The following is a 56,599-nucleotide window of genomic DNA, read 5'->3' as shown; positions in this document are numbered from 1 at the left end:
GCGTAGAACGCGGCCAGCCGCTCGGCGGGCGGCGCGCCGGGGCCCAGCGGGGGAGGGCCGGTGAGCAGTCGTTCCTGCAGCTCCCGCTCGTGCTCGTCCAGCAGGGCGACGGCGATCGCCGAGCGGTCCGGGTAGCGGCGGTACAGCGTGGCCCGGCCGACCCCGGCCGCCTTGGCGATGTCCTCCATGGTGACGTCCGCGGCCGGACGTGCGGCGAAGAGCTCTTCGGCGGCCATCAGGATCTTCGCGCGGTTGCGGGCGGCATCCGAGCGTTCCCGTCCTGGACCGTTCGCGAGCAGATCTTCCGTCGGCATGTCGGCAGCCTAGGGAATATCCGGACGCGACGTCCACTTGTACCCGGCGAAGCAAGTGGACGCCGTGTCCACTTCCTGGTCCGGGAGGCCCGATGAGCCACCTTCTCCACCTCGACTCCAGCGCCCGCAGCGCGTCGTTCTCCCGCGAGCTGAGCGCTCGCTTCGCCGAGGTCTGGCGCGCCGCGCACCCCGGCGCGGGGTACACCTACCGTGACCTCGCCGCCGAGCCGGTGCCGCCGATCGGCCAGGCGTGGACCGAGATCTGCGACGCCCTCCTCCAGGCCGGGATCACCGATCCGGACGGCTACTCCGCGGTGGTGAAGACGCCGGAGCAGCGGGAGGCATGGGCGGTCATCGAGCCGCTGCTGGCCGAGCTGCTCGCCGCCGACGTCGTGCTGATCGGGGCGCCGATGTACAACTTCTCCATCCCCGCGACGCTCAAGCTGTGGATCGACCAGGTGACGTTCCCGAAGATGTCCCTGCCGGGCAAGGCTTTCGTAGTCGCGGGCGCGCGTGGCGGCACCTACCTGCCGGGAACGCCGCGCGAGCCGGTCGACCACCACGAGCGCTATCTGCGTGACTTCTTCGCCGGGCATTACGACGTCCACGACGTCATGTTCCTGCATTCCGAGCTGACGAACGCCCTCGTCGACCCGCGGTTGAGCCCGCGTGATCCCGACCGGATCGCGTCGCGGGAACAGGCGCTGCTGAGCGCCGAAAAGCTGGCGTCGACCGGAACGGCGGCCTGATGGGCTGGGGAATCCTGGTCCTGGCGGGAGTCGTCGAGGTCGCCTGGTCACAGAGCATCAAGCCCACGGAGAACTTCACCCGGTTCTGGCCGACCGTGCTGTGCTTCGTGCTCGGCGTCGCCGCGGTCTACCTGCTTTCCCGGGCGATGGAGTCGCTGCCGGTGGGGACCGCTTACGCCGTGTTCACCGGCATCGGCGCGGTGGGCGCCATCGTGTTCGGCATCGTGGTCCACAAGGACCCGGTCAGCTTCGGGCGGTTCGCCGCGCTGGCGCTGATCGTGGGTGGTCTCGTGCTGGCGAGGGTGACGGCGTGACCCCGGGAAGGGGACTTCCGCCGCGGAAGTCCCCTTCCCGGCGGGTCAGGCGGCGAGCTTCTCCCACAGGAATTCGAGCACCAGCGCCCATTTGAACGCCAGCTGCTCGTTGTCGGCCGCCGCGCCGTGGCCGCCCTCGATGTTCTCGTGGTACCGCACGTCGTGCCCCTGCTCCAGCATCCGCGCGACCATTTTGCGCGCGTGCGCGGGATGCACCCGGTCGTCCCGGGTGGAGGTGACGAACAGGACCGGCGGATACGCGGCTCCACTGTGGACGTTCTGGTAGGGCGAGTACTTCCCGATGTAGTCCCATTCGGCAGGGTCTTCGGGGTCGCCGTACTCGGCCATCCACGACGCGCCCGCGAGAAGCTTGTGGTATCGCTTCATGTCCAGCAGCGGCACCTGGCTCACGATCGCCCCGAACAGGTGCGGGTAGCGCGTGAGCATGACCCCCATCAGCAGTCCGCCGTTGCTGCCGCCCTGGATGCCGAGGCGGCCGGGCTCGCTGATGCCGCGCTCGACGAGGTCGGCGGCGACGGCCGCGAAGTCCTCGTACACCTTGTAGCGCTTGGCTTTGATGACCGAAGTGTGCCAGGTGGGCCCGTATTCGCCGCCACCGCGGATGTTCGCGACGACGTAGGTCCCGCCGCGCGAGAGCCAGCCGCGGCCGATCACGCCGCTGTAGCCGGGGGTCAGTGAAACCTCGAAGCCGCCGTACCCGGTCAGCAGCGTCGGCCCGCCTTCGGCGCCCGAAGGACGTACGACGAAGTACGGGATCTTCGTGCCGTCCTCCGACGTCGCGAAGTACTGCGAGACCGTCATGCCGTCGCTGTCGAAGAACGCGGGAGCGCGCTTGAGGACTTCGACGTCCCCGCCCACATGCCCGTAGCTCAGTGTCGACGGCTGGGTGTAGCCGCTGGAGTCGAGCAGGTACTCGTCGCTGACGTCGGGGTCGGTGCCGGTGATCTGCGCGGTGCCCAGTTCCGGGGCGCCGGCGAGCGGCTGGGAACGCCAGCCCTCCGACGGCGTGAGCACGCGCAGTTCCGTCCGGACGTCGGACAGCGTCGAGAGCAGCAGGTGGTTGTGCGTCCACACCCAGTACTCCAGCGACGTGTGCGCGTCGGGGGTGAAGAGTGTCGTGAAGGTGCGCTCGCCCGCCATGAAGGCGTCGAACCCGGAGGCGAGCAGGGTCCCGGACGGGTAGGTGGTGCCGTCGACGGTCCAGTCCGAGCGGAGCCGGATCAGCAGCCACTCGCGGTGTGAGGACGTCTGTGCGTCTTCGGGGACCTCGATCCGTTCCAGGCCGCCGGGTGTCCGGAGATACCGTTCGGTGCGGTAGAAGTCGATCGACCGGTAGGCGAAGTCGCGCTCGTATCCCTCGGTCGGGTCATGGTGGGCGGACACCGAGACGTCGTCCGGTTTGCCCTCGAAGACCACCGTCGCCTCTTCGAGCGGGGTACCGCGCCGCCATTCCTTCGCCAGCCTCGGATAGCCGGAGCTGGTCAGCGTCCCCGGACCGAAATCGGTGCCGATGTAGACGCGGTCGAAGTCGATCCAGCCGATCCGGGTCTTGGCTTCGGGCACGAAGAACCCGTCTTCGACGAAACGGCGTTCGTCGAGGTCGAACTCGCGGACCACGGTCGCGTCGGCGCCGCCTCGCGAGAGTTCGACCAGAGCGCGGTGGTAGCCCGGCCGGAGGACGGCCGCGCCCTGCCACACCCAGTTCTCGCCGTCGGCCTCGGCCAGCGCGTCGACGTCGAGCAGGAGCTCCCACTCCGGCGCGTCGAGCCGGTACTGCTCGAGGGTGGTGCGCCGCCACAGGCCGCGGGGGTTGGCCGAGTCCTGCCAGAAGTTGTAGAGATGGCCGCCGCGGCGCCGGACGTACGGGATCCGGTCGTCGGCGTCGAGGACCTCGCGGACCTCGTCACGGATTCCGGTGAACCGCTCGCCGCCTGCCAATTCCGCCAGAGCCTCGGCGTTGCGGGCTCGCACCCAGTCCAGCGCTTCTTCGCCGGTCACGTCTTCCAGCCACAGGTACGGGTCCTCGTCACTCATGCTGACAGTCTCGCCGGGCGGTCCGTCCTGGCGCCACCAGGTGTCCGTTTCCGGTGCGTCTCTACGCCTGACCTGCCTTCCTCCGTATGCTGGAGGCTCGCACGCTTGGGGGAGACCATGACCGGCACCGACGAGGTACCCAGACCGTTCGCGCCCCCGCCACCCCGTCCCGAAAGTCATCGGGGCAAGGGGACCGCGCTGGTCGGCGTGCTCATCGTCGTCGCGCTGACCGCCGCCGGGATGGCGATCGCGGGCGGACCCCGGAAGATCGACGGTCACGCCTTCCCGGTGGACGGTGCCTTCGCCTCCGAAGGGTCCAAGAAGGAGGCCGGGGCCGCGAAACCCGCGCCCAAAGAGGTGCGGGAGCTGGAGACGAACCCGCTGCTGGCGGAGGGCGTCGTCCTCGGCGCGGTCACCTGCCGCCTGCCGTCGATCAGCCGTGACCCCGCCAAGCTGGAGACGTACTACAAGACCTTCGCCTCCTGTCTCGCCGAAGCCTGGAAACCGGCCTTGGACCAGGCGAACGAGCCCACGCTGACGGCGACCGTGCGGGTGACGCTGCCCGAGACCAGCGCCTGCGGGAAGGCGCCGAGCGAGAACGAGGCCGTCGCCTACTACTGCGGCGGTGACACCACGATCTACGCGCCGACCGAGTGGATGCTCGGGGACGCGGGTCTCGAACGGTCCCGGCACCTCGCGACGATGGCCCACGAGTACGGGCACCACGTCCAGCGGTCCAGCGGCATCCTGACGGCGGCCGCGGAGAAGATGTCGTCGCCGGAAGAGGACAGCCCGGCGGACAAGGAACTCGTCCGCCGCATCGAACTGCAGGCCAACTGCTTCGGCGCGCTCGCCCTCGCGGCCGCCTCCGGTCGTGGTTCCATCAGCACCTCGCTGGCCAACGCGGCGCTCGCCGACTACGGCCGCACCGACGACAGCGAGACCCACGGCAGCCGCCGCAACCAGCTGAAATGGGCGAAGGCGGGGTTCTCCGGGAAGACGACGTCGGCGTGCAACACCTGGGCGGCACCGGCCGCGGACGTGAAATGACCGACGACGTGATGGCCGCGATCCACAGCGGCCTCCAGCTGCACATCTCCGGGGACAGGGCGGGCGCGCGCGAGAAGTTCGCCGCGTTGTGGGAGCGGATCGGCGCGGACGGCGACCCGTTGCACCGGTGCGCGCTCGCGCACTACATGGCCGACGTCTGCGATGACCCCGCCGACGAACTCGCCTGGGATCTCCGCGCGCTCGCGGCCGCGGATTCACTGACCGACGAACGCGCCCAGGAGTATCACGCGACCCTCGCCGTGCGCGGCTTCTATCCCTCGCTGCACCTGAACCTCGCCGAGGATTACCGCAAACTCGGTGATCACGAGGCCGCGAAGGCCCAGTGGGCACTCGGCCGGGCGACCCTTGGCGCCCTCGGCGACGACCCCTACGGCACCGGGATCGTCGAGGCGTACGCCGCGCTCGCGACCAGGCTGGGTCTCGAATCGGACTCTGCGGACTTTCGCGGGTGACGATCAGGCCATAACCTGGAGTGACTCAGGTCACCCATCCGGGAGGAGCGCGTATGCGGATTTCCGATCTGTTGCGGAACAAGGGGGCGGCCGTCGCGACCGTCTCGCCGGAGACGAACGTCACCGAACTGCTCGAGAGACTCGCGGAACACAACGTCGGGGCGCTGGTGGTCGTCGACGCCGAGGGCGGGATCGTCGGGATCGTCTCCGAACGGGACGTGGTGCGACGGCTCAACGAGCGCGGGCCCCAGCTGCTCGACGGATCGGTGTCCGCGATCATGACGAAGATGGTCGCCAGCTGCACACCCGAGGACTCGGTGGACCAGCTGTCGGTGCTGATGACCGAACGCCGCATCCGGCACGTCCCGGTCGTGGTGGACGGCAGGCTCGCGGGGATCGTGAGCATCGGCGACGTCGTGAAGACGCGGATGGAGCAACTGGAGAAGAGCCAGGAACAGCTCGAGGCCTACATCTCGCAGGGCTGAGCGGCGAAAGGGGCCGTTCCCGGGGCATCCACCCGGGAACGGCCCCTTTCGCGCACCGGCTCAGCCGAGGGCGCCGTCGAGGGTGAGGGCGGCGTCGATGAGCCCGAGGTGGGTGAACGCCTGCGGGAAGTTGCCGAGCTGCTCGCCGGTCGGGCCGATCTCCTCGGCGTACAGGCCGACGTGGTTCGCGTAGGTCAGCATCTTCTCGAACACCAGCCGCGCCTTCTCCGGATATCCGGCACGGGCGAGAGCGGTGACGTAGCCGAACGTGCACAGGGAGAACGTCCCCTCGTTCCCGCGCAGGCCGTCGGGGGAGATGTCCGGGTCGTAGCGATGGACGAGGCTGTCGGTGACCAGTTCCCGCTCGATGCCCGCCAGCGTCGTCAGCCAGCCCGGGTCGCGCGGGGCGACGAAACCGACGTCGGCCATGCGCAGGAGCGACGCGTCCAGCGAGTCGGAACCGTACCGCTGCACGAAGGCCTGCTTGAGCGGATCCCAGCCGTGCGCCCAGATCTGGTCGTACACACGATCGCGTTCGCCGCGCCAGGAATCGAGCGCGCACGGACGGCCGTGCGCCGTCGCGAGGCGGATGCCGCGGTCGAAGGCGACCCAGCTCATGACCCTGCCGTAGGTGAAGTCGGCCTTGCCCTCCCGCGTCTCCCAGATCCCCTCTTCCGGCTGGTCCCAGTTCGCCGCGAGCCAGTCGAGCAGATCCGCCAGTGCCTTCCAGCCCTCGTGCCCGATCCCGGCGCCCCGCCGATCGGCCTGGTACACGGTGTCGAGCAGTTCGCCGTAGACGTCGAGCTGGAGCTGGCCTGCCGCGGAGTTGCCGATCCGCACCGGCACCGAGCCGCGGTACCCGGCCCAGTGCGCGAGCGATTCCTCCATGAGATCCGGTGACCCGTCGACGCGGTACATGATCTTCAGCCCGCCGTCGCCGCGCGCCTGGCGTTCCCGGAGCCAGCGGGCGAAAGCGATCGCTTCGCCGGTGAATCCCAGTGCCAGCAACGAAGAGACCGCCAGGGACGCGTCGCGCACCCAGGTGTAGCGGTAGTCCCAGTTCCGTTCGCCGCCGATCCGTTCCGGCAGGCTCGTGGTCGGCGCGGCGACCATCGCGCCGGTCGGGGCGTAGGTCAGCAGTTTGAGGGTGATCGCTGATCGTTCGACCATTTCGCGCCAGCGCCCCCGATATGTCGAGTGGTTCAGCCAGTCACGCCAGAAGGCGACGGTGTCCTCGAAGGCCCGCTCGATCTCCGTGACCCGGGTCGCGCGCGGTTCCCCGCCGTGCGATTCGAGCACGAAACCGCGGACCTGCCCGGTTTCCAGGGTGACCGAGCCGTAGACACCGCCCTCGATGACGTGGGCATGGGCCAGTTGCGGATCACCCGGTTCCCGGACCGCGTGCAGGGTCAGTGCGGACGGCCCGCTGTCGAAGAGCACGCCGTCCGCGGTGACGGTGGTGGTGTGCGGCCGTCGCGCGTAGTCGAAGCGCGGGACGACGTCCACCGCGAACTCGACGTGCCCGCGCACGCAGCGGATCATCCGGATCAGCCGATGGCCCCGGACGGAATGCGCCCCGATCGCCGGGCGCATGAAGTCGATGACCTCACCGGTACCCAGCCTGGTCGTGAAGCGGGTGATCAGGACGGCGGTGCCGGGGAAGTAGAACTGGCGCGAGGTGTACGGCTCGCCGACGGGCCGGACCCGGCAGTGGCCGCCGTCGGGATCCAGGAGCGCGCCGAACACGCTCGGGGAATCGAAGCGGGGACAGCAGAACCAGTCGATCGCGCCGCCGGTGCTCACCAGCGCGGCGGTCCGCAGGTCGCCGATCAACCCGTGGTCGGCGATGGGTGGATGGTGATGGTTCACGCGAAACTCCTTGCCGGAAGGGGCTTTTCCGACCAGCCTGAGCCGGTTCCGCCGGGCGGGGCGTCACCCGGGACGGATGAGTTCCCGGCCGGACGGCCGTGCTGACGCTCATCCGTCACAGGTGATGTGCGCACCCCTGTCGCCGCTGTGCGATGGCCACCGTCAGATCACCCGGTTTCAGAAGGGACGGTGAGTCGTGGACACGTTGACCATCTGGTTGTTCCGCTCGGCAGAGGGCGCGGACGGCGCGGCGGAGACGGTGAAGCGCTTGGCGAAGAACCAGCTCATCTCGGTACACGACGCCGCGACGGTGTCGTGGCCGGAAGGAGCGTCCAAACCGAAACTCCGCCAGTTACGCGACCTGGCCGGACGGGGCGCGCTGAGCGGCGCGTTCTGGGGACTGCTGTTCGGCCTGATCTTCCTCGTGCCCCTGCTCGGCGCGGCCCTCGGCGCCGCCGCGGGTGCCGTCGGCGGCCTGACGTCGGACTACGGCATCGACGACGACCTGATCAAGCAGGTCAGGGGAGAGGTCACCGAAGGCACGTCGGCCTTGTTCCTGCTCACTTCGGGCGCGGTCATCGACAAGGTGCGGGACGCCTTCGCCGGTGACGAAGCGCCGGAACTGCTCTTCACGAACCTGGACACCGAACAGGAGAACGCCTTGCGCGAGAGTTTCGCGACAGAGCAGGAACCACAGACCGCCGGTGCACCGGGAACGGGGCGGAAATGAGCGCGCAGTGGGGTGCCGAAGCCGATCTCACCGATGCCCGCAGGGGAGAGCGCCGGTCCGGCATACGCCCGGTCTGGGCGGGTTGGCTCGTCTTCGCGAGTGTGGTCATGCTCATGCTCGGTGTCTTCGACGTCATCGCCGGGATCGTGGCCCTGTTCCAGGGCGGCTACTACATCTCCGGCCCGGAGTACACCCTCTTCCTGGACGTGACCGGCTGGGCGTGGGCCCACGTGGTGGGTGGCGCGCTGGTGGCGGTCTCCGGTGGTTTCCTCCTCTCGGGCGCGATCTGGGCGCGGGTGGTCGCGGTGCTCTTCGCGGCCGGGAACGCGGTGACCCATCTGGTGTTCCTTTCGGCGCATCCGGTGTGGTCGATGATCGTGATCGCCCTGTGCGTGACCGTCATCTGGGCGGTCCTCGTCCACGGTGACGAGATCCCGGATCGCGGGTCGTGGTGACGGACCAGCCCACCTCCCGAACACCGCGAGCGCTCGCCGTCCTGCTCGGGACGGCGGCGCTCGTGGTCGGTATCGCGGGGGTCAAGGCGATCGCGTGGCTGGCGGCGCCGACGTTGCTGGCGCTGGTCATCGTGATCACGCTCGGTCCCGCGCACGGCAGGCTGCGGCGCCTCGGGTTCCCGCGCTGGGCGGCGACGGCGGCGCTCGTGGTGTTCGTCTACGGGATCCTCGTCGCCTTCTGCGTCGCGATGATCGTGTCGGTCGCGCAGCTCGCGTCGCTCCTGCCGCGGTACGCCGATCGGATCACCGCGTTGTACGCCGAAATCGCCGCCGTGCCGTCGAAGTTCGGCGCCGATCCCGCCCGGCTGCGGGACCTCGCCGGGACACTCGACCCCGGCAAGCTCGTCTCGTACGCGGGCGCCCTGCTCGGGGACCTGACCGGGCTCACCACGAGCCTGGTCTTCCTGCTGGGACTGTTGCTGTTCCTCAGCGCCGAAACGGCGGACATCGACGGCCGCATCGCCGGGATCGCGGGTGACCGGGCGCGGACGGCCGAGGCACTGCGCGACTTCGGCCGCCGCGTCCGGGTGTACCTGGTGGTGACCACCGTCTTCGGTCTCGTGGTCGCCGCGCTGGACGCGCTCGCGCTGGTCCTGCTGGGCGTCCCGCTCGCGTTGTTGTGGGGCCTGCTTTCCTTCGTGACCAACTACATCCCGACGATCGGCTTCCTGCTCGGTCTCGCCCCGCCGGCCACCCTCGCGCTCCTCGACGGTGGCTGGCGGGCCATGGCGGCGGTGGCGGTGGTCTACCTCGCGATCAACTTCGTGCTGCAGTCGCTGATCCAGCCGAGGTACGTCGGCAACGCCGTCGGCCTGTCGGGCACGGCGACGTTCGTCGCACTGGTGTTCTGGGCCTGGGTGCTCGGCCCGCTCGGGACGCTGCTTTCCGTACCGGCGACCCTGCTCGCGCTGGCCATCCTCGTCGACGATCCGGGCCACAGCTGGGTCACGGCGCTGCTGGGCTCGTCCCGGCGGGAACCGGTGAGCGGTCAGAACAGGATGAGCACGACGAAGAAGAGACACGCCACGATGTTCAGCAACCAGCCGTGGTCGTTCGTCCAATCGCGGATGGCGGGCATGACCCGGGCCGCCCGCCGCCGGAAGAGGAGGTAGGCCAGTAGCGGCAGGGCGGCGATCAGGGTGGTGGCCGCGAGGAACGGCAGCGCCGCGCCGAATCCCGCCCCGCCGCGGCCGAGCTCGAGGCCGACGACGCACATCACCACGATGTCCGACGGAAAGAACGCGATGAGCAGGAATCCGGTGCGGAATCCTCGCCGCGGTCCCGCCGACATGAGCGATCCCAGCCATTTCGGCGGTTCCGCGGTCTCGCGGTGCGTCCAGTTCCAGATCGCGATGCCCAGCAGGAGCGCCACCAGCGCGTACTGGACGAGGGCGTAGAGGGAGCCGTCCGAACCGGAGACGAGGGGGTCGGGCGGGAGAAGTCCCGCCAGCCAGGTGGTCAGCGCGGTCCCCGCCGTCGCGGCCGTGGCGACCCCCGCCACGAACGCGAGCGAGGTCGGGACCGCGCGTGCCGTCGTGATCAGGATCAGCGCGGACACGAACTGCGGTCCGGCCATCATGGTGATCGCGAGCGGGAGCACCGAGAGCGAACCGTCCGTCATTGCCGAAACTCCCCGTCCGAGACCGTCGTGACAGCGAATCGCGTTGCCCGCCACCGGTTGTCCCCGACGGCGACGGGCAACGCTCGCGCGGCGGTCTCACCGCCGAAGCCAGGCGCTTCCTGATCCGCGATCTCCAGGATGCGCCGCCGGGACCCTGGGTTCTTCCTTCGTGGCGGGTGAAAACGACCCCTCGGTCTCGTCACCCTCGGCGAGAAATCCTTTGTTTCGAACACTCTTCGCTACGAGTGACGCCCCGACTCACCCGCCAGGGAGGAGGTGACCGCCGCGCGGGGTGAGCAAGATCGGTCCCCTCACTCGTCTGGGGAATCGAAGGGAGACAATCGGTGAGCACTGAGCCGCGTCGTCGGTCCAGAGCCAAACTCGTCCTGGCGGTACTGACCTTCGTGCTGGTCCTTTCGGCGCAACCAGGGGAAAGCGGGGCATTGGGGAAGGAGGACGCCGTCCTTTCCGGTCTGGGCTTCGCCATCAGCGGGACTTCCCGCGTTTTCGCTTTCGTCTGGCATGCCCTGTCCAGTGCGGCGATGTCATGCGCCGGCCGGTGACCCGCCTCGAAGGAACCGCGACCCACGGCCGAGGGCCCGGTGTGGTGCCGTCGCCGAAACTCGCCCCGCCGCCACCCGCCTCCGATGTGCTCGAACGGGACCGTCTCCTGGACGCGCTCGACCAGGCCACCTCAGGGGAGATCCCCAGTGTCACGCTGCTCAACGCACCGGCGGGATCCGGCAAGACAGTCCTGCTCGGCAGCTGGTTCCGGCGGCGCGCGCGGAATCACCCGGCCGCCGAGCACCTCGCCTGGATCTCCTTGGACGCCAACGACAACAAGGTGTTCTCCCTGTGGTCGTCGATCCTCCGCGCGCTGCAGCGGAGCGCCGGGGACGGCTCGGTCCCGGTGCCCGCGATCCCCCGGGACGCTTCGGCGCACGAATATGTCGGCGCGTTCACCGACGCGTGCGCCCGCCTCCCGCGGCCGGTGATCCTGGTGCTGGACAACGCCCATGAACTGTCCGCACCGGACGCGGTCAAGAACGTGAACCTGCTGTTGCGTTATCTGCCGCCGCGAGTGCGGATCGTCATCGCGACCCGGTTCCCGCCGCCGCTGATCCTGCCCCGGATCCGGCTCGAAGGGAGGCTGCGCGAGATCACGGCGCGCCAGCTGAACTTCACCGAGGAAGAGATCGGGAAGCTGCTCGCCGGACAGCACCTCGCGCTGTCCAAGGCGGATCTGGACGAGATCTCCGCGCGAACGGAAGGCTGGGCCGCGGGGCTGCGGTTCCTCACCCTCGCGCTGGCCACCGCACCGGACACCGGCGCGGCGATCCGGGCCTTCACCGGCGACGACCGGCTGCTCGCCGAGTACTTGGGCGCGGAGATCGTCGGCCCGCAACCGGCGCAGATCCGCGAGTTCCTCTTGAGCACGTCGATCTGCCCGGACATCAGCGACGAACTGGCCACCCGGCTGACCGGGCAGGAGAACTCCGGGCACATCCTGTACACGCTCACCCGCACCAACGCGCTGGTCACGCGGCACGGCTTTCGCTACCGCTGCCATCCGCTGCTGCGCGACTACCTGCGCGCGGAACTCAACCGGCGTCATCCCAGCGCCCACCGCAGGCTCCACCGTTCGGCCGCCGAATGGTTCACCGACTCCGGTGACGTGCTTTCGGCGCTGGAGCACGGCATCGCGGCGCAGGACGACGAACTGATCACCCGGTACGTCCAGCGGTCGGGGCTCCAGACCGTCCTCAGTGGACATGGGCCGCGGTTGCACGCGCTGCTCGGCGAGTTGCCGGACCACATCCTGGCCCGGCCCCAGGTGGCGCTCATCGCCGCCGTCGCCGCGCTCGACGCCCACGACCTCGTGGCGGCGGACCGGTACCTCGGCAGGATCGACAATTCGGCCCAGCCGTTGCGGTCCGGGCGGCTGCGCGCGCTGAACGCCGTGGCCGTCCTGTACCGGGCGAGGTACGGCGGGCAGCTGGACAAGGCGCTCGCGGGGCTCCGTGCCACGAGCGCGGGCGACACCGGCGACGTCGACCTCGACCTGCTCGCGCTGGTCACCCGGGGGACCGCGGCCTTGTGGCTGGGCGACCTCCCCGGCGCCGCCGAGGATCTGGAACGGGCGCTGCGGACTGCCACCCTGGAACAACGCGACGCCGTCCGGTTGCAGTGCGAGGTCCACCTCGCGGGCATCGCCCGGGTCCAGGGCGACCTCGCCGGGCTGGCCGTGCACACCGGCGCCGCCCTCGAACTGGCCCGCTCGCGCGGCTGGACCGAGACGTCGCGCACCGCCTTCCTGTACGCCGTCCTCGGGATGGCGGCCTACCAGCGGCTGGACCAGGAGAGCGCCCGCCGGTTCTCCGCATTGGCCACCAGGCTCTCGCCCGCGGTCGTGGAGCCGGGGGTGGAGATGCTGACGGTGACGCTCGGCGCCGCCGTCGAATTCGGTCTCGCCGCCGATCCGCACGCCGTCGTCGAAACGCTGCGGGGGCACCGGAAACGTCTCGCGGCCGAACCGGTCGCCCCGTGGCTCGTCGCTTGCACGGCCCCGATCGAGCAGCGGCTGGCCCTGCGCGTCGGGGAGCCCACCTGGGCGACGGACGTGACCGAACGGCATCGGCATCTGCTCGCGCCCTACGCGGAGCACGCGCTGCTGAGCACCCTCGTGCATATACAGCGCGGAAGGACCGGTGCCGCGCGCCGGCGGCTGCGGCCGGTCATCGAGCGGCAGACCAGGCCGCTGGTGGCGCAGACCCTCATCGAGTGCTGGCTCCTCGAAGCGGTACTGGCCGACCAGGCCGGTGAACAGAACCAGGCGCACAGCGCCGTGGGCCGCGCACTCGACCTCGCGGCGCCCCAGCAGGCGCTGCGGCCGTTCCACGACGCCGGACGGCGCGTCCGGGAACTCCTGGTGCGCGGTGCCGGGAGGTTCGGGCGCACCGAGGAGTTCGCGAGCACCGTCCTGCAGGCACTGCCCGCCCACCCGGCGGGGCCGGTCGACCCGCTCACCTCACGCGAACTCGAACTCCTCACCGAGCTTCCGTCCATGCGCACCACGGAGCAGATCGCCGATTCGCTCTTCGTGTCGGTGAACACGGTCAAGACCCATCTTCGCGGTATCTACCGGAAGCTCGGCGTCAACCACCGCCGGGACGCCGTCGTCGCCGCACGACGGCGTGGCCTGTTGTAGGCGCCGCCGCCCGACAGCGTCGTCGGGCCTACTCGCGCCATCCCGACAGCTCGACCCCCTTCGCGACGTCCACCCGGTACCCGAGCGTCACGACGGCGTTCGCGCCCGGAGCGAGCGTCAGCCGCCAGGTGAACTCGCCCAGCTCGGTCCGCTCCACCGGCTCCGGCACGGTGCGCACGTCCCGGACCGTGATCGCGTCGTCGCGGGAGACCGGCGCCTGGTCCAGTACGGTCACGACCGCTTCGCGCGGGCTGTGGTTGGTGATGGTCGTGGTGTAGGCCGCCTCGCGTTTCCGCACGCCGGACAGCGCCGCCTTGCTCGCCGAGCGGTGGGTGAGTTCCCGCTCGACCCGGATCCGGTCGTCCACGCCGAGGGCGAGTTCGAGTTCCTCGCCCGGCGCCCAGACCTCCAGCCGCGTGGTGCCGACGAACTCCGTCTCGTGGAAGACCGACGCCTTCCCCGGCCGCAGCGTGTGCTCGGAGGTGTTGACCACGGTCGCCCGCAGGTAGGCCTCCGGCGAGATCGAGGGGGCGGTGACGTAGCCCAGTTTCGCCGTCAGGTCCAGCTGCGCCAGCGTCGTCCGGTGGCCCTGCGCGCCCGACGGCACCGCCGCCGGGCGGCCGGGACGGTAGGTGACGGCGGTGGTGCCCTCCTCGACGGAGGCCGTCCGCGCCACCATCGCGGGCGCGGCGGGCGCCGCCATGCCCACCGCCTCCGGGATCCCGCCGCCCGCGGGTGAAGCACTGCCGTACGCCGCACGCGCCATCAACGGCTGGACCGGGCGTACCCGGTCGAGGAACCACGGCGCGAGTTCCGGCACCTCCACCGTGTTCGCCGGGCGCGCGGTGGAGAGGGCCAGCTCGCATTCCGGCCAGTCCTCGCCGGTGTGCTGGGTGATCCGCCCGTACCAGGTCACCGTGACGTCCTCGCCGCGGACGCGGACGTCGTAGCCCGGTTCCCAGCTCGCGTTCGCGACCACATAGGACAGTTCGAGCCCGATCCCGGCCCCGTCCTCCTGGCTCTCCAGCTCGACGGTGACCGTCGCGCTGTCCACTTCGGACACGCCCTGCTTCGCCTGGATCTCGCGGTCCAGCGCGCCGAGGTCGTCGCGGAGCCGGGCGAGCCGGACGCCGAGTTCGCGCCGTTTCCCGAGGGCGTCGGCCAGCTGCGCGCCGAGCGCGTCGGTGACTTCGGCGACCCGGGGCGGTTCCGCCGTGCCCGCCGCGAGCGCCTTCGCGAAACTCTTGCCGCTGCGTGCCGCCACCCCGGTCAGCAGGTCGACCTTCGCGGTTTCTGCGGCCACGGCGTCCGCGACCTCGTCGACCTCGGCCTGGGCGGTCTCCCGGCGCTCGGTCAGCGCGCGCAGGGAGGCGTCCGCGGGCGCGGGATGGCGTTCGACGGCGACGTCGACCCCGGCGATGACCGCCGGGCCGGAACCGGTGACCCGGACCGAATCGGCGTCGAGGTTCCACGGCAGGCCCGCGAAGGCGAAGCGCGTTTCCCCGTCGAGGCGCGCCGACGCCCGCCTGGTGATCCGGGCGTGGTGCGGGTAGACGGTGACGGCGACGATCGGGGCTTCCACGGTGCTCGGCATGCCCCCGACGTTAGTCTCTTGACACCTGTTCGGGTGGCCGGAAACCTCAGCTGGGTCCTGCCCGCCATGCCCGTTTTGGGGGTCACGTGAGAGTCGCCAGGCTCGCTGCCTTGTTCACCGCCGTCCTGGTCCTGCCGGCGACGGCTTTGCCGGCCCAGGCCGATACGCCGCCGGCGCCGGTCTTCAAGGACGGTCAGGCGCAGCCGGTCTTCGACCCGGCCGATGTCATCCGGGAGAACGTCTGGGTCACCGCGCCCGTCGACAGCGACGGCGACGGCAAGGACGACCTCGTGCACGCGGAGGTGGTGCGGCCGCGCGCGACGCAGCAGGGGATGAAGGTCCCGGTCGTCTACCAGGCCAGCCCGTACTACGCGGGCGGCAACGACGTCGCGAACCACAACGTCGACGTCGAGCTGTACGTGCCCGGCGCGAAGCGCGCGCCCGCGGGCCCGCGGATCGCGACCAGCTCCGTCGGCCCGAACGCGGTGCCGATCAGCTGGCGCTACCAGGACTACTTCACCGCCCGCGGGTTCGCGGTGGTGTACGGCGAATCGCTCGGCAGCGGCCAGTCCACCGGCTGCCCGAGCACCGGCGACGTCAACGAGACCATCGGCGCGAAGTCCATTGTGGACTGGCTGAACGGCAGGACGACGGCGCGGGACGCGGCGGGCAAGGCCGCGGTCGCGGACTGGAGCACCGGCAAGACCGGCATGATGGGCGTCTCCTACAACGGGACGCTGCCCAACGCGGTGGCCAGCACCGGCGTCGAAGGGCTGGAGACGATCGTCCCGATCGCGGCGATCTCCAGCTGGTACGACTACTACCGCAACGACGGCGCCGTCGTCGCGGCGGGCGGCTTCCAGGGCGAGGACGCGGACGTGCTCGCCGACTACGTCTACACGCGACAGGACCGCGCCGTCTGCCGCCCGCTCATCGACGGCATCGCCGTCGACCAGGACCGGGTGACCGGCGACTACAGCCCCTTCTGGGATGTGCGCAACTACCGCAACGACGTGAACAAGGTGCGCGCTTCGGTGCTCGTCGTGCACGGCCTCGGCGACTGGAACGTCAAGACCGACCAGGGCACGCGGTGGTACGAGATGCTCAAGGCGCGCGGCGTCGAGCACAAGATCTGGCTGCACCAGGCCGGGCACGCCGACCCGTACAGCCTCCGCCGCGACGTCTGGCTCACCACGCTGAACAAGTGGATGTCGCACTACCTCTACGACGTGGACAACGGCATCGAGCGGGAGCCGAAGGCCACCATCCAGCGCGAGGACAAGTCGTGGGCGGACGAGCCCGAGTGGCCGCTGCCCGGCACCGAGGACGTGAAGCTCTACCCGTGGCCCGGTGGCTCCTCGAAGGGCACGCTCGACACGCGGAAGCCCGTTCCCGGCAAGCCCGCCGTCGAGAAACTGGCCGACGACGCGAGCAAGACCATCGAGCAGCTCGCCGACGCGGCGTCGTCGGGCAACAGGCTGCTGTACTCGACCTCCGCGGCGAAGCAGCCCGTGCGCCTCTCCGGCACCGCTAAGGCCGGTCTGTCGGTCTCCTTCGACAAGCCCGCCGCGAACGTGACGGCGGTGCTGGTCGACCGTGCCCCGGACGGCACGGCCAAGGTGATCAGCCGCGGCTGGACCGACCCGCAGAACCGCCGCGACCCGGCGCGCACCGATCCGATCACCCCCGGTGAGAGCTACCGCGTCGAGGTCGAACTGGTCGCGAAGGACTACCTGCTCGCGGCCGGGCACAAGATCGAGTTCCTGCTGGCCTCCAGCGACCACGACTACACGCTCCGGCCGAAGCCCGGGGCGGGGGTCGCGCTGGAACTGAACCGCACCAGCGTGGTGCTGCCGGTGGCGGGCGGGAAGCCCGCGCTGCGTGCCGCCTTCGGCTGAGCCCGGCCGGTCCGGCCCTGAAGCGCGTGCAGGCCGTCGATGAAGGAATCGGGACGTTGAGTGTCCCAATTCCTTCATCGTCGCGGGGCACGCCGGTTGCGAAGCTTGATCAACAGAGGATCAGGGACATGCCCGGAACCCGGCGCACCCCCGAGTGTGGAGGCGTCGGCGATGCCACACCCGGACGATCAAGAACAGCGCAGACCAGCAACTCTGCGACTTTGCCGGGACCCTGACCCCAAGAGTGGGGAATGACGTGAGGGGTGTGTGGATATAGGGACGTTCAACGTCCCTATATCCACACACCCCTCACGAGCGGTAACACTTACGCGTCGCCAGCCACAGCGAGTGACCATATGGGGCGAAGGCGCGGACTCGTGACGAAGCCGTGCGCATTACCCGAAAACGGGCGCGTCGGTCTCGGCTCACCTGACCGGCGACGCCCTGCGACTTTGCCGGGACCCTGACCTTAAGAGTGGCGAAGGATGCCTTCACGCCCGAGGGCGGAAAACACCCACCCGGCCGCGGGCTTGTATGGAAAATGTATTTCCTCCGTCTTTGCTTCGACGTGTCCGGCTTCCCCAGCTGATGGAGGTCTCCATGTCCAGGTTGCGCCGCCTCGCGGTACTCGCCGCGGCCACCGTCATCCCCGCGCTCGGCCTGACCATGGCCGGGACGACGCAGGCGTCGGCCGCCCCGAATTTCCAGGTCCCGTTCAAATGCGGTGTGACGGTCACGGCCGCGACGTTCAGCGGGCACAGCCCGGCGAACTCGGTCGACTTCCAGAAGTCGGGGATCACCGGGATGCCGGTGCTGGCCTCGGCGGGCGGCACCGTCACGCGCGTCGCCGACGAAGGCAGCACGAGCTACGGGCGCTGGGTCGAGGTCGACCACGGCGGCGGCTGGCGTACCCGCTACGCCCATCTGTCGACGCAGTCCGTCTCGGTCGGCCAGGCCGTCAGCCTCGGCAAGCAGCTCGGCACGGCCGGCGCGACCGGCGGGGTGACCGGGCCGCACCTGCACTTCGAAGAGCGGCTCAACGGGGTGGTGCAGAAGGCGACGCTGAACGGGGTCGCGGTGCCGTACTACGGCCACACCGACTTCACCAGCAAGAACTCGTGCGGCGGTAACCCGTACGAGGCCACGGAGGTGTGCGGCAGCGGGTTCTCGGTGGTCGACTCGCAGGCGCTCGCGAACAATTCGGGCACGGCGTACCTGCTCTACAACTCTTCGACGAAGTCCAACTGCGTGACGACGCTGAAGGCGGTCTCGCTCGGCACCGCGTCGCCGGTGTCGGCCTTCCTCGAAGTCCAGGGATCGGCCCGCGTGACCGACTCCGGCAGCTTCACCTACTACGCCGGACCGGTGAAGAAGGCGGCCGACTCCATCTGCGTCAAGTGGGGTGGCTCGGTCGGGTCGAACGCCTATGAGAGCCCGTTCGAACACTGCGACTGACCCCGCGGGGCAGGGCACTGTAGACCACCCCACCGACAGGATCGGCGTCCACTCGGCCGGTCCCGGTGGCGGTTGTCCACAACGCCCCCGGTTGTCCACAGATCTGTCCTGCCCCCACCCGGCGGCCCCCTTCCCGCCGCAAGGTGGGGGCATGACCACAACCACCCCGACCGGCAGGCCCAAGGTCGATCTGAAGGATCCGGCGGACCTGCTCGCCGCGATCCCGTACATCCTCGGCTTCCATCCCGAGGACTCCGTCGTCGTCTTCGGCCAGCGAGGGCCGGACCGCAAACGGCAGGGCCTCACCCTGCGCGTGGACCTCCCGCCGCCCGGCCTGGAGAAAGACCAGGCGCTCGATCTCGCGGCCCGGCTGGCCGCGACCGCGCACACCGGTGCGACCGTGGCCGTCATCGGCGGCGGCTCGCCGAATCCGGCCGGGCGGCCGCCTCGCCGCCGGTTCGTCCGGCGCCTGGAATCCGCGCTCGCGGAGTACGGCATCCCCCTCCTGCACCCGCTGTGGGTGCCTCGGATCACCGCGGGTGCGCGGTGGGGGTGCTACCGGGACAGGACCTGCGGCGGCGTCCTGCCCGACCCCCGCGAGTCGGTGATGGCCGCGATCGTCACCAGCGACGGCCGCATCACCCGCGAGAGCCGGGAAGAACTGCAACGCCTTTTCGACCCCGGTCCGCCGGAAACGCTCGCGCGGCGCGCAGACCTCCTGACCAGGCTGGCCGATCCGCCCTGGGGAGAAGGCGACGTCGTCGAGGCGGCGCTCGCCGAGGTGAACGCCGCGCTCGACCGCTTCGCGGGTGGCGACCAGGAACTCACCGACGATCAGGCCATCCGGCTGGCGTGGGCGCTTTCCCTGGTCGAGGTCCGGGGCGCCTGCCTGCTCACCGCCGCTCCCGCGGAGTCGACGCTGGCGCGTACCGCGGAAGAGCTCTGGCTCCGCCTGGCCCGGGAGTTACCCGAACCCGAATCGGCCGAGGCGCTGTGCCTGAAGGCGCACGCCGCCTACGCCCGCGGTGACCTGACCGTCGCCGGGATGGCACTGGCCAGGGCCTGTGAGGTCGACCCGGAACACGGACTGGCCAGGCTGCTGACGGTCGCCTTGGACGCGATGCTGCCACCGTCCGAACTGGCCGGGATCGTCCTGCGGCAACGCGAGGAAGGGCCGCCGCCCACGATCGGGCTCAGGCTGTCCGGCGGGACCGCGTGAACTCCCAGGCGTCGGCCACGATGCCGTCGAGATCGGTGCGCTCGGGCTTCCACCCGAGTTCGCCGTCCGCTCGCTCGCTGGAGGCCACCAGCACCGACGGGTCGCCCGCCCGGCGCGGCGCGACCGCGGCGGGGATCTCGTGACCGGTGACGCGGCGGCACGCCTCGATCACCTCGAGCACGGAGAACCCGGTACCGCTGCCGAGGTTGTAGATGCGGTGCTCGCCGTCGATCACGTGGCGCAGGGCCAGCAGGTGCGCGTCGGCGAGGTCGACCACGTGGATGTAGTCGCGGATGGCGGTGCCGTCCGCGGTCGGATAGTCGTCACCGAAGATCTGGATCCGCTCGCGGTCCCCGGTGGCGACCTGGAGGACGAGGGGGATCAGGTGGGTCTCGGTGGCGTGCCGCTCGCCGAAGGAGCCGTAGGCACCGGCGACGTTGAAGTAGCGCAGGCTCGCCGCGGCGATGCCGTGAGCGCGCGAGAACGACGTGATCGCGTGGTCGATGGCCAGCTTCGTCGCGCCGTAGGTGTTCGTCGGCCGCGTCGGCGCGGATTCGGGAATGGGGGAGGACTCGGGCTCGCCGTAGGTGGCCGCCGTGGACGAGAACACCAGCCGCTTCGTGCCGTGGTCGCGCATCGCCTCGAGCAGGCGAAGCGAGGTCAGGACGTTGCCCTCCCAGTACTTCGCCGGATCCGTCATCGACTCGCCGACCAGCGACTTGGCGGCGAAGTGGAGGACACCGTCGAAACCGTCGCCGAGCAGGCGCCGGGCGACCTCGGCGGCGTCACCCTCGACGAAGGTGGCGTCCGGGTGCACCGCGTCGGAGTGCCCGGTGGAGAGGTCGTCGACCACGGTGACGTCGTGCCCGGCCTCGATGAGACGGGCCGCGCAGACGCTGCCCACATAACCGGCTCCGCCCGTCACCATCAGCTTCAGGGTCTTGGTCGGTTCGTCGGTCACGTTCGCGCCTTTCTGCTGCGGATGCGGTCGCTCCACAGTGTCCTCGCCCCCGGGCCCACGGCCTGCCCGGGGGTCGCCGACAAGTGCCTACAGTTCGTCCCGGCCCGCGCCCCGCGACGGCACCGCGGTGAACAGCCTGGGGTGGCGCAGCTCCGCCGCTTCGTACGCGGCCTTCACCGCTCGTCCCACAGCGTCCACATCGGACTCGCGGACCAGGGCGATCGCCGAACCGCCGAACCCGCCACCGGTCATCCGCGCCCCGAGCGCCCCGGCCTGGCGGGCCGAATCGACGGCGAGGTCGAGTTCAGCGGTGGAGATCCGGTAGTCGTCGCGCATACTGACATGCGAGGCGTCCAGCTGAGGGCCGATCTCGGTGATCCGCCCGTCCCGCAGCAGATCCACGGTGTCGAGGACCCGCTGGTTCTCGGTCACCACGTGGCGCACCAGCGGCACCAGCTCGTCCGGCAGCTTGGCGAGTGCCGCGTCCAGCCCGCTGAGACCGATGTCCCTCAGTGCCTTCACGCCGAGCAGTTCCGCGGCGCGCTCACAGCCCCTCCGGCGTTCGCCGTAGCCGCCCTCGGCGTGCGAGTGCTTCGTGCGGGTGTCCATGATCAGGATCCGGACGCCGGATTCCTCCAGCGGGAACGGCACCTGCTCCATCTCGCCGGAGCGGACGTCGAGGAACAGCACGTTCGATTCGGTGCAGCACAGGGAAGCCGTCTGGTCGAGCAGACCGGTCGGCGCCCCGACGAAGTCGTTCTCCGAACGCTGCACCCACCGGGCGACCTCGTGCAGGGTCGGCGAACCCGCACCGGCACCCGGGGTGATGCCCGCCAGCCCCAGGAGGGCGAGCGCGACGGCGCATTCGAGCGCGTGGGAGGAGGACAGGCCCGCCCCCGAGGGCACGTCCCCGGCGATCACCAGGTCCGCGCCGTTGCCGAGGCCCTGGCCCCGCAGTACCCAGGTGACCCCCGCGGGGTACGCGGCCCACCCTTCGACCGAACCGGGCTCCAGATCGGCGATGGTGAGCGGGCCCGATTCCTGGACGCGGCCGTCCGAGCCGAGCGTGGCCACGGTCAGCACGCCGTCCTCACGCGGGGTCGCCGCGGCGGCGAGCCGGTGCGGGAGGGCGAACGGCAGCACGAAACCGTCGTTGTAGTCGGTGTGCTCACCGATCAGGTTCACCCGGCCGGGCGCGGACCAGATCCCGGCCGGAGCCCGGTCGTGGAGGGCCCGGAAGGTCGCCACGGCGTCCGACGCGGCGCTCACCTGGCCTGCGCCAGCACGGCGTGGAGCGCCGAAACGGGGACCTGCGCGGTGTTGTCGCCGCCGGTGACCTCGATGGTGCCGCCGGGAGCGGCCTTGCCGACCTTGACCCGGCCGCCGGGCACGATGCCGACCGACTTGAGTTCGGTCATCAGCAGCTCGTCGAGCTGCACGTGTTCGGCGATGCGCCGGATCTCGACCTCGCCGCCACCGGTGCGGGCGAACTCGTCGAGCCGCACCAGGTCGGCCTCGGCCGGCGGGGCGGGATCGCCGTCGCCGAGCTTGTCCAGCCCCGGGATCGGGTTGCCGTAGGGCGACGTGGTGGGGTGGTCGAGCAGCTTGACCAGCTTGCGCTCGACGGCCTCGCTCATCACGTGTTCCCAGCGGCAGGCCTCGTTGTGGACGTGCTCCCACTCCAAGCCGATCACATCGACCAGAAGGCGCTCGGCCAGCCGGTGCTTGCGCATGACCGCGATGGCGAGCTCGCGACCGTGTTCGGTCAGCTGCAGGTGCCTGTCGTCCGCGACGACGACCAGTCCGTCACGTTCCATCCTGGCGACGGTCTGGCTCACGGTCGGGCCGCTCTGCTGCAGCCGTTCCGCGATCCGGGCCCGCAGCGGGACGACACCCTCTTCTTCGAGCTCGTAGATCGTACGCAAGTACATCTCTGTGGTGTCGATGAGATCGTTCACGCTGTCCCCTTCGTCCGCGTTGCTCATCGTAGTCGCTGGCACCGACAGCGACGCAGGCGTGGGGACAACAAGCCCCGGGGCGGGAAAAGTCCCCCAAGCTGGGCGTGGAGCCGGGAGGCGCGGGAAGATGGGCGGATGCGCCCCATGATCACTACCAGCGAACTCGCCGCGCAGCTGTCCGGGCCGGAACCGGCACGCTCCGTAGTCCTCGACGTCCGGTGGCGTCTCGCCGGCCCGCCCGGAGCCGATTCCTACCGTGAGGCACATCTCCCTGGCGCGGTGTACGTCGATCTCGACACGGCGCTCGCCGGGGAGCCGGGGGACGGCGGCCGTCATCCGCTGCCGGAGCCGGAGACGCTGCAGCGGCACCTGCGGGCGGCCGGGGTCCGCACCGGTCACCCGGTCGTGGTCTACGACGACTCCGACGGATCGGTCGCGGCCCGGGCGTGGTGGCTGCTGCGCTGGGCCGGGCACGCCAAGGTCGCCGTGCTGGACGGCGGGTTCGCCGCCTGGGCAGAGGAAGAGCGGCCGGTCACGGCCGAGGTCCCGGCGCCGGAGGAAGGCGACATCGTCGTGAAGCCTGGCGGCATGCCGGTACTGGAGGCCGCCGAGGCCGCCGCGCTCGCCAGGGAGGGGCTGCTCTTCGACGCCAGGGCCAGGCCGAGGTACGCCGGGGAGACCGAGCCGATCGACCCGCGCGCCGGGCACATCCCGGGTGCGGTCAACGCGCCCTTCTCCGGGCATCTCGCGGAGGACGGCCGCTGGCGCGACGCCTCGGAACTGGCCGAGCGGTTCGAAGGACTCGGCGTGACCCCGGAGACCCCGGTCGGTGTCTACTGTGGATCGGGCGTCACCGCCTCGTCCGTCGTCCTCGCGCTCGAGGTCGCCGGTCACCCGGAACCGGCCGCGCTGTACGCGGGTTCGTGGTCGCACTGGTCGCGTGATCCGGAGCGCCCGGTCGCCACCGGCGATCTGCCCGGCTGACCCGCGGGCGGGTCCGGTACGGGGCATCAGCCGCGTCCGGGCACTAGAGTTCGAACCATGCGAGCACCGGCCGTCGTATGGGACTCCTCGCTGCTGGGTTACGACCTCGGCGGCGAGCATCCGTTCAATCCGGTGCGGCTCGAACTCACCATCCGGCTCGCCACCGAACTCGGCGTGCTCGACGGCGTCGAACTGCTCGTCCCCGGGCCAGCCGGGGACGACGAGATCCGCCGCGTCCACGCCGGCGAGTACCTCGAGGCGGTCCGACAGGCACCGATGACCGGCGAGGATCTCGCGCACGGGCTCGGCACCGAGGACAACCCGGTGTTCACCGGCATGCACGAGGCTTCGGCGCTGGTCGTCGGCTCGACGCTGCTGGCCGCACGCAAGATCGCCGACGGCGAGGTGACCAGGGCGGTGAACATCGCCGGCGGACTGCACCACGCGATGCGGGACAGGGCGTCGGGTTTCTGCGTCTACAACGACTGCTCGGTGGCGATCTCGTGGCTGCTGGACCACGGTTTCGACCGCGTCGCCTACGTCGACACCGACGTCCACCACGGTGACGGCGTACAGGCCGCGTTCTACGACGATCCCCGCGTGCTGACCGTTTCCCTGCACCAGCACCCGTTCACGCTGTGGCCGGGCACGGGCTACTCGGCGGAGATCGGCAAAGGCGGCGCCGAGGGCACCTCGGTCAACCTCCCGCTGCCGCCCGGCACCCGGGACGGCGGCTGGCTGCGGGCGTTCGACGCGGTGGTGCCGTCGCTGCTGGAGCAGTTCCGGCCGCAGATCCTCGTCACCCAGTGCGGCGTCGATTCCCACGAAGAAGACCCGCTGGCGGACCTTTCACTCTCGGTGGACGGCCATCGCGAGATCTACCGGCGGCTTCGCGGACTGGCCGAGGCGCACGCCGGCGGCCGGTGGCTCGCCGTGGGCGGCGGGGGCTACCAGCTGATCCGGGTGGTGCCGCGCTCCTGGACCCATCTGCTCGCCACCGTGCTCGACCGCGATGTCGACCCGGCGACGTCGCTGCCGCCGAACTGGGTCGCGTCCATCTCCAGGGCGGCGCCGAACGCCGAAATCCCGCCCCGGATGTCCGATGACCGCGAAACCGGGTTCACCCCGTGGGGAGACGGGGCGGACGAGCCGGTCGACATCGCCATCCGCGACACCCGCCGCGCGATCTTCCCGCTGCACGGCCTCGATCCGGACGATCCGAGGGATTGACCATGACCACTGAGGACGCCAGGCGCGCCGCCTTCGACTACCCGCGCGAGTGGGAGGCCGACGTCCTGCTCTCCGACGGCGGCACCGTCCACCTGCGACCGGTGATCCCCAGCGACGCCGACGGGCTCGTCGCGTTCCACGGCCGGTTGTCCGAACGCACCCGGTACTTCCGGTACTTCGGCGCCTATCCGCGGATCCCGCAACGGGACCTCGAACGGTTCTCCGTCGTCGACCACCACGACAGGGTCGCCTTCGTCGCGCTGCTGGGCGACGACATCGTGGCCGTCGGCCGTTACGAACGCCTCGACCACGGTCCGTCGGCGGAGGTCGCGTTCGTCGTCGACGACGCCCACCAGGGGCGCGGGCTCGGCTCGATCCTGCTGGAGCATCTGGCCGCCGCCGCCTCGGAATCCGGGCTGCGCCGCTTCGTCGCCGAGGTGCTCGCCGAGAACGCGGCGATGGTCCGGGTGTTCCGCGACGCCGGATACCAGGTCAGCCGCGAGATCGAGGAAGGCGTGCTGCATCTGGAGTTCGACATCGACCCGACCGAGGAGTCGCTCGCGGTCGCCCGCTCCCGGGAGCAGGCGGCCGAGGCGCGCAGCGTGCACAACCTGCTGCATCCGAAGTCGGTCGCGGTGATCGGCGCGTCCACCGATCCGACGAAGATCGGCTACGTCGCCCTCACCAACCTGCTGAGCGCCGACTTCGCGGGCACCGTCTACCCGGTCAACCCGGAGCACAAGTCCGTCCGGGGCGTGCGCGCTTATCCGTCCGTTGTGGACATTCCCGAGGACGTCGATCTCGCGCTGGTCGCCGTGCCCGCCGAAGCCGTCGAGTCCGTTTTGGACGGTGCGCTCGCCAAGGGGGTCAAGACCCTCCTGATCGTCTCGGGCGGTTTCGCCGAGGCCGGACCGCACGGGCTGCACGCCGAACTGCGGCTGGTCGGGGAGGCCAGGGCGCACGGTATGCGCGTGGTCGGCCCGAACGCGCTGGGCGTGCTCAACACCGACGCCTCGGTCCGGCTCAACGCCACCCTCGCGCCGCGCCTGCCCGCGCGCGGCCGCACCGGGTTCTTCTGCCAGTCCGGTGCGCTCGGCACCGCGATCCTCGCGGACGCCGAAGCACGCGGCCTCGGGCTCTCGACGTTCGTCTCGGCGGGCAACCGGGCCGACGTCTCCGGCAACGACCTCCTCCAGTACTGGGAGACCGATCCGGCGACCGACCTCGTGCTGCTGTACCTGGAATCGTTCGGCAACCCGCGCAAGTTCGCGCGGCTGGCGCGGCGGCTGGCGCGGACGAAACCGGTGGTGGCGGTGAAGTCCGGCAGGCACGCCGTCCGACCGCAACTCGCCGCGACCTCGGCGGAGGTCGACGAATCCAGCGTCCAGGCCCTGTTCGAGCAGGCGGGTGTGGTCCGCGTCGACACCCTCGCGCAGCTCTTCGACACCGCACTGGTCTTCGCCCACCAGCCGCTGCCGGCCGGACCGCGGGTCGGCATCGTGGGTAACTCCAGCGCGATCGGGCTGCTGGCCGCCGACACCGCGCGGGCACAGGGCCTGCGGCTGGCCTCGGACCCGGTCGACGTCGGACCGCAGGCGAGCCCGGAGGAGTTCGCCTCGGCCGTGCGTGAAGCCCTCAACTCCCCGGAGACCGACGCGCTCGTCGTGGTCTTCGTGCCACCGCTGGCCATCCCCGGCACCGCCTACGCCCGCGCCCTGCGGGAGGCCGTCGTGGAGATGCACGAGAACAAGCCGATCGTGTCGACCTTCCTCGCCGTCGAGGGCGTGCCGGACGAACTGGCCGTGCTGTCCGACGACGGCGTGCCGACGCGGGGTTCGGTCCCGTCCTATCCCAGCCCCGAACGCGCGGTGAACGCGCTCGCCCGCGTCGTGCGTTACGCCGCCTGGCGTCAGCGGCCGCAAGGGAACCTGGTGCGGCCGGCGGGGCTGCACGCCGAGCAGGCTCAGGTGATCGTCAACGAGCTGCTGAAAGGCGAGGACGGCAAGACCACCCTGCTCTCCGACGAAGACGTGGTCCGGCTTCTGGGCTGTTACGGCATCGACGTCGTCCCCTTCCGTGTCGTGACGTCGGCGGACGAAGCGGTGAAAGCCGCCGAAGAGCTGGGTTTCCCGGTCACCCTCAAGGCCGTCGACGAACGGTTCCGCGGCAGGCCGGACCTCGCCGGGGTGCGGCTCGACCTGTCCTCTGTGGACGGAGTACGCCGGGCGTACCTCGATCTGCGGGAGACCTCCGGCGACGACGACGTCTACGTCCAGCGGATGGCGCCCAAGGGCCTGTCCTGCGTGATCGGCCTGCAGGACGACCCGTCGTTCGGCACGCTCGTGTCGTTCGGCCTCTCCGGGCTGGTCAGCACGCTGCTGGGGGACCGGGCCTACCGCGCCGTCCCGCTCACCGACGTCGACGCCGCCACCCTGCTGCGCGAACCGCGGACCTCGCCGCTGCTCACCGGATACCGCGGCGACGAACCGGCGGATCTGGCCGCGTTGCAGGACATCGTGCTGCGCGTCGCCGCCCTCGCCGAGGACAACCCCGAGGTCCGCTCGATGACGCTCGACCCGATCCTGGCCTCCCCGGACGGCGCGTTCGTCGCCAACGCCCGGATCGTGCTCGGCCCGCCACCGACCCGCCCCGACACCGGGCCGCGGCGGCTGCGGCCGATCAACGCCCCTGCCTGACCCCGGGAGCACCACGTCCGCCGGGAACGGCGGCGATCAGGAATCCCACTCCTGGGGCGACCGGGCGGCGAGTTCCGCGTCGTGGTCGGCGAACTCCGCGATATCGCCCCGGATCGTGTTGTGGAACGCGACGATCTCGCCGTCGCGGACGAGCTTCGTCTGCACCGCCCGTGCTTCCCCGGCCAGGGGGCCGGCGGGGATGGACAGCCTGGTCGCGGTGTGCACGAGGTCGAATCCGCCGCCGAGCGGACGGCTCGACACCTGGCGGATCTCCAGCCTGCTGCCCCGGTAGATGGTGTCGAAGATGTTCTGGCTTTCCCGCGCGATCGTCGCGCGGCCGCGCTGGATCCGGCCGAGGACGTCGACGAAGTCCGCGTCCTCGGCGAAACACGCGGCCCACGCCGGCCCGTCGCCCGCGTTCCAGGCGCGTTCCAGCTCCGTGATGATCTCCTCGGTGGTCATCGCTATCCTCTCCGTGTAACGGCGATCCATTACTTAGAACAACGTTCCAACTTTCGAGGAGCATACATGCCCGCGGATCTTCCCGGCATCGTCCGGTTGCGCGACCGCCGCGAGGCGCTGACGCTGCGCACGATCCTGACCGCGGCCCGCGGCCTCTTCGCCGAGCGCGGATACGCGCGGACGCCGATCCGCCTCATCGCGCAGGAAGCTGGGGTGTCGCCGCAGACCATCTACGCCCACTTCGGCTCGAAGGCCGGTGTCCTCGGCGGTCTCGTCGACCTCCTCGACGACGAGTCCGGGATCCCCGACCTCGTCGCCGAGGCGCAGCGGACCGAAGACCCGGTCGCGTTGCTCGGCCTGCTGGCCCGGGTCGCCCGCCAGGTCCGGGAACGCTGCGGCGACATCGTCGCGATGCTGAGCTCCGGGGCCGCCGTCGATCCGGACATCGCCGCGACCCAGGCCGAGGGCGCGCGGCGCAACCGGCTCGGCGTCGAGCTGGTGATCGCCCGCGTCGAGGCGAGCGGACGCGAGGTGGTGCCCAGGGCCGCCGACATCGCCGTGGCCCTGATGAGCGCCGACGTCCACACCAGCCTCGTCACCGAGGCCGGATGGAGTCACGACGACTACGAAGCCTGGCTCAAGGACACCTTGGTCACGTCGCTGCTTCGGTGACGCAGGGGCTTGCCGAAGAACGCCGAGAGCTGAGCGCGTTGCCCCAGTGCGACAGCAGTGCGCAGCTCGAGTGCCGCTTGTGGCAATTGCCGGTTCCGGAAGCTTCGTTCGCTGTGGAACCCGTGAACCCCTTGTTACGTTCGGTGATGGCGCGTGCACGCCCTAATCGAAGGAAAGCCGACGAAAGGTGAGTGCCATGAAGGAATACGAGACCCCCATGCTGATCGAGGCCGGCGAGTTCGGTGAGGTCACCGGCCTGCTGCAGTCGTCGGGCAACGACCGGCTGATCTTCAGCAAGAACTGAACGCGCTGACCGTCTGCGTCGATGCGTCGAATCGTTGACACGCTGGGTCACGGCGAGGAGTACTTCGCGGTCTTTCCCGACCACGAAGCCACCTTCGCCGTGGCCCCGCGGTTGCACGCACCTGGGTCCCGGACGCTCGCCCACGCGTCGGGGCGGCCGTGGCTGACCGGCCGGTGGCCGGATGACGGGATCATCGTGGCCTCGGCGGGGCGGACCAGGCTGGCGGTGATCGGCTGGTGCCCGGTCACCGAGAAGGAACTGACCCTCGCGGCCGCGAGGCTGCGGGATCCCGGCGGGCTCGACGCGCTGGCGGCGAAGCTGCCGGGCAGCTTCCACCTGGTGGCGTCGGTGGACGGGCACTGCCGGGTGCAGGGCACGGCGTCCGGGCTGCGGCTGGTCCACCACACCAGGATCGGCGGCGTGGTGGTCGCGGCCGACCGTGCGGACATCCTCGCCCACGCGGCGGGAGCGGACATCGACGAGCGGATGCTCGCGGTCCGGCTGCTGTTCCCGGTTCCGCATCCGTTCCTGCACAAGCCGATGTGGCGCGGGGTGCACGGAGTGGAGCCGGGCAGCGCGCTGGTGTTCGCGCCGGACGGCCTCGCCGCCCGCACGGTGCGGTGGTGGGATCCGCCGCGCCCGGAACGTTCGCTCGCGGAAGGCGCGCCGCTGGTGCGGGAAGCGCTCGCCGCCGCGGTGGACACGCGCACGGCCGCCGGTGGCGTGGTCGCCTGCGACCTTTCCGGTGGCCTGGATTCGACCTCGGTGACCTTCCTCGCCGCCCGCGGCGACGCGAAGATCGTGGCGAGCACCTGGCCGGGACTCGACCCGGCCGACGACGACCTCGCCTGGGCGAAGCGCGCGGCGGCGCATCTGCTCGAGGTCGAGCACGCGGTGTGGGACGTCGCCGCGTCTCCGCTGGTCTACGCGGGCCTGCTCGAAATCGACGATCCGCTCGACGAACCGACCATCGGGATGATGGACCGGGCCAGGCTGCTCAGCGATCTGGCGCCGCTGGCGGCCAAGGGCAGCAGGGTCCGGCTGACCGGCATCGGCGGCGATCACGTCGCTTGGTGCTCCGAAGCGCACTATCACACGATTCTGCGGCGCCGTCCGTTGTTCGCGCTGGGCGCGCTCCGGGGCTTCCGCGCGCTGTTCACCTGGCCGCTCGGTGGCATGGTCCGCGCGCTCGCCGATTCCCGTTCGTACCGCCGGTGGCTCTCGGACGCCGCGGCCGACGTCCGCGCGGCGAAGACCGCGCCGGTGACCGCGGCGCTGGGGTGGAGCACTCCGCCCCGGTTGTTCGACTGGGCGACGCGGGAGGCGCAAGAGCTGGCGAGCGCGGCGATCCGGGAGGCGGCGCTCACCGCGGAGCCCCTCGGTGAGACCAGGGGCGAGCACGCGGATCTGGAGCAGATCCTGTCCTGCACGCGGATCATCCGGCAATGGGAGCAGATGAGCGCGCGGGCCGGGCTGCCGATCCAGTCGCCGTTCTTCGACGACCGGGTGATCGAGGCCTGCCTGTCGATCAGGCCGGACGACCGGGTGACGCCGTGGGCGTACAAACCGGTGCTCACCGAAGCCATGCGCGGCGTGGTACCCGGCGAATGCCTGGCCCGCACCAGCAAGGCGCAGGCGTCGATGGACGCCGCGGCGGGGCTGCGGGCCGGCCGGGGCGACCTGCGTGAGCTGTGGGCGGACTCCCGGCTGGCCGAACTCGGCCTCGTCGACCGGAATCGCTTGAGCGCCTTGGCATCGCGACCCGAAACGCCGGAGCTTCGCGACGGCATCCTGTATCCCACCATCGGCTGCGAGGTCTGGCTGCGCACGTTCTCGAAGCCCTTGCTCTCTCTGGAGGAGAAATGAGCCTCGCCTTCCGCGCCGACGTGTCCATTGTGGACACAGACTATGGGTCCGTGCTGCTCGACGAGCGCAAGGGCCGATATTTCCAGCTCAACCCGAGTGGCCGGATCGTCGTGCGGACACTGCTCGAAGGCGGTGACAGCGAACAGGCGGCCGGCGCGCTCATCGAGGAGTACGACGTCTCGCGTGAGCGTGCCGAACAGGACGTGACCACGCTGGTGGAGGGGCTGCGCGCGGCGGGCCTGGTGACGTCGTGACCACCCCGAGCGCGCTCAGCAGATCGCGGTCACTGCCGTTCACGCGGCGGCTCGCCGCCCGGTGCGCGGTCGCCGCGGCCAGGCTGGTCGCGATGCTGCCGCCCCACCGGATCCGGCTGGTCTTCGGCGTCCTCCGCCGCGGCGCCCGGCCGGCCACCCCCGAGCAGGCGGAGGCCGCGAGGGAGGCGGTGCTCGCGGTCAGCCTGGCCTGCCTCGGCCCGAAAGGCTGCCTGCCCAGGTCGCTGGCGGTCACGCTGCTGTGCAGGTTCCGCGGTACCTGGCCGACGTGGTGCGTCGGCGTCCGGTCGCGGCCGCCGTTCGGCGCGCACGCCTGGGTCGAGGTGGACGGGCAGCCCGTCGGCGAAGGGGTCTCCGCCGGGTATTTCGCGAAGCTCGTCGCCGTCGGGCCGCCGGACCCGGCCCGATGAGTGATCGGGCGGGTTTCCGGGATCTGCTGCGGCTGACCGCGGGCCACCGCGGGGTGCTGACGCTGGCGATCGTGCTCACCGTGGCGGCGTCCGGACTGGGCATGCTGCAGCCGTTGCTGGTCCGGCACGGGATCGACTCGGCGGGCACGCGGCCGCTCTCCTGGTGGTTCATCGCGGGCATAGCCGGGCTCTTCCTCGTCCAGGCCGCCGTGGACGGGCTCGGCTTGTTCATGCTGGAGCGGTCGGGTGAACGCGTGGTGCTCAGCGTGCGCAGAAGGCTGATCGCTCGCCTGCTGCGGCTGCGGATGCCCGCTTACGAGGACCACCGGCTCGGCGACCTGATCTCCCGGCTCAGCGTCGACACCACCGTGCTGCGCGACGTGGTGTCGACCGCGTCGGTCCAGCTCGTCGCGGGCGGGCTGACCGGCCTCGGCACGGCGGTGCTGATGCTGCTGCTCGACCCGGTGCTGTTCGGTCTGGTGGCGGCGACCGTGTCGGTCGCCGCCGTCGTGGTGGCCGCGTTGCTCGGCAGGCTCCGCGCGGCGGGCGAGCGGACGCAGCGCGGGGTCGGCGAGATGACCGCGGACCTCGAACGCGCGCTGGGCGCGATCCGGATGGTGCGCGCGAACCGGGCGGAGCCGCGAGAGGAGCGGCGGATCGGCGAGCGGGCGGAGACGGCCTTCGCCGCGGGAGTGCAGGCGGCCAAGCTGACCTCGGTGATGACCCCGGCCGTCGAGCTGGCCATCCGCGGCTCGCTGCTGCTGGTGCTGCTCATCGGCGGGGCGCGGGTGGCGTCGAACGCGACGTCGCTGGGCGAGCTGGTGGCGTTCCTCTTGTACGCGACCTATCTGGTGGTGCCGCTCATCTCCCTGCTCCAGGGAATCGGCCTCGTCCAGCGCGGCATGGGCGCGCTGCAGCGGGTGCACGAGGCATCCCTCTTGCCCGTCGAAAGCGACACGGCGACCCGCTCGCCGATACTCCCCGTGCGGTCCGCGCCGGTGCTGGAATTCCGCGACGTCCGATTCTCCTACGGGAAAAGGACGGTGCTGGACGGCGTTTCGTTCCGGGTCGAACCGCGGACGACCGTGGCGCTGGTCGGAAAGTCAGGGGCGGGAAAGTCGACAGTTTTCTCGCTGGCCGAGTGTTTTTATCAGCCCTTTTCCGGGACGATCCTGCTGAATGGCGCCGACCTGAACGGAATTTCACTTTCCGACTGCCGTTCCCGGCTGGCCCTTGTCGACCAGAACGTGCCGATCCTGCATGGCACCCTGCGGGAAAACCTCGTGTACGCGGCACCGGACGCCGGCGCGGAGGACCTCACGCGGGTGCTGGAAATGGTCAACCTGGCCGGGCTCGTCGACGCCCTGCCCGAGGGGCTCGACACCCAGGTCGGGGAACGCGGGAACATGCTCTCCGGCGGTGAGCGGCAGCGGGTCGCCATCGCCCGCGCCCTGCTCACCCGGCCCGACCTGCTGCTTCTCGACGAGCCGAGCGCGCATCTCGACCAGATCAACGAGTTCGCGCTGACCAGGGCGCTGGAGCGGGCCGGAGGTGAATGCGCGCTGCTGATCATCGCCCACCGGCTGGCCACGGTCCGCCGGGCCGACCGGATACTGGTGCTCGACGAAGGCAGGGTCGCCGGCGACGGCACGCACGACGAGCTCACCGTGTCCTGCCCGCTGTACCGGCGGCTCGTCGAGAATCAGTTGTCCGATGACCGGCCTACCGGGAGTCATCCGGCCGAAGCGGCTTCCGCCGGATAATCCCCGATTGTGGTCATCTCTTCCCCCGGATGGCCCTGTCGCATCCTCCGAGTGCTCTTGAGAATGGGTCGCTGGGATGTCGGACGGGTTATTCGGATGGGCCGGTGATGATGCTCAAATGATCTACAACCGACTGGCCGATGGCCAATTGACGCGGCGAATGGAATTCGTGGAGGTGCTGTCGGGACGGTGCGATACGCTCAGGCGTATCGACCGGTTTTGTGAAACCACCAAACTCGTGTCGGGAATTCTTTCCGACGGCAGCAGAACGGGCGCCTGCGATCCGGGGCTGCTGGAATCGATGCTCTTCAGCGCGGGGCGAAGCCGCCTGGTGGTCGACTCGCGACTGGCGGGCGGTGAGCTGGTGCGGCACCACGAAAAGGCCAGGCAGACCGAGATCAGGGTGTACGGCGGAGTGCTGCGGCACATGCTCGTCTTCGACGCCCGATACGCGGTCGTGCCGCTCGACGAGGTGAGCCTGCACGCGGGCGCGCTGGTGCTGCGTCCCCCGCTCGTCGGTCCGTGCGGTCAGTTCTTCGGGGTCCTCTGGTCGGAGTCGCGGCCGCTCGGCGGCGGGCCGGGGCGGGGCACCTGCCTCAAGGGACGGCAGTCGCAGGTCGCGGACCTGCTGGTGGAGGGAGCCACGGACCATCAGGTCGCCAACCGCCTCGGCATGAGCAGCCGGACCGTGCGCACGATCGTGTCCGAGCTGCACGACCGGTTCGGCACCACGTCGCGGATGGCGTTGGGCTTCCGGCTCGGCCGCTTGACCAAACGCGTCTAGCCCGACTTCGTGTCCACAAGGCGCGTTCCCGGATCCCCGTTCTACTGCTGGTACCGCAGTTCCCAGGCAGCGGCGGTTCCTTCCGCTGCCAGCTCCCGCTTGAGCACCTTGTGCGTCGCCGTCCGCGGCAGTTCCTCGACCACCCGCACGAACCGTGGCCGCTGCTTCGGCCCGAGATCGCCTTGTGCCAGCACGAAAGCAGCGAACTCGTCCGCGTCCACCGGTGCGCGGCAGACCAGCGCGGCCATCACCTGGTCGCCCACGCGCGGATCCGGCACACCGTAGACCGCCGCCTCGCCGACGGCCGGATGCCGGATGAGCGCACGCTCGATCGGGGCGGTGCCGAGGTTCTCGCCGTCGACGCGGAGCCAGTCGCCGAGCCGCCCGGCGAAATAGCAGTAGCCGTCCGCGTCGAGGTAGGCCAGATCGCCGGTGTGGTACATCCCGTCGCGCATCCGCTCGGCCTCGGCGGCCGGATCCCCGTAGTACCCGGCGAAGAAACCCGCGCCGCCGGTGTTGACCAGCTCGCCGACCGCCTCGGCGGCGTTGAGCAACTTCCCGTTCGCGTCGAATTCCGCCGGGGGACAGGGTTTCCCGGTCTCCGGATCGAGGATCGCGACGCCGTCGAGGAGCCGTCCGAGTGAACCTGGTGGCGTGGTGGCGTCCCGGCCGAAGTTCACCCCGCCCTCGGTCGAACCGAACGCGTCGACCACGTGGCAGCCGAAGCGCGTGCCGAAGGCGGCGAGGTCCGCTTCCGCGCCTTCGTTGCCGTAGACCAGTTTCAGCGGGTTGTCGGCGTCGTCGTCCCGCTCGGGAGTGGCGAGCACATAGGACAGTGGCTTGCCGACGTAGTTGGCGTACGTCGCACCGAACCTCCGGACGTCCGGCAGGAAGCCGGAGGCGGAGAACCGTCGCCGCAGCGCGATCCCCGCGCCCGCGGCGAGGCCGACCGACCAGCCCGCCATGATGGCGTTGGAGTGGAACATCGGCATCGACACGTACACGGTGTCCTGTGTGGACAGTCCGAACCGGGACGCCAGCATCTCGCCGGGGTAGGCGATCTTGCCGTGCGTGCACCGGACGGCCTTGGGATCGCCGCTGGTGCCCGAGGTGAAGATCAGCATGAGCAGGTCTTCGGGTTTCGCGGCCACGGGGACGATCGTGTCCGGGGAGGGTTCGAGAGCGCTCAGCGGAAGTACCGGGACCCCGGCCTCGGACAGCAGCGGGAGGTACTTCTCCTCGGCGAACACCAGCTCGCAGTCGGCCAGCGCGACGTCGCGGGCCAGCGCCGCGCCCCGGCGCGTCGGGTTCAGGCCGACCAGCACGTGCCCCGACAGCGCCGCGCCGCCGAGCAGGAACGAGAACTCGGGGACGTTGTCGGCCAGCAGCCCGAAATGCCCGCCCGGACGCAGAATCCGGGTGAGCGCGGCGGCGTGCGCGGTACACGCCTCGACGTGCTCGGCCCAGGACCAGCGCCGGTCCTCGGACAGCAGCCCGGTCGAGCGGTCCTCCGCCCGGGCGAGCAGGAGTTCCGTGACCGTGGGGGTCATGCCGGGTCCGCGGCCAGGAGATCGCCGAGGCCCCGCGCCTGCGCGGTCGCCCCGCCCAGGGTGAATTCGAGCCGTTTCGCCGCGACGAAGTAGCGGTGCAGCGTGTGGTCGACATCGATGCCGACCCCGCCGTGGACGTGCACGGCGGTGTGCGCGACGCGGTGCCCGGCCTCGGCCGCCCAGAACTTCGCCGTCGCGACCTCCTCGGCCGCCGGAAGTCCTTCACTCAGCCGCCAGGCGGCCTGCCACAGGGTCAGCCGGACGGCCTCGACGTCGACGTAGGCGTCGGCCAGCCGCTGCCGGACCGCCTGGAAACTCCCGATGAGGTGGCCGAACTGCTTCCGTTCCCGCGCGTACGCCGCGGTCAGTTCCAGCGCTCGCTCGACGACGCCGAGTTGCTGGGCGCAGACGCCGATGGTGCCGCGCAACCGCAGCCACTCGCCGATGTCCCCCAGCGAGACCGCGGCCTTCGCGCCGGACAGTTCGACGAGCGCCGCGTCGGCGTGGTCGACGGTCCGCTGCGGCGAGATGGTCACCGAGTCCGCGTCGAGCAGGAACACCTGGCGTCCGCCGTCGATCGCGGCCTCGACGAGGAACCCGTGCGCGAAGGCGCCGAACGGGACCGCGGTCTGCGCGCCGGTGAGCCGCCAGCCGTCGCCGTCGGCCTCGGCGGTGAAACCGCACGGCACGCCGTAGTCCGGCAGCGCCACCGCGAGGACGTGGTCGCCGCGCAGGACCGGGACGACCCAGCGTTCCGCGAGCCGCCCATCGCCGCGTTCCGCGAGCGCGGACGCGGCCATCACGACCGACGTCAGGTAGGGGACCGGCGCGACCGCGCGGCCGATCTCGGCCAGGACGGAACACTGCTCCAGCAGTCCGAACCCGCCACCGCCGACCGACTGGGGCAGGGCGGCGTCGATCACCCCGGCCTGCGCCAAGGCCGTCCACAGTGGAGCGTCGAAGCCGCCGGAACCGTGTGACCCCAGCATGTCCGGGGTCACCTTGTCCGTCAGGATCCGGCGCGTGAGGGAGGCGAGATCCTGCTGCGCCTCGGTGAGCGTGAAGTCCATCAATGCCTCCTGAGGGAGCTGAAGGGAACCTTCCCCGCATGCGATGCGGTGAAGGGAGCTTTCACCGCGTCGCATGCGGGGAAAGCGTCCTTCGGCTAGCGGGTGACGGGCAGGCCGAGGGCGGTCGCGGCGATCATGTCCCGCTGGATCTCGTTGGTGCCGCCGCCGAAGGTGAGGATCAGCGACGACCGGTGCAGCCGTTCGATCCGGCCGCGCAGCAGCGCCCCGGGGGAGCCCTCGCGGACCACGGCCCCCGCGCCGAGGATCTCCATCATCAGCCGGTACGCCTCGGTCGCGAACTCCGTGCCGAACACCTTGGTCGCCGACGCCTCCGCCGGGCCGAGGTCGCTGCTCGCGGCCGCACAGGCGATCCGCCAGTTCCGCAGTTTCAGGTACTCCGCGTGCGCGTGGATCCGCGCCAGATGCAGCCGCACCCACGGCGCGTCGATGACGCGGGAGCCATCGGGCAGCTTGGTCGTCTGCGCCCAGACCCGCACGTCGCGCACGGACGTCTGGATCGGCGCGGCCGAGGTCAGCGCGACGCGTTCGTGGTTGAGCTGGTTGGTGATGAGCGGCCAGCCCTCGTTCTCCCCGGCGACCCGGGAGGTCACCGGTACGCGCACGTCGTCGTAGTAGGTCGCGCTCGTGCCGGGCCCGGCGACCGTGCGCACCTTCGTCCAGGAGAACCCGGGTGCCGACGTCGGCACGATCAGCATGCTGAGGCCCTTGTGCCTGCGGGCGTCGGGGTCGGTGCGGGCGGCCAGCCAGACGTAGTCGGCGTACTCGATCAGGCTCGTCCACATCTTCTGGCCGTTGATCACGTAGTCGTCGCCGTCCCGGACCGCGCGGGTACGCAGCGAGGCCAGGTCGGTCCCGGCACCCGGTTCGGAGTAGCCGATCGCGAAGTGCAGTTCGCCGGCGGCGATCTTCGGCAGGTAGAACGCCTTCTGTTCTTCGGTGCCGTAGCGCATGATGGTCGGCCCGACCGTGTTCACCGTGAGGAACGGGACGGGCACCCCGGCCGCGGCCGCCTCGTCGGTGAAGATGAGCTGGTCGAGCATCGGCCGGTCCTGTCCGCCGTACTCGCGCGGCCAGCCGATCGCGAGCCAGCCCGACGCACCCAGGTCGCGCACGATCTCCTTGTACACCAGGCCGTCGCCGTACTCGCCGCCGTCACCGGCCAGCGCTTCACGGCGTTCGGGGGTCATCAGCCCGGCGAAGTACTCACGCAGTTCCCCGGCCAGGGCGCGCTGTTCCGGCGTGTAGTCGATCCGCATCCGTCACCTCTGCCGTCGGTGCTCGTTACTGGTGCCATGGCCGCTCGCGGCGCTAAGGTAGAACCTGTTCTAGTTGTACCAGGTGTGGCGGCGAGGAGGGAATATGGAGATCGACGTCGATCGCTCGCTCTGCGAGGCGAACGCGATCTGTGTCGGCTTCGCGCCCGAGGTCTTCGATCTCGACGACGAGGAGGAGCTGGTCCTCGCGTCGGCCGAAGTTCCGGCGAATCAGGTAGAACGTGTTACTCAAGCTGTCGCGAGCTGTCCGAAAAATGCGCTGCTCATCCGTGGTTAGCGCCGTTTATTTGGACCTTGCATGCTGCGAGAACAGATTCTAGTGTGTGCGGTGAGGCTGGGTGCGGAAAGGCAGGAGGCCTGGAGTGAGCTTGGACGGCAGGACGGCCATCGTCACCGGAGCGGGCGCGGGACTCGGCCGGGCCGAGGCGCTGGCGCTGGCCGCGGCGGGAGCGCGGGTGGTGGTCAACGACGTGTCGGCCGCGGCGCAGGTGGTGGCCGACGAGATCGAGGCCGAGGGCGGCAAGGCGGTCGCGGTCACCGGCGACGTCTCGGAGTCCTCGACCGCGGACGCGCTGCTCACCGCCGCCGTCGACCACTTCGGTGGCCTCCACATCGTGGTCAACAACGCCGGCGTGCTGCGTGACCGGATGCTCTTCTCGATGTCCGACGACGACTGGGACACCGTACTCGGCGTCCACCTGCGCGGGCACTTCCTGCTTTCCCGCAACGCCGGGGCGTACTGGCGGGACAAGTCCAAAGTGGACGGCGCGCCGGTGTACGGCCGGGTGGTCAACACCGCGTCGGAGTCGTTCCTGCTCGGCGCCCCCGGCCAGCCGAACTACGGTGCGGCCAAGGCGGGCATCGCCGCGCTCACCGTCTCCACCGCGCGCGGTCTTTCGCGGTACGGCGTCCGCGCCAACGCGATCTGCCCGCGCGCCCGCACGGCGATGACCGAAGCCGTCTTCGGGGCCGATGCCCCGGAGGGGATCGACCCGCTTTCGGTCGACCACGTCGCGCCGTTCGTGTCCTTCCTCTGCTCGCCGGAGTCCGATCGCGTCAACGGCCAGGTGTTCCTCGTCTACGGCGGGATGGTCGCGCTGATGCGGCCGCCGTCGGTGGAACAGCGGTTCGACACCGTCAACGGCACCTGGACCGCCGAAGAACTCGTCACATCCGTGGGCGGCTACTTCGCCGACCGCGACCCGGAACGCATGTTCGCCGCTTCCGAGATCATGTCGCTGCCGTAGACCGTGGGAGATGATGTAGTGGGCAGGCTCGATGGCAAGGTAGCGCTGATCACCGGCGGGGCCAGGGGACAGGGCGAGGCGGCCGCGCGGCTGTTCGTCGCCGAGGGCGCGCGGGTGGTGATCGCCGACGTCAACGACCTCGACGGCAAGAAACTCGCCGCCGACCTCGGCGAGGCCTGTGTCTACCAGCATCTCGACGTCGGCGACGAGACCGATTGGGAGGCGGCGATCCAGCGCACCCAGACCGAGTTCGGCCCGCCGACGGTGCTGGTCAACAACGCGGGCATCCTGCATTTCTCGGAACTGGGCAAGACCACGCTGGCCGATTACGAACGCGTCATCCGGGTCAACCAGATCGGGGCGTTTCTCGGGATGCGTTCGGTCGTTGAACCGATGACCGGGGCCGGCGGCGGCTCCATCGTCAACGTGTCCTCTGTGGAAGGCCTCGCCGGAATGCCGTTCCTCGTCGCCTACACCGCGAGCAAGTTCGCCATCCGCGGGATGACCAAGGTCGCGGCGCTCGAACTCGGCGCGAAGAACATCCGCGTCAACTCCGTGCACCCCGGCGCGATCGACACGCCGATGGTCGCCGCCGCGGCGGGCGGGCAGAAAGTCGACATGTCGTGGGTGGGCAAGAAGGTCGCTCTGGGCCGGGTCGGGCAGCCGGAGGACATCGCGAAACTCGTGTTGTTCCTGGCCAGTGACGAAAGTTCGTACAGCACGGGCGCCGAGTTCGTCGCCGATGGCGGCGCGACGGCGACGCACGCACTCAAGTTCTGACGCGGAGGTGCCGAGAGCAGAGTGAACACCGCTAACGCAATGGGGCGTTGACAGGTGGAGTAAGACTCGGGGCAGGCTACTGGGAGGTTCTGTGAACGCGTCGGTGTCCGTCCCGGGTACGGGTGCGCTCACTCAGGTCGGCAGGCTCGCGACGCTGTCGTGGGAGGTCCTGCGCGCGATCTTCAAACGCCCGTTCCAGTTCCGCGAATGGATCCAGCAGTGCTGGTTCTTCGCCAGCGTCACCATCCTGCCGACGGCGCTGGTCGCGATCCCGTTCGGCGCGGTCATCGCCCTGCAGCTGGGGTCGCTGACCCAGCAGATCGGCGCGCAGTCGTTCACCGGCGCCGCGAGCGCGCTCGCGATCGTCCAGCAGGCGAGCCCGCTGATCACCGCGTTGCTGGTGGCGGGCGCGGGCGGCAGCGCGGTCTGCGCCGACATCGGCGCCCGCAAGATCCGCGAAGAGATCGACGCGATGGAAGTACTCGGGGTCAACCCGATCCAGCGCCTGATCGTGCCCCGCGTTCTGGCCGCGATCGTGGTTTCGGTGCTGCTGAACGGTTTGGTCAGTGTCGTCGGCGTGCTCGGCGGCTACTTCTTCAACGTCGTCATGCAGGGTGGCACCCCGGGCGCGTACCTCGCCAGCTTCAACGCGCTGGCCCAGGTCCCGGATCTGTGGGTCAGCGAGATCAAGGCACTCCTCTACGGCTTCGTCGCCGGCGTGGTCGCGGCCTTCCGCGGGCTCAACCCGGCGGGCGGGCCGAAGGGGGTCGGCGACGCGGTGAACCAGGCCGTGGTGATCACCTTCCTGCTGCTGTTCCTGATCAACGTCGTGCTGACCGCGATCTACCTGCGGATCGTGCCGCCGAAGGCGATGTGACATGGCAGGCGAACCCGCTGTCTCGGATCGGACGCTCGAGATCATCGCGCGTCCCGGCGCGATGCTGGAAGGCTTCGGCGGCCAGCTGTCGTTCTATTTCCGCGCACTGGCCTGGACCCCGCGCACGATCCGGCGCTACGGCCGGGAGGTCTTCCGCCTGCTGACCGAGGTCAGCTTCGGCACCGGCGCGCTCGCGGTGATCGGCGGGACGCTCGGCGTGATGATCGGGATGACCTTGTTCACCGGGCTCATCGTCGGCCTGCAGGGTTATTCCGCGCTGAACCAGCTCGGTACCGCGGCGCTGACCGGGTTCATCTCCGCCTACTTCAACACCCGCGAGGTCGCGCCGCTGTCCGCGGGGCTCGCGCTCTCGGCCACCGTCGGCTGCGGGTTCACCGCGCAGCTGGGCGCGATGCGGATCTCCGAGGAGATCGACGCGCTCGAAGTGATGGGCGTGCCGAGCATGCCCTATCTCGTGACGACCCGGGTGATCGCCGGCGTCACCGCGGTCATCCCGCTCTACGCCGTCGGGCTGCTCTCGTCCTATCTGGCCTCGCGGCAGATCACCATCTGGCTCTACGGCCAGTCCGCGGGCACCTACGACCACTACTTCACGCTGTTCCTGCCGCCCGAGGACGTCCTCTGGTCGTTCCTCAAGGTGATCATCTTCAGCGTGCTCGTCATCCTGTCCCATTGCTATTACGGCTACACCGCCAGCGGTGGGCCCGCCGGGGTCGGCGTCGCCGTCGGCCGCGCGGTGCGGACGGCGATCGTGCTGATCTCCGTACTCGACTTCTTCCTGAGCCTCGCGATCTGGGGCGCGACGACGACGGTGAGGATTTCCGGGTGAACAGGGGGATTCTGCTGCGGCGGCTCCGGCATCAGGTGCTGGGCCTGGTGTTCCTCGTGGTGGTCGTGCTGTTCTTCGTCACCACCATCGCCTTCTACCAGAAGGCCTTCACCACGGTGACCCTGGTGAAACTGGAGACCGACCGCATCGGCAACCAGATGCGCGAGGGCGCGGACGTCAAGGTGCGCGGGATGGTCGTCGGCGAGGTGCGGTCGATCCGGGCCCACGGCGATCACGCGACGATGGACCTGGCGCTGCAACCGGACAAGACGCCGGTCATCCCGGCCAACGTGTCCGCGCGCCTGCTGCCGAAGACGTTGTTCGGTGAGCGGTATGTCGCCTTGCAGATCCCGGAGAAGCCGGACCGGCACATCGCCGAGGGCGACGTCATCCCCCAGGACCGCAGCAGCAGCGCGATCGAACTGGAGACCGTGCTCGGGAACGTGATGCCGTTGCTGCAGGCCGTCCAGCCGGAGAAGATGGCGAGCACGCTCAACGCCGTCGCGTCCGCTTTGGACGGTCAGGGCAAGCGGCTCGGCTCGACGCTGGCGGGACTCTCGGACTATCTCGGCAAGGTGAACCCGTCGCTGCCCGATCTCAAGGCCGACATCACCGGACTGGCCGACGCCGCCGCGATCTACGACAGGGCCGCGCCGGATCTGCTGGCCGCGCTGTCGGATCTGACCACCACGAGCAAGACCCTGGTCGAGCGCCAGCGCGGTCTCGCCGACGTCTACTCGACGGTGACCGCGGCCTCGATCGACCTGACGAGCTTCCTGAAAGTCAATCAGGACAACCTGATCCGCCTCACCACCAACCTCCAGCCCACTTTGGACGTCCTCGCGAAGTACGCGCCGGAGTACCCGTGCCTGCTCAAGCAGCTGGCCGAATCGGTGCCGCGCGCGGAACTCGCGTTCGGCAAGGGCACCGCGCATCCCGAGGTCAGCCGGGTGACCATCGAGTTCACGCCGAGCCGCGGCAAGTACCTGCCCGGTGTCGACGAGCCGAAGTACGACGACAAACGCGGACCGCGGTGCTATCCGCAGGTGCCGCCGCCCGGCCGCTGGCCGCAGTATCCGCCGGACGGCGCGATCGCCGACGGTTCCTCCAAACCGGCGCCGCCGCGCGACCCGGACGGCACCCTGCCTTCGGGTGGGAGCGCGGGCGGTTCGGTGGTGAACACGCCGGACGAGCAGCGGCTGATCGACCTGCTCGTGTCGCCCGCCATGGGCACGACCCCGGACCAGGTGCCGAACTGGGGCAGCCTGCTGGTCGGGCCGCTGTACCGGGGCGCGGAGGTGGAGCTGCGATGAGGACTCAGCCGAGCGCGGGCCGGGCCGGGCTGAAAGCGTCCTTCACCGCATGTGACGCGGTGAAGGGAGCTTTCACCGCGTCACATGCGGCGAAAGCGTCCTTCGGCCCCCGTGACGGGAGGGCGGTCCGATGAGGTCGTTCGTGCCGGATCTGGTCAAGATCCTCGTCTTCGCCGTGGTGACCGTGCTGCTCACCGCGGTCCTCGGCGCCACCATCGCGAACACCAACTTCGGCGAGACCTCGGGCTACGTCGCCAAGTTCACCGACGCGTCCGGGCTCAAGGAGGGCGACGACGTCCGCATCGTCGGCGTGAAGGTCGGACAGGTCGGCCGGATCGAGGTCGAAGAGGGCGAACGGAACCTCGCCCAGGTCCACTTCGACGTCCAGACCACGCACCGGCTGCCGTCGTCGGTGACCGCGACCATCAAGTACCGCAACCTCGTCGGGCAGCGGTACCTCTCCCTCGGCACGGACATCGGGGACGAGAAGTCACTGCCGCGCGGCGGGGTCATCCCGCCCGAGCGCACCAAACCGGCGCTGAACCTGACCGTGCTCTTCAACGGGTTCAAACCGCTCTTCCGCGCGCTGAACCCCGAGGACGTCAACAAACTCTCCTACGAGATCATCCAGGTCTTCCAGGGCGAGGGCGGCACGATCACCAGCCTGCTCGCGCACACCGCGTCGGTCACCTCGGCCATCGCGGGCAAGGACAAGATCATCGGCGACGTCATCGCGAACCTCAACACCGTGCTCGGCACCGTCGAGAAGCGTTCGCCGCAGCTGGGCGAACTGATCGACCAGACCCAGCGGCTGGTCACCGGTCTCGCCGAGCAGCGGCGGCCGATCGGGGAGGCGGTCAAGGCGCTCGGCGACCTCACCGTCGCCACGACGGGCCTGCTCGCCGACGCGCGCCCCGCGCTCAAGGACGACGTCGCGCAACTCGGGGCGCTGTCACAGAACCTCGGCGATTCGGAACAGCTGATCGACCATCTCCTGCAGGTGCTGCCGGGCAACCTGCAGAAGTTCACCAGGACGCTGAGCTACGGCAGCTGGTTCAACTACTACCTGTGCGGGATCTCCGGCAGCATCGGCATCAAATCGCTCAACATCGAACTGCCGATCACGCCACTGCCCGGCACGCAGCGACCGGAGAGGTGCGGGCCGTGAAGCCGCTCAAGGAACGCAATCAGGCCGCGGTCGGCGCGGCCGCCCTGGTCCTGCTCCTCCTGGTCACGATGACGACCTACTTCTCCGACCGGATCCCGTTGTTCGGCAGCGGGACGACCTACTCGGCGTTCTTCGGCGAATCGGCGGGGCTGGCGGCCGACAACGAGGTCCAGGTCGCCGGGGTCAAGGTCGGCCAGGTCAGCTCGGTCGAGCTGGCAGGCAAGAAGGTGCTGGTGAAGTTCCGGGTGAAGGACGTCCGGATCGGCGACGCGACGTCCGCGTCGATCGAGATCAAGACGCTGCTGGGCGAGAAGTTCCTCGCGCTGACGCCGAAAGGCAAGGCGAACCAGGATCCGAACGCCACCATCGGGCTCGATCGCACGCGGACGCCGTTCGAACTGCAGGACGCGTTCCAGCAGCTGTCCGGCACGGTCGGCGAGATCGACACCGCGCAGCTGGCGACGAGTTTCACCGTCCTGTCCGACGCGCTCAAGGACAGCCCGCAGTATCTCAAGGACGCGCTGGGCGGGCTGTCTTCGTTGTCCAAGACGGTTTCCTCGCGTGACGGTGACCTGAAGGCGTTGCTGGCCAATACGAGCAAGGTGTCCAAGACGCTGTCCGACCGCAACGCCCAGCTGAAGCGGATCCTCGACGACGGCAACCTCCTGCTCGCCGAGTTGCAGAACCGGAAGGACGCGATCAGCACGTTGCTCAAGGGCACCCAGCAGGTTTCGGCGCAGTTGTCGGGGCTCGTCGCCGACAACCGGCAGCAGCTGAAGCCGACGCTGGAGAAACTCGGCAAGGTCACCGATGTCCTGCAGCGCAACCAGGACAACCTCAACCGCAGCCTCGCGCTGATGGCCCCCTTCGCCCGCGTCGGCGCCAACGCGACCGGGAACGGGCGCTGGTTCGAGGGCTACCTGTGCGGGCTGCTGCCGCCGACGATCATCGCCGGCGCGTTCCAGGTCAACCCGGAGGGCTGCACCCCGCCCATCGCGGCGCCGAACCAGGGGGTGGGCGGACGATGACCATCCACACGCGCACGGGACGCGCACTCGCCACATGGGTCGCCTTCGCCTGCGTCGTCGTACTGCTCCTGACCGCCGGACTCTGGCTGGTGTTCAGGGACACGGGCGGGACGCGGATCAGCGCGTACTTCGGGAAGACCGTGGGCCTCTACGCGGGCTCTTCGGTACGAGTCCTCGGCGTGAAGGTCGGAGAGATCACCGGCGTGACGCCCCAGGGCGAGGCGGTCCGGGTCGACATGCGGATCGACGGTGACACCCCGATCCCGGCGGACGCGGGCGCGGTCGTCGTCGCGCCGAGTCTGGTGAGCGACCGGTACGTGCAGCTGACCCCGGCGTACGAGAGCGGTCTCGAAATGGCCACGGACACGGTGATCGCCAAGGAGAAGACGGCGACCCCGGCCGAACTCGACGACCTCTACACGAGTCTCGACAAGCTCTCGACGAGCCTAGGACCCAACGGCGCCAACAAGAACGGCGCGCTGTCGGACGTGCTCGACACCGCCGCGGCGAATCTCGGCGGCAACGGGAAGAACCTCAACACCACGGTGACCCGGCTGTCCGAACTGGCCAAGACCCTGGACGGCTCCAAAGGGGACCTGTTCAGCACGGTGCAGAACCTGAACTCGTTCACCGGCGCGCTGGCCGAAAGCGACCAGCAGCTCAACGAGTTCTACCGCCGCGCCGCCGACGTCAGCGGTTTCCTGGCCGCGGACTCCGCCGACGTGGGCGCCGCGCTGAATTCGCTGGCGACGGCGATGGGTGACGTCGAGAAGTTCGTCGCGGAGAACAAGGACCTGCTCGCATCCAATGTGGACAAACTGGCCGGACTGACCAAGGTGCTCGTCGACCAGCGGGCCTCGCTCGCCGAGGTGATCGACATCGCGCCGACCGGGGCCACCAACTTCATCAACTCCTACGACGCGGCGTCCGGCACGATCGCCGTGCGGGACAACCTGAACGAGCTGACGCATCCCCCGATCCTGACCGTGTGCCGCCTCATCAGCGCGAGTACGCCCAAGCCGATCCCGGACGCGCTGGGGAACATCTGCAAGCAGCTGGCCCCGGTCCTCGACGGCACGCTGAAGCTCCCGTCGGTCCCGCAGGTACTGGCCTCGCTGCAGAGCGGTGAACTGCCGCCGCTGCCGCTCCCGCTGGTCGACGTCCTCACCAAGGGAGTCCCGAAATGAGGCAGCGGCGGAAGATCGCGGGCGTGATGGCGGGCGTGCTGGTGCTGGCAGGCTGCGGTGACGGCGGCTTTTCGGGGCTGTACAACACCCCGCTCCCGGGCGGTGCGGATCTCGGTGACCATCCGTACCGGCTCTCCGCGCAGTTCTCCGACGTCCTCGACCTCGTCCCGCAAGCGAGTGTGAAGGTCAACGACGTCCCGGTCGGCCGGGTCGAGAACATCGAACTCGCCCCGGACACCCGGTCGGCGTGGGTGAACATGGTCGTCAACGGCGACATCGCGCTGCCCGCGAACGCGCGCGCCGAACTGCGCCAGTCGAGTCTGCTCGGGGAGAAGTTCGTCGACCTGCACGCCCCCGAAAAGCCCGAAGGATCCCTCGCCGAGGGCGCGAAGATCCCGCTCGACCGCACCAACCGCAACCCCGAGGTCGAAGAGGTCCTCGGCGCGCTTTCCCTGCTGCTCAACGGCGGCGGCGTCGAACAGATCCAGAAGATCAGCCACGAACTCAACGACGCGCTCACCGGGAACGAGGCCGAGGTCCGCGCGCTGCTGTCCCAGGTGGACAAGCTGGCCACCGAACTCGACGGGCACAAGGGCGAGATCCTGAGGGCCATCGACGGCCTCGACAGGCTGTCGAAAACCCTGGTCGGGCAGACGCAGAACCTGACCAACGCGCTCGACAACCTCTCGCCGGGGCTCAAGATCGTGACGGAGCAACGGGATCAGCTCGTCGGCATGCTGCAGTCGCTGAACACACTGTCCGGGGTCGCGACCGACACGATCAAGGCCAGCCGTGACCAGCTGGTGGCGAACCTCCGCGCGTTGCAGCCGACGCTGAAGAAGCTGACCGAGGCGGGCCAGGACCTGCCGACCGCGCTGCGGATCCTGCTCACGTACCCCTTCCCGGATTACGCGGGCAACGTGATCAAGGGCGACTACGCCAACGTGGAAGCCAAGATCGACCTGAACCTGGACACTTTCCTGGAGAACATGAACAACTCGTCGCAGCCGATCATCCAGCTGCCCGGGACCAAGGGCACCGGCACGCCCGGCGCGATCCCGTTCAACAACGGGACGGCGCCCCCGGTGCTGCCCCTGCCGACCGGCGACCTCCCACAAGCCCCCCAGATGCCCCAGGCACCGCAGGGCCAGGGCGGGGACGTCCTGGGCGGCGTGCTCGGCGGGCTCCTCGGGCCGCTGCTCGGGGGTGGCCGGTGATCACGCGCAAGACCAGGATCCAGCTGGCCGCGTTCCTCGTCATCGCGGTGGTGTCGGTCGTCTACGCGGGCGGCAAGTACGCCGGGCTGGACAGGCTCTTCGGCACCCGGGGCTACCTCGTCACCGCGCAACTGGTGGACTCCGGCGGGATCTTCGTCAACGCCGAGGTCTCCTATCGCGGTGTCGCGGTCGGCAAGGTCGCGTCGATGACGCTCACCGAGCACGGCATCGATCTCGGTCTCGACATCGATTCGGGCGCGCCGAAGATCCCGGCGGACACGAAGGCCGCGGTCGCGAACCGGTCGGCGGTGGGGGAGCAGTACGTCGATCTGCTGCCCATGCACGAAAACGGGCCGTACCTCACCGAAGGTTCGGTCATCAAGCGGGACAGGACGTCGATCCCGCTCGCCCCGGACACCGTCCTGTCCAATTTGGACAAACTGGTGTCGAGTGTGAAACCGGAGTCGCTGAAGACCGTCGTCAACGAGACCTACGAGGCCTTCGCGAACGCCGGCCCGGATCTGCGGCAGCTGCTCGACAGCACCGGATCGCTGACCGCGACCGCGACGCAGTACCTGCCCGACACCCAGGGCCTGCTCGCCAGTTCGCGGACGGTACTGGACACCCAGCGGCGGCAGGCGGACAACATCACGCAGTTCTCCAGCGGGCTCAAGACGATCGCCGCGCAGCTGAAGACGTCCGATCCGGATCTGCGGCGGGTGATCGACGAGGCACCGAAGCTGAGCCGTCAGATCAGCGACGTGCTCGCGGTCTCCGGCACCGACCTCGGGGTGCTGTTCGCGAACACGCTCACCACCGCCCAGATCACCTCCGCCCGGACCGACGCGATCGAGGAACTCCTCGTCGCGTACCCGATCATCTCGGCGTTCTCGCGCTCGACGTCGCCGGACGGCACCGGCCATCTCGGCGTGGTGTTCAACTTCTTCGACCCGGTCTCCTGCACCAAGGGCTACGAGGGCACGAAACAGCGTCCCGCCAACGACCTCACCGAGGCGCCGGTGAACACGCGGGCCTACTGCGCCGAGCCACCGGGAAGCCCCACCGGGGTGCGGGGCTCGCAGAACGCGCCGTACGCCGGGAAACCGCCCGCGGTCCCGGAGCGGCCGAAGCAGAGCCCGCAGGCGGCGGAATCCGCGCAGCTGCCCGGGGTGCTGAGCCTGCTCACCGGCGCCGGACCCGGTGGGCTGGGCGCGTTGCTGGGCGGCAAGTAGTGCTCACGCGCGCCCTCACCGTCGTCGCCGCGCTGGCCGTGCTCGCGGCGGCCTGGTCCGGCTGGTCGTGGTGGAGCGCGGCGCGGGACGACGGTCTCGCGCGCGGCCGGGAGCGCGAAGCCGTGCTCACCGCCGCCTCCGGGCAGCTGGAGGTGCTCAACACGATCGACTACCGCACCGGTGCCCAGGACGTCGACCGCTGGCTCGGCGTCACCACCGGACGGCTCGGCAAGGAACTCACCGGCGACCGGCAGCTCCAGATCGACCGGGCGAACACCGGCAAAACGGTCGCGACGGCCAAGCTCGAACGGGCCGCGGTCACCGAACTCGACGCCGCGGCCGGGACGGCACGGCTGATGGCCGTGCTGAACGTGCGGATCAGCACCGGCGGCGGGTCGGCCGTGCCGAAGGTCAGCAGGCTGACCGTGGACTACCAGCGCGCCGAGGACGGCTGGAAGGTCAGCGCGGTGCAGGCGGCGGGGTCATGACCGGCCGGACGCCGCGGCTCCTGGTCGCGCTCATCGTGCTGGCCACCGGTTGCGCGGTCTGGTTCGGGCTGGAGGCCTCTTCGCTGGGTTCGGACGGCAACGCGGCGCTCGTGGACCAGGCCGCGACCGCCGAGGTCGTGGACCACGTCGGCGCCGGGGTGAAGGCGGTCTTCTCCTACGACTACAGCAATCTCGCGCGGACCGAGCGGGCCGCGGCCGACGTGCTGACCGGAGAGGCGACCGGGCAGTACCGGGACCAGTTCGCGTCGGCGCGCAAGCGGGCCGAGGACCAGAAGCTGGTGCGCACGACGACGGTCCGCTCGGCGGGCGTCCGGTCGTTGCGCGGCGAGGAGGCCGAGGTGCTGCTGTTCCTCGACCAGCAGACCATCGCCGCCGCCGGGGGCACGCCGCAGTCGACGGTCTCCCAGCTTTCGGTCACCGCGCGCCGCGTCGACGGCCGGTGGAAGATCTCACGGCTCACCGCTCTGTAGATCACGAGAGGCGCTTCATGTTCGCCCCGGTGATCATGCCGTCGGAAACGGTGTAGGAACCGGAGAAGCTTCGCATCGAACCATCGGTCTGACGGGCCGAGAGGTCGACGTACACCGTGCTGCCGCGCACATTCGTGACGGTGAGCGCGGCCCACGAAGTCGTCGCGAATCCCTTGACATAGGAGGCGTAACTGCCGCCTTTCGCCAGCCGTCGCCCACCGAGATTCCACGCGGTCGGGAAATCGCGCCGGTTGAGCGCGTCGTAGTAGGCGATCACCGTCTGCGCCACCGGAACGGCCGGCGCGGGATAGACCGTCTGAGTCGTCTGTGGTGCGACATAAACCGTCTGCGGCGGCGCCGCGACCACGGGTGGCTGGATCACGATGGTGTTCGGGGGAGCGGCCACCGTGACGGCCGGGGTCGCCGTTCCCTGAGTGGGTACCGCGCACGCGGCCAGCGCGCCCGCCGCCATCAAGGTCACTGCCGCCCAGTTCTTCGCTCCCATTGTTCGCCCCTCGTCGCTCACCTATTTCTCCGTATTACCGAGAATGCGGGAAATGGAGCTGGGCTCACTAGGGGATTTGGCCTCGTTACGAATGGTGAAAAACGCGGCGTAACCGTTATCGGATCTTGTGCGCCGGGCGTAGGGCGACCCTCGTCTCACGCCGGATCCCCGCCGGGTTTAGCGTTAGGCATGACCACTGCACCTGTCGATGTCGAGAGCGCCCGCCGCGACTACGCGGCCCTCGTCGACCGTGGCCTCTCCCTGGACATCACCCGCGGCAAGCCGTCCCCTCGCCAGCTGGACCTCGCCGACGGGCTGCTCGCGCTGCCCGGAGACGTGCGCAAGGCCGAGGACGGCACGGACGTCCGCAACTACGGTGGCCTGAAGGGCCTGCCCGAGCTCCGCCGGATCTTCGCCGGACCGCTGCAGGTCCCGGCCGAGCAGCTGCTGGCCGCGGGCAACTCCAGCCTGGAGCTCATGCACGACTCCATCGTGCAGGCCTTCCTCAGCAAGCTCCCGGGCGCCGAACGCCGCTGGGCCGACGAGCCGCGCATCAAGTTCCTGTGCCCCGTCCCGGGCTACGACCGCCACTTCGCGCTGGCCGAGCGCTTCGGCATCGAGCTGGTCCAGGTGCCGCTCACCGAGACCGGCCCGGACATGGACGTCGTCGAGCGGCTCGTCGCCGAGGACGCCACGGTCAAGGGCATCTGGTGCGTGCCGAAGTACAGCAACCCGACCGGGGTCACCTACAGCGACGACACCGTGCGCCGACTGGCGGCGATGACCACGGCCGCCCCGGACTTCCGGATCTTCTGGGACAACGCCTACGCCGTGCACCACCTCACCGAGACCGAGGCGCCGCTGGCCGACCTGCTCGCGCTGTGCGCCGAGCACGGCAACGCCGACCGCGCGTTCGTCTTCGGCTCCACCTCGAAGGTGACCTACGCCGGTGGCGGCGTCGGCTTCTTCGGCGCCTCCGAGGCCAACCTGGCCTGGTGGATCGGCCTCATCGGCAAGCGGACCATCGGCCCGGACAAGGTCAACCAGCTCCGGCACGCGCTGTTCCTGCGTGACGAGGACGGCGTCCGCGCGCACATGCGCAAGCACGCCGAGCTCATCGGGCCGAAGTTCGCGGCCGTCGACGAGATCCTCACCAAGGAACTCGGCGAGAGCGGCCTCGCGTCCTGGACGAAGCCGACCGGCGGGTACTTCATCTCACTGACCGTGCCCGCCGGGACCGCCAAGGAGGTCGTGCGGCTGGCCAAGGAGGCGGGCATCGCCCTGACCCCGGCCGGCGCGACCCACCCGTACGGCGACGACCCCGACGACGCCGTCATCCGCATCGCGCCGACGTACCCTGAGCTGGCCGAAGTCGAAGAGGCGATCCGCGGCCTCGCCGTCTGCGTTCGCCTTGCCGCGGCGACGAAGAAATAAATTCGAGATCTTTTCCAATCCGGGTCACGGGTGGTTCCGAACGTCCGAGTGGGTGGGTGTGCACCGCAAAGACGAGAGGAACCACTCGTGTTCGGAAAGCCCTTCGTTCGTACCCTGATTTCGCGCAGTGCCGAGAACCGCACGGATCGCCGCCGGTTCTTGAAGGCCGCCGGCGCGGCGGGGCTCGGTGTCGTCGGCGCGACCTACCTCGGGGTCCAGGCCACCTCGACCGCTTCGGCCACGGGCGACGCGGCCGCCGAAGCCGCCGCGGCGGGTGCCCCCAGTGACGCGGCCGTGCTCAACTTCGCGCTCAACCTGGAGTACCTCGAAGCCGAGTTCTACTCCTTCGCCGTCTACGGGCACGGACTGCCGGACGACCTCACCGGCGGGGCCGGCACCCAGGGCGGGGTGCGCGGCGGCAAGAAGGTGATGTTCCACGACAAGGCCCTGCACCAGTTCGCGAAGGAGATCGCGGGTGACGAGGTCGCCCACGTCAAATTCCTGCGCGGGGCCCTGGGCGAGGCCGCGGTCTCCCGGCCGGAGATCGACCTCAAGGACAGCTTCACCGCCGCGGCCAGGGCGGCCGGGCTGATCAGCGAATACCAGCAGTTCGACCCGTTCGCCAACGAGAAGAACTTCCTGCTCGCGGCCTTCCTGTTCGAGGACGTCGGCGTGAGCGCCTACAAGGGCGCCGCCCCGCTGATCACCAACAAGACCTTCCTGGACGCGGCCGCCGGGATCCTGGCCGCCGAGGCGTATCACGCCGCCACCATCAGGACGTCGCTGTTCGACCGCGACCTCGGCGACGCGGCGGCCAAGATCTCCAACGCGCGGGACGCCCTCGACGGTCCGGGCGACGACGACCAGGGCATCCTGCTCGGCAACCAGGCCAACATCGTGCCTGCCGACAACAACGGCATCTGCTTCGGCCGCGGCGCCGACCGGGTGCTCAACATCGTGTACCTGAACCCGGGCCCGGTGCAGGAGGGCGGGTTCTTCCCCAAGGGGGTCAACGGCGACATCGTCGCCAGCGGCGGCGCGTGAACCCCGCTGTCGTGCCGCCGTTCCGGGTACCTTTTCAGGACGGCGGCACGACAGGGGGTTCGCGGTGAAGGCAGTGATCATCGGCGGTGGTATCGCGGGCACGGTGACGGCGATGGCGTTGCGGCGCGCGGGGATCGAGGCGAGCGTCCACGAGGCGTACGCGTCCGGCGGTGAGGACGCGGGCGCGTTCCTCACGATCATGCACAACGGCATGGACGCGCTGCGGGCGATCGGCGCCGACGGACCGGTGATCGGCAACTCCTTCGGCGCGGTGGGGCTGGAACTCGTGACGCCGGACGGGCGCACCGTCGACAGGCGTTCCTACGACCTCGACGGCCTCCCCGGGCCACGCACGATGACACGGGCGTCGCTCTATCGCACGCTGCAGGAGGAGGCGATCTCACGCGGGATCGCCATCGAGCGCGGGAAGCGGCTGGTTTCCGCCTCCCCGGGTGTCGCCCGGTTCGAGGACGGGTCCACCGCCGAGGGCGACATCCTGATCGGCGCCGACGGCCTGCGGTCGGTGGTGCGGACCATCATCGACCCGGATTGCCCGCCGCCGCGCTCGACGGGCCTCGACGTCGTCTACGGCTACACGACCGACACGAGCGTTCCGCAGGCGCCGTCCATCTACCGGATGGTCCAGAGCCTGCACGCCTTCTTCGGCTACACGAGCGTTCCCGACGGCTCGACGTACTGGTTCGCGCGGCTCCCCACGGCCGAAGGAGTCCGAGTAGGACTGTCGGCGGCCGAATGGCGCTCGGTGGCTCTCGCCGCCTTCGACGGGGAACCGTTGCCTGCCGCGGAAATCATCCGATCGACGGGGGACGACGTCTTCGGTGGCCACTCCTACGACGTCCCCTCGACACCGGTGTGGTCCACCGCGTCGATGGTGCTCGTCGGAGACGCGGCGCACGCCGCCTCCCCGGCGGCGGGGCAGGGGGCGTCGATGGCGCTGGAGGACAGTGTCGTGCTGGCCCAGTGCCTGCGCGATCTTCCCGACGCGCCAACGGCTTTCGCGGCCTACGAGCGGTTGCGGCGGGCGCGGGTGGAGAAGCTGGTGGCGAGCAGCGCCGCGCTCTCGTCGGGGACCGTGTCCGACGAGGGGCGGAACTGGCTGTACCGGCACCACATCGAGTGGGACGAGACGATCACCGCATGACACCTGTCACAAGTGGCGGATTTCCCGGGTGACGCTTGATGATCTTCAGTACTTTCCGCGTCACTTTCCGCGTCGTCAACGAAGAAATCTGCCTGGGGGTTGATTGATGTACAAGATCCGTGGTCCTGCTCGCCACGTTCGCGGTGGCGGGGATGGCCGTGGTGAGCGCACCTGCCGCGCAGGCTGCGTCTTACACGCAGGTGGGCTACGCGAGCTCGTTCGGCCGGCAGGTGTACCTGTGGCGCAACAACGACAACGGCTGCATCCACGCGCAGGGCAAGAGCATGCGCAACGGTGACGAGGTGATCCTGCAGGTGGTCAGCGGCGGCATGCTCATCGACGACGACGTGCAGCGCGCCAACGCCACCGGCGTTTCGGTCAACACGCAGTCGCTCTGCAACAAGGGGGGCGCCGGATTCCGGGGTCTCGTGAAGGACGCGAACGCGAACGGACCGGAGACCGGCACCTACCAGAACTGGTGACGGGAGGCGTCACGTTTGGTTCGCGTTCAGCCGACTAAACGCGACGCTTCTGCAAGCGCGTGAAGTGGTGGTGCCTCCATGAGGGACTCGTTCCCCGCGCTCGAGGTCAGGGTCCCGGCAAGGTCGCAGAGCTGTTGGTCGTGAGTGGCAAGTGTCGTTCTAACGACACTCAACACTCACGACCAACAAGAGCCCGACCTTGCCGGAGCCCTGACCCTGAAGGTGGTGAAGGACGCTTTCCCCGCATGCCATGCGGGGAAAGCGCCCTTCACCGCATGGCATGCGGGGAAAGCGCCCTTCACCTCCCGGCGAGCTACTTCTTGTAGAGAGCTTCGATGTCGTTCGCGTAGTTCTTGTTCACGATGTTGCGCTTCAGCTTCAGGCTCGGCGTGATCTCGCCGCCCGCCTCGGTGAAGTCCTTCGTGAGGATCGTGAACTTCTTGATCGCCTCGGCCTGCGACACCGCGCTGTTGGCCTGATCGACGGCCTGCTGGATCTCGGCGCGCAGTTCGGCGTCATCGGCCAGATCGGAGACGGAGGCGTCGGAAGGCTTGCCGTGCTGCGACTTCCACGACGGGAAGTACTCCTCGTCGATGGTGATCAGCGCGCCGATGAACGGCCGCTGGTCGCCGACCACCATCGCCTGGCTGACCAGCGGGCTGGCCTTGATGGTGTCTTCGAGCCCGGACGGGGCGACGTTCTTGCCGCCCGCGGTCACGATGATCTCCTTCTTGCGCCCGGTGATCTTCAAGAACCCTTCGTCGTCCAGTTCGCCGAGGTCGCCGGTGTGGAACCAGCCGTCCTCCAGCGCTTCGGCGGTCGCCTGCGGGTTGTTGAAGTAGCCGCCGAACACGACGTCACCCTTGAGCAGGATCTCGCCGTCGTCGGCGATCCGCACCGAGGTGCCGGCGACCGGCTTGCCGACGGTGCCGACCCGGAAGCCCGTCTGCGTACCGACACACGCCGCCGCGGACGTCTCGGTCAGGCCGTAGCCCTCGAACACCGGGACCCCGATGCCGCGGAAGAAATGCGCCAGCCGCACGCCGAGCGGGGCACCGCCGGACACCGCCGCGACGCACCGGCCGCCGAGGGCCGCGCGCAGCTTGCTGAAGACGAGCTTGTCGAACAGCGCGTGCTTGACCTTCAGGCCCAGCCCGGCGCCGCCGGTGTCCTGTGCCTGGCTGTAGGCGACGGCGGTGGCCTCGGCGGCGTCGAAGATCTTGCCCTTGCCGTCGCCGTGGGCCTTCTGCTTCGCGCTGTTGTAGACCTTCTCGAACACGCGCGGCACGGCGACGACGAACGTCGGCCGGAAAGTGCCGAGGTCGGCGACGAGGTTCTTGACGTCCGAGGTGTGCCCGAGGGTCACCCGCGCGCTGAGCGCGGTGACCGCGATGGCGCGGGCGAGGACGTGGGCCAGCGGCAGGAACACCAGCAGCGAATTGCCCTGCTCCATCAGCTGCGGGAACGCGGCGATGTCGGCGCGGATCTCGGCCAGGAGGTTCCGGTGCGTCAGCTCGACGCCCTTGGGGCGGCCGGTCGTGCCCGACGTGTACACGATCGTGGCGAGGTCACCCGCCTTCACCGTACGGCGCCGCTCGTGCAGGTCGTCGTCGCTCAGCCCGGCGCCCTCGGCGGTCAGGTGGTCGACGGCGGGAGCCTCGGCGGACTCGATCTGCCAGGTGTGCTCCAGCGTGTCGAGGCGTCCCTTGACCGACTCCAGCGTCGCGAGGTGCTCGTCGGTCTCGACGAACACGGCCTTCGCCGCCGAGTCCGAGAGGATCCAGTGGACCTGCTCGGCCGAGGAGGTGTCGTAGATCGGGACGGTGACCGCGCCGGCGGCCCAGATCGCGAAATCGATCAGGGTCCATTCGTACCGGGTCTTCGACATGAGCCCGATCCGGTCGCCCGGTGCGATGCCCGCCTGTGCCATTCCCTTGGCCACGGCGAGAACCTGGGCGGCGAAGTCCTTCGCGGTGACGTCCAACCAGGTACCGTCGACCTGGCGGCGGAAACTCACGACATCGGAGAACCGCTCGGCGTTCGCCCAGACGACGTCCGCGAGGTTCTCGTCGTCGGTCACCGGATTGGCGGCGGGGGCGCTGTATTCGCGCACGAGGAACCTCCGTGTTCGCGTGCAAGTGGTGTGACCGGTGTTACCCGCCAGTCAACTTAGCGTGCCGTGCACCTTAAGACCATGCTGGCGGATCGGCCATACCGAGGGCATGACATTCTGCCGCTTGTGAACCAGGCGCCGCCAGCTCTCGACAT

Annotated in this window: 54 protein-coding genes and 1 pseudogene (2 of these 55 cut by a window edge); 41 read left to right on the top strand and 14 right to left on the bottom strand. The window is 69.9% G+C overall.

Annotated elements, in window-relative coordinates:
- Positions 1 to 314 carry the 5' portion of a TetR/AcrR family transcriptional regulator gene (locus tag L324_RS04005; protein ID WP_037304178.1) on the bottom strand. The gene continues 274 nt to the left of window position 1, outside the view, so 314 of the gene's 588 nt are visible here — the first part of the coding sequence; the start codon lies at positions 312 to 314; its stop codon lies off the left edge, out of view.
- Positions 315 to 406: 92 nt separating this feature from the next.
- On the opposite strand from L324_RS04005, the gene L324_RS04000 reads away from it, so the two are divergent.
- Entirely contained in the window at positions 407 to 1,063 is a 657-nt protein-coding gene (locus tag L324_RS04000) for an FMN-dependent NADH-azoreductase (RefSeq protein ID WP_037304176.1), read from the top strand.
- On the top strand, positions 1,063 to 1,377 hold the full coding sequence (locus L324_RS03995; RefSeq protein ID WP_037304174.1) for a DMT family transporter: 315 nt from the start codon (positions 1,063 to 1,065) through the stop codon (positions 1,375 to 1,377). Before L324_RS04000 ends, L324_RS03995 begins: the two co-directional genes overlap by 1 nt.
- 45 nt (positions 1,378 to 1,422) lie before the next feature.
- On the opposite strand, the gene L324_RS03990 is transcribed toward L324_RS03995, so the two are convergent.
- A complete protein-coding gene (locus L324_RS03990) occupies positions 1,423 to 3,432 on the bottom strand; it encodes a prolyl oligopeptidase family serine peptidase (RefSeq protein ID WP_037304173.1) in 2,010 nt (669 codons plus the stop codon).
- Positions 3,433 to 3,549: 117 nt separating this feature from the next.
- Between L324_RS03990 and L324_RS03985 the strand changes: the two genes are divergently transcribed.
- The 3 genes from L324_RS03985 to L324_RS03975 are packed head-to-tail and all read left to right on the top strand — an operon-like array spanning position 3,550 to position 5,440.
- Positions 3,550 to 4,482 carry a neutral zinc metallopeptidase gene (locus L324_RS03985; protein WP_037304172.1) on the top strand — a complete coding sequence of 311 codons (933 nt, stop codon included), beginning with the start codon at positions 3,550 to 3,552 and terminating at the stop codon, positions 4,480 to 4,482.
- A complete protein-coding gene (locus L324_RS03980; protein WP_037304457.1) occupies positions 4,479 to 4,955 on the top strand; it encodes a hypothetical protein in 477 nt (158 codons plus the stop codon). The genes L324_RS03985 and L324_RS03980 overlap by 4 nt, the downstream gene beginning before the upstream one ends.
- 53 nt (positions 4,956 to 5,008) lie before the next feature.
- Positions 5,009 to 5,440, top strand: a complete 432-nt coding sequence (locus L324_RS03975; RefSeq protein WP_037304170.1) for a CBS domain-containing protein — start codon at positions 5,009 to 5,011, stop codon at positions 5,438 to 5,440.
- 60 nt (positions 5,441 to 5,500) lie between these two features.
- Here the strand turns inward: L324_RS03975 and L324_RS03970 are convergent, their stop codons facing one another.
- Positions 5,501 to 7,309 (bottom strand): glycoside hydrolase family 15 protein, encoded by a 1,809-nt coding sequence (locus L324_RS03970; RefSeq protein WP_037304169.1) that lies wholly within the window; start codon positions 7,307 to 7,309, stop codon positions 5,501 to 5,503.
- A gap of 196 nt (positions 7,310 to 7,505) precedes the next feature.
- On the opposite strand from L324_RS03970, the gene L324_RS03965 reads away from it, so the two are divergent.
- From L324_RS03965 to L324_RS43410, 3 genes are read left to right on the top strand one after another with little or no spacing between them, the layout of a single operon-like run.
- Positions 7,506 to 8,039 (top strand): DUF1269 domain-containing protein, encoded by a 534-nt coding sequence (locus L324_RS03965; protein ID WP_037304168.1) that lies wholly within the window; start codon positions 7,506 to 7,508, stop codon positions 8,037 to 8,039.
- Entirely contained in the window at positions 8,036 to 8,494 is a 459-nt protein-coding gene (locus tag L324_RS03960) for a DUF7144 family membrane protein (protein ID WP_037304167.1), read from the top strand. The genes L324_RS03965 and L324_RS03960 overlap by 4 nt, the downstream gene beginning before the upstream one ends.
- Positions 8,488 to 9,666 carry an AI-2E family transporter gene (locus L324_RS43410; protein WP_051173604.1) on the top strand — a complete coding sequence of 393 codons (1,179 nt, stop codon included), beginning with the start codon at positions 8,488 to 8,490 and terminating at the stop codon, positions 9,664 to 9,666. Before L324_RS03960 ends, L324_RS43410 begins: the two co-directional genes overlap by 7 nt.
- Here the strand turns inward: L324_RS43410 and L324_RS41290 are convergent.
- Positions 9,609 to 10,130 (bottom strand): annotated as a pseudogene (locus L324_RS41290) (GAP family protein); the annotation flags it as partial. The gene L324_RS43410 and the pseudogene L324_RS41290 overlap by 58 nt on opposite strands.
- A 389-nt stretch (positions 10,131 to 10,519) precedes the next feature.
- On the opposite strand from L324_RS41290, the gene L324_RS42055 reads away from it, so the two are divergent.
- Together L324_RS42055 and L324_RS42050 are read left to right on the top strand one after the other, a co-directional pair.
- Entirely contained in the window at positions 10,520 to 10,738 is a 219-nt protein-coding gene (locus L324_RS42055; protein ID WP_037304164.1) for a hypothetical protein, read from the top strand.
- The gene (locus tag L324_RS42050; protein ID WP_037304163.1) at positions 10,723 to 13,383 is read left to right on the top strand and encodes a winged helix-turn-helix domain-containing protein; all 2,661 of its coding nucleotides are present in this window, start codon (positions 10,723 to 10,725) and stop codon (positions 13,381 to 13,383) included. Before L324_RS42055 ends, L324_RS42050 begins: the two co-directional genes overlap by 16 nt.
- Before the next feature lie 28 nt (positions 13,384 to 13,411).
- On the opposite strand, the gene L324_RS03935 is transcribed toward L324_RS42050, so the two are convergent.
- Entirely contained in the window at positions 13,412 to 14,977 is a 1,566-nt protein-coding gene (locus tag L324_RS03935; protein ID WP_037304162.1) for a DUF4139 domain-containing protein, read from the bottom strand.
- A gap of 86 nt (positions 14,978 to 15,063) precedes the next feature.
- Here L324_RS03935 and L324_RS03930 point away from each other — a divergent pair, with 86 nt between their 5' ends.
- The 3 genes from L324_RS03930 (at position 15,064) to L324_RS03920 (ending at position 19,549) form a co-directional block, all read left to right on the top strand.
- On the top strand, positions 15,064 to 16,875 hold the full coding sequence (locus tag L324_RS03930) for a Xaa-Pro dipeptidyl-peptidase (protein ID WP_037304161.1): 1,812 nt from the start codon (positions 15,064 to 15,066) through the stop codon (positions 16,873 to 16,875).
- A 600-nt stretch (positions 16,876 to 17,475) separates the two neighbouring features.
- The gene (locus L324_RS03925; protein WP_037304160.1) at positions 17,476 to 18,330 is read left to right on the top strand and encodes a M23 family metallopeptidase; all 855 of its coding nucleotides are present in this window, start codon (positions 17,476 to 17,478) and stop codon (positions 18,328 to 18,330) included.
- A 151-nt stretch (positions 18,331 to 18,481) separates the two neighbouring features.
- Entirely contained in the window at positions 18,482 to 19,549 is a 1,068-nt protein-coding gene (locus L324_RS03920) for a DUF4192 domain-containing protein (protein ID WP_037304157.1), read from the top strand.
- On the opposite strand, the gene galE is transcribed toward L324_RS03920, so the two are convergent.
- The 3 genes from galE to L324_RS03905 all read right to left on the bottom strand — a co-directional run bounded on the left by galE (position 19,524) and on the right by L324_RS03905 (position 22,495).
- Positions 19,524 to 20,477 (bottom strand): UDP-glucose 4-epimerase GalE, encoded by a 954-nt coding sequence (galE, locus tag L324_RS03915; protein WP_152546687.1) that lies wholly within the window; start codon positions 20,475 to 20,477, stop codon positions 19,524 to 19,526. The genes L324_RS03920 and galE overlap by 26 nt on opposite strands.
- 120 nt (positions 20,478 to 20,597) lie before the next feature.
- Positions 20,598 to 21,779 (bottom strand): galactokinase, encoded by a 1,182-nt coding sequence (gene galK / locus L324_RS03910; protein WP_037304155.1) that lies wholly within the window; start codon positions 21,777 to 21,779, stop codon positions 20,598 to 20,600.
- Positions 21,776 to 22,495, bottom strand: coding sequence for an iron-dependent transcriptional repressor DtxR (locus L324_RS03905; protein WP_081736173.1), 720 nt, complete (start codon positions 22,493 to 22,495; stop codon positions 21,776 to 21,778). Before L324_RS03905 ends, galK begins: the two co-directional genes overlap by 4 nt.
- Positions 22,496 to 22,603: 108 nt before the next feature.
- Here L324_RS03905 and L324_RS03900 point away from each other — a divergent pair, with 108 nt between their 5' ends.
- Genes L324_RS03900 through L324_RS03890 form a run of 3 tightly spaced genes read left to right on the top strand, consistent with a single transcriptional unit; the run spans position 22,604 to position 27,378 of the window.
- Positions 22,604 to 23,452: a sulfurtransferase gene (locus tag L324_RS03900; protein WP_037304154.1), complete on the top strand. Its 849-nt coding sequence runs from the start codon at positions 22,604 to 22,606 to the stop codon at positions 23,450 to 23,452.
- Positions 23,453 to 23,509: 57 nt separating this feature from the next.
- Positions 23,510 to 24,682 (top strand): acetoin utilization protein AcuC, encoded by a 1,173-nt coding sequence (locus tag L324_RS03895; protein WP_037304152.1) that lies wholly within the window; start codon positions 23,510 to 23,512, stop codon positions 24,680 to 24,682.
- Between the two features lie 2 nt (positions 24,683 to 24,684).
- A complete protein-coding gene (locus tag L324_RS03890) occupies positions 24,685 to 27,378 on the top strand; it encodes a bifunctional acetate--CoA ligase family protein/GNAT family N-acetyltransferase (RefSeq protein ID WP_037304150.1) in 2,694 nt (897 codons plus the stop codon).
- A gap of 36 nt (positions 27,379 to 27,414) precedes the next feature.
- On the opposite strand, the gene L324_RS03885 is transcribed toward L324_RS03890, so the two are convergent.
- Positions 27,415 to 27,840: an SgcJ/EcaC family oxidoreductase gene (locus L324_RS03885; protein ID WP_037304147.1), complete on the bottom strand. Its 426-nt coding sequence runs from the start codon at positions 27,838 to 27,840 to the stop codon at positions 27,415 to 27,417.
- Positions 27,841 to 27,906: 66 nt separating this feature from the next.
- Between L324_RS03885 and L324_RS03880 the strand changes: the two genes are divergently transcribed.
- From L324_RS03880 to L324_RS40780, 7 genes are all read left to right on the top strand, one after another.
- Positions 27,907 to 28,512 carry a TetR/AcrR family transcriptional regulator gene (locus L324_RS03880; protein WP_037304145.1) on the top strand — a complete coding sequence of 202 codons (606 nt, stop codon included), beginning with the start codon at positions 27,907 to 27,909 and terminating at the stop codon, positions 28,510 to 28,512.
- A gap of 196 nt (positions 28,513 to 28,708) precedes the next feature.
- Positions 28,709 to 28,816: a keywimysin-related RiPP gene (locus L324_RS42045; RefSeq protein ID WP_152546674.1), complete on the top strand. Its 108-nt coding sequence runs from the start codon at positions 28,709 to 28,711 to the stop codon at positions 28,814 to 28,816.
- A gap of 21 nt (positions 28,817 to 28,837) precedes the next feature.
- The gene (locus L324_RS03875) at positions 28,838 to 30,682 is read left to right on the top strand and encodes an asparagine synthase-related protein (RefSeq protein ID WP_037304143.1); all 1,845 of its coding nucleotides are present in this window, start codon (positions 28,838 to 28,840) and stop codon (positions 30,680 to 30,682) included.
- A complete protein-coding gene (locus tag L324_RS03870) occupies positions 30,679 to 30,936 on the top strand; it encodes a lasso peptide biosynthesis PqqD family chaperone (protein WP_037304142.1) in 258 nt (85 codons plus the stop codon). The genes L324_RS03875 and L324_RS03870 overlap by 4 nt, the downstream gene beginning before the upstream one ends.
- Positions 30,933 to 31,364, top strand: a complete 432-nt coding sequence (locus L324_RS03865; protein WP_037304141.1) for a lasso peptide biosynthesis B2 protein — start codon at positions 30,933 to 30,935, stop codon at positions 31,362 to 31,364. The genes L324_RS03870 and L324_RS03865 overlap by 4 nt, the downstream gene beginning before the upstream one ends.
- A complete protein-coding gene (locus L324_RS03860; protein ID WP_051173599.1) occupies positions 31,361 to 33,127 on the top strand; it encodes an ABC transporter ATP-binding protein in 1,767 nt (588 codons plus the stop codon). The genes L324_RS03865 and L324_RS03860 overlap by 4 nt, the downstream gene beginning before the upstream one ends.
- A gap of 238 nt (positions 33,128 to 33,365) precedes the next feature.
- Positions 33,366 to 33,911 carry a helix-turn-helix transcriptional regulator gene (locus L324_RS40780; protein ID WP_152546673.1) on the top strand — a complete coding sequence of 182 codons (546 nt, stop codon included), beginning with the start codon at positions 33,366 to 33,368 and terminating at the stop codon, positions 33,909 to 33,911.
- 41 nt (positions 33,912 to 33,952) lie between these two features.
- On the opposite strand, the gene L324_RS03850 is transcribed toward L324_RS40780, so the two are convergent.
- The 3 genes from L324_RS03850 to L324_RS03840 all read right to left on the bottom strand — a co-directional run bounded on the left by L324_RS03850 (position 33,953) and on the right by L324_RS03840 (position 37,808).
- Positions 33,953 to 35,461 carry a long-chain-fatty-acid--CoA ligase gene (locus L324_RS03850; protein ID WP_037304140.1) on the bottom strand — a complete coding sequence of 503 codons (1,509 nt, stop codon included), beginning with the start codon at positions 35,459 to 35,461 and terminating at the stop codon, positions 33,953 to 33,955.
- A complete protein-coding gene (locus L324_RS03845; protein WP_037304137.1) occupies positions 35,458 to 36,531 on the bottom strand; it encodes an acyl-CoA dehydrogenase family protein in 1,074 nt (357 codons plus the stop codon). The genes L324_RS03850 and L324_RS03845 overlap by 4 nt, the downstream gene beginning before the upstream one ends.
- 95 nt (positions 36,532 to 36,626) lie before the next feature.
- A complete protein-coding gene (locus tag L324_RS03840; RefSeq protein ID WP_037304136.1) occupies positions 36,627 to 37,808 on the bottom strand; it encodes an acyl-CoA dehydrogenase family protein in 1,182 nt (393 codons plus the stop codon).
- Positions 37,809 to 37,911: 103 nt separating this feature from the next.
- Between L324_RS03840 and L324_RS03835 the strand changes: the two genes are divergently transcribed.
- The 13 genes from L324_RS03835 to L324_RS03775 all read left to right on the top strand — a co-directional run bounded on the left by L324_RS03835 (position 37,912) and on the right by L324_RS03775 (position 49,704).
- Positions 37,912 to 38,103, top strand: coding sequence for a ferredoxin (locus tag L324_RS03835; protein ID WP_037304134.1), 192 nt, complete (start codon positions 37,912 to 37,914; stop codon positions 38,101 to 38,103).
- 85 nt (positions 38,104 to 38,188) lie between these two features.
- Entirely contained in the window at positions 38,189 to 39,073 is an 885-nt protein-coding gene (locus L324_RS03830; protein ID WP_037304132.1) for a 3-oxoacyl-ACP reductase, read from the top strand.
- 18 nt (positions 39,074 to 39,091) lie between these two features.
- Positions 39,092 to 39,853, top strand: a complete 762-nt coding sequence (locus L324_RS03825) for a glucose 1-dehydrogenase (RefSeq protein WP_037304130.1) — start codon at positions 39,092 to 39,094, stop codon at positions 39,851 to 39,853.
- Positions 39,854 to 39,944: 91 nt separating this feature from the next.
- Complete coding sequence (locus L324_RS03820) at positions 39,945 to 40,730, top strand: MlaE family ABC transporter permease (protein WP_143104862.1); 786 nt, start codon at positions 39,945 to 39,947, stop codon at positions 40,728 to 40,730.
- Position 40,731: 1 nt separating this feature from the next.
- Positions 40,732 to 41,580: an MlaE family ABC transporter permease gene (locus L324_RS03815; protein WP_037304127.1), complete on the top strand. Its 849-nt coding sequence runs from the start codon at positions 40,732 to 40,734 to the stop codon at positions 41,578 to 41,580.
- A complete protein-coding gene (locus L324_RS03810; RefSeq protein ID WP_037304126.1) occupies positions 41,577 to 42,893 on the top strand; it encodes an MCE family protein in 1,317 nt (438 codons plus the stop codon). Before L324_RS03815 ends, L324_RS03810 begins: the two co-directional genes overlap by 4 nt.
- A 130-nt stretch (positions 42,894 to 43,023) precedes the next feature.
- A complete protein-coding gene (locus tag L324_RS03805) occupies positions 43,024 to 44,061 on the top strand; it encodes an MCE family protein (RefSeq protein WP_037304124.1) in 1,038 nt (345 codons plus the stop codon).
- The gene (locus L324_RS03800) at positions 44,058 to 45,089 is read left to right on the top strand and encodes an MCE family protein (RefSeq protein WP_037304450.1); all 1,032 of its coding nucleotides are present in this window, start codon (positions 44,058 to 44,060) and stop codon (positions 45,087 to 45,089) included. Before L324_RS03805 ends, L324_RS03800 begins: the two co-directional genes overlap by 4 nt.
- A complete protein-coding gene (locus tag L324_RS03795; RefSeq protein WP_037304123.1) occupies positions 45,086 to 46,276 on the top strand; it encodes an MCE family protein in 1,191 nt (396 codons plus the stop codon). The genes L324_RS03800 and L324_RS03795 overlap by 4 nt, the downstream gene beginning before the upstream one ends.
- Positions 46,273 to 47,493 carry an MCE family protein gene (locus L324_RS03790; RefSeq protein WP_037304122.1) on the top strand — a complete coding sequence of 407 codons (1,221 nt, stop codon included), beginning with the start codon at positions 46,273 to 46,275 and terminating at the stop codon, positions 47,491 to 47,493. The genes L324_RS03795 and L324_RS03790 overlap by 4 nt, the downstream gene beginning before the upstream one ends.
- Positions 47,490 to 48,725: an MCE family protein gene (locus tag L324_RS03785; RefSeq protein ID WP_037304120.1), complete on the top strand. Its 1,236-nt coding sequence runs from the start codon at positions 47,490 to 47,492 to the stop codon at positions 48,723 to 48,725. Before L324_RS03790 ends, L324_RS03785 begins: the two co-directional genes overlap by 4 nt.
- Positions 48,725 to 49,213 (top strand): hypothetical protein, encoded by a 489-nt coding sequence (locus L324_RS03780; RefSeq protein ID WP_037304117.1) that lies wholly within the window; start codon positions 48,725 to 48,727, stop codon positions 49,211 to 49,213. Before L324_RS03785 ends, L324_RS03780 begins: the two co-directional genes overlap by 1 nt.
- Positions 49,210 to 49,704, top strand: coding sequence for an Rv1363c family protein (locus tag L324_RS03775; RefSeq protein ID WP_037304114.1), 495 nt, complete (start codon positions 49,210 to 49,212; stop codon positions 49,702 to 49,704). Before L324_RS03780 ends, L324_RS03775 begins: the two co-directional genes overlap by 4 nt.
- A 1-nt stretch (position 49,705) precedes the next feature.
- Here L324_RS03775 and L324_RS03770 read toward each other — a convergent pair whose 3' ends face one another.
- Complete coding sequence (locus tag L324_RS03770) at positions 49,706 to 50,230, bottom strand: hypothetical protein (RefSeq protein WP_235783391.1); 525 nt, start codon at positions 50,228 to 50,230, stop codon at positions 49,706 to 49,708.
- Positions 50,231 to 50,398: 168 nt separating this feature from the next.
- Between L324_RS03770 and L324_RS03765 the strand changes: the two genes are divergently transcribed.
- The 4 genes from L324_RS03765 (at position 50,399) to L324_RS03750 (ending at position 54,331) form a co-directional block, all read left to right on the top strand.
- A complete protein-coding gene (locus tag L324_RS03765) occupies positions 50,399 to 51,643 on the top strand; it encodes an aspartate aminotransferase type Ic (protein ID WP_037304110.1) in 1,245 nt (414 codons plus the stop codon).
- Positions 51,644 to 51,730: 87 nt separating this feature from the next.
- The gene (locus L324_RS03760) at positions 51,731 to 52,687 is read left to right on the top strand and encodes a ferritin-like domain-containing protein (RefSeq protein WP_037304109.1); all 957 of its coding nucleotides are present in this window, start codon (positions 51,731 to 51,733) and stop codon (positions 52,685 to 52,687) included.
- 64 nt (positions 52,688 to 52,751) lie between these two features.
- Positions 52,752 to 53,849 carry an FAD-dependent oxidoreductase gene (locus tag L324_RS03755; protein ID WP_037304107.1) on the top strand — a complete coding sequence of 366 codons (1,098 nt, stop codon included), beginning with the start codon at positions 52,752 to 52,754 and terminating at the stop codon, positions 53,847 to 53,849.
- A gap of 119 nt (positions 53,850 to 53,968) precedes the next feature.
- Positions 53,969 to 54,331, top strand: coding sequence for a hypothetical protein (locus L324_RS03750; RefSeq protein ID WP_037304106.1), 363 nt, complete (start codon positions 53,969 to 53,971; stop codon positions 54,329 to 54,331).
- Positions 54,332 to 54,644: 313 nt separating this feature from the next.
- Here L324_RS03750 and L324_RS03745 read toward each other — a convergent pair whose 3' ends face one another.
- Positions 54,645 to 56,444 carry an AMP-dependent synthetase/ligase gene (locus tag L324_RS03745; protein ID WP_037304104.1) on the bottom strand — a complete coding sequence of 600 codons (1,800 nt, stop codon included), beginning with the start codon at positions 56,442 to 56,444 and terminating at the stop codon, positions 54,645 to 54,647.
- A gap of 126 nt (positions 56,445 to 56,570) precedes the next feature.
- Here L324_RS03745 and L324_RS03740 point away from each other — a divergent pair, with 126 nt between their 5' ends.
- A protein-coding gene (locus L324_RS03740; protein ID WP_037304102.1) for a hypothetical protein crosses the window boundary here: on the top strand, positions 56,571 to 56,599 show its 5' portion. Its footprint extends 382 nt past the window's final position; 29 of the gene's 411 nt are visible here — the first part of the coding sequence; it begins with the start codon at positions 56,571 to 56,573; the stop codon falls past the right edge of the window.

This window comes from Amycolatopsis orientalis DSM 40040 = KCTC 9412 (genome assembly GCF_000478275.1).
Classification (GTDB): Bacteria; Actinomycetota; Actinomycetes; order Mycobacteriales; family Pseudonocardiaceae; genus Amycolatopsis; species Amycolatopsis orientalis.
This window is presented reverse-complemented; position numbering and strand designations above follow the sequence as displayed.

What these genes read in the sequence shown, in the direction of transcription:
- L324_RS03990 (WP_037304173.1), bottom strand. Translation starts at nt 3,432, where the DNA reads ATGAGTGACGAGGACCCGTACCTGTGGCTGGAAGACGTGACCGGCGAA.
- L324_RS03900 (WP_037304154.1), top strand. Translation starts at nt 22,604, where the DNA reads ATGCGCCCCATGATCACTACCAGCGAACTCGCCGCGCAGCTGTCCGGG.
- L324_RS03815 (WP_037304127.1), top strand. Translation starts at nt 40,732, where the DNA reads ATGGCAGGCGAACCCGCTGTCTCGGATCGGACGCTCGAGATCATCGCG.
- L324_RS03975 (WP_037304170.1), top strand. Translation starts at nt 5,009, where the DNA reads ATGCGGATTTCCGATCTGTTGCGGAACAAGGGGGCGGCCGTCGCGACC.
- L324_RS03845 (WP_037304137.1), bottom strand. Translation starts at nt 36,531, where the DNA reads ATGGACTTCACGCTCACCGAGGCGCAGCAGGATCTCGCCTCCCTCACG.
- L324_RS03870 (WP_037304142.1), top strand. Translation starts at nt 30,679, where the DNA reads ATGAGCCTCGCCTTCCGCGCCGACGTGTCCATTGTGGACACAGACTAT.
- L324_RS03890 (WP_037304150.1), top strand. Translation starts at nt 24,685, where the DNA reads ATGACCACTGAGGACGCCAGGCGCGCCGCCTTCGACTACCCGCGCGAG.
- L324_RS03775 (WP_037304114.1), top strand. Translation starts at nt 49,210, where the DNA reads ATGACCGGCCGGACGCCGCGGCTCCTGGTCGCGCTCATCGTGCTGGCC.
- L324_RS03860 (WP_051173599.1), top strand. Translation starts at nt 31,361, where the DNA reads ATGAGTGATCGGGCGGGTTTCCGGGATCTGCTGCGGCTGACCGCGGGC.
- L324_RS03885 (WP_037304147.1), bottom strand. Translation starts at nt 27,840, where the DNA reads ATGACCACCGAGGAGATCATCACGGAGCTGGAACGCGCCTGGAACGCG.
- L324_RS03985 (WP_037304172.1), top strand. Translation starts at nt 3,550, where the DNA reads ATGACCGGCACCGACGAGGTACCCAGACCGTTCGCGCCCCCGCCACCC.
- L324_RS03805 (WP_037304124.1), top strand. Translation starts at nt 43,024, where the DNA reads ATGAGGTCGTTCGTGCCGGATCTGGTCAAGATCCTCGTCTTCGCCGTG.
- L324_RS03920 (WP_037304157.1), top strand. Translation starts at nt 18,482, where the DNA reads ATGACCACAACCACCCCGACCGGCAGGCCCAAGGTCGATCTGAAGGAT.
- L324_RS03895 (WP_037304152.1), top strand. Translation starts at nt 23,510, where the DNA reads ATGCGAGCACCGGCCGTCGTATGGGACTCCTCGCTGCTGGGTTACGAC.
- galE (WP_152546687.1), bottom strand. Translation starts at nt 20,477, where the DNA reads ATGGTGACGGGCGGAGCCGGTTATGTGGGCAGCGTCTGCGCGGCCCGT.
- L324_RS03995 (WP_037304174.1), top strand. Translation starts at nt 1,063, where the DNA reads ATGGGCTGGGGAATCCTGGTCCTGGCGGGAGTCGTCGAGGTCGCCTGG.
- L324_RS03835 (WP_037304134.1), top strand. Translation starts at nt 37,912, where the DNA reads ATGGAGATCGACGTCGATCGCTCGCTCTGCGAGGCGAACGCGATCTGT.
- L324_RS42045 (WP_152546674.1), top strand. Translation starts at nt 28,709, where the DNA reads ATGAAGGAATACGAGACCCCCATGCTGATCGAGGCCGGCGAGTTCGGT.
- L324_RS42050 (WP_037304163.1), top strand. Translation starts at nt 10,723, where the DNA reads ATGCGCCGGCCGGTGACCCGCCTCGAAGGAACCGCGACCCACGGCCGA.
- L324_RS03840 (WP_037304136.1), bottom strand. Translation starts at nt 37,808, where the DNA reads ATGCGGATCGACTACACGCCGGAACAGCGCGCCCTGGCCGGGGAACTG.
- L324_RS03795 (WP_037304123.1), top strand. Translation starts at nt 45,086, where the DNA reads ATGACCATCCACACGCGCACGGGACGCGCACTCGCCACATGGGTCGCC.
- L324_RS03925 (WP_037304160.1), top strand. Translation starts at nt 17,476, where the DNA reads ATGTCCAGGTTGCGCCGCCTCGCGGTACTCGCCGCGGCCACCGTCATC.
- L324_RS03935 (WP_037304162.1), bottom strand. Translation starts at nt 14,977, where the DNA reads ATGCCGAGCACCGTGGAAGCCCCGATCGTCGCCGTCACCGTCTACCCG.
- L324_RS03905 (WP_081736173.1), bottom strand. Translation starts at nt 22,495, where the DNA reads ATGAGCAACGCGGACGAAGGGGACAGCGTGAACGATCTCATCGACACC.
- L324_RS04000 (WP_037304176.1), top strand. Translation starts at nt 407, where the DNA reads ATGAGCCACCTTCTCCACCTCGACTCCAGCGCCCGCAGCGCGTCGTTC.
- L324_RS03880 (WP_037304145.1), top strand. Translation starts at nt 27,907, where the DNA reads ATGCCCGCGGATCTTCCCGGCATCGTCCGGTTGCGCGACCGCCGCGAG.
- L324_RS03850 (WP_037304140.1), bottom strand. Translation starts at nt 35,461, where the DNA reads ATGACCCCCACGGTCACGGAACTCCTGCTCGCCCGGGCGGAGGACCGC.
- L324_RS03960 (WP_037304167.1), top strand. Translation starts at nt 8,036, where the DNA reads ATGAGCGCGCAGTGGGGTGCCGAAGCCGATCTCACCGATGCCCGCAGG.
- L324_RS03980 (WP_037304457.1), top strand. Translation starts at nt 4,479, where the DNA reads ATGACCGACGACGTGATGGCCGCGATCCACAGCGGCCTCCAGCTGCAC.
- L324_RS03875 (WP_037304143.1), top strand. Translation starts at nt 28,838, where the DNA reads ATGCGTCGAATCGTTGACACGCTGGGTCACGGCGAGGAGTACTTCGCG.
- L324_RS03790 (WP_037304122.1), top strand. Translation starts at nt 46,273, where the DNA reads ATGAGGCAGCGGCGGAAGATCGCGGGCGTGATGGCGGGCGTGCTGGTG.
- L324_RS03765 (WP_037304110.1), top strand. Translation starts at nt 50,399, where the DNA reads ATGACCACTGCACCTGTCGATGTCGAGAGCGCCCGCCGCGACTACGCG.